Here is a 57,671-nt window from a genome sequence, read left to right on the forward strand (position 1 = left end):
AAAATCATTCATCAAAGCCGCCCAAGAAGGCATTGGGCAAGGAGCGATGACTGTCCAAGGTACAGTCAACAAAATCATTTTATTAGGCGCATTGGTCATTGCTTCTGCTGCGGGCAGTTGGTTTTTGTTTGCCTCCAATCCTGCACTTATCATGCCTTTGGCCATCGGCGGCGCAATTGCAGGTTTTGTGATTGCCCTTATTTTGGCTTTTAAACAACAGCTCGCGCCCACGCTTGCGCCCATTTATGCCTTGGTCGAAGGGGTTTTTGTGGGGGCAATCACGTTGGTATTTGAAAGTATGTACCCAGGCATTGGCTTATCGGCGGTGTTGCTCACTTTTGCCATTTTGGCGGGGATGGTCGGTTTGTACAAAGCAGGCGTCATTCGCGCTACACCCACGTTCAAACGGACGGTGATGGCAGCTACGGCGGGTGTGGCTATTTTTTACTTGGTAGCCATGGTATTACGCATGTTTAGCATCGAAATGCCGCTGATTTATGACACAGGCTGGTTCGGAATTGGCTTTTCGTTGTTTGTAGTGGGGTTAGCAGCCTTCAATTTAGTACTTGACCTCGACAGAATCGAGCAAGGTGCAGCTTACGGCGCGCCCAAATACATGGAATGGTACTGCGCATTTGGGATGATTGTCACCATCGTGTGGTTGTACATAGAAGTACTTCGCTTGTTATCCAAGCTCTCAAGCCGCGACTAGGCGTTCAATTTTTTTAAACATAAAAAAGACACAGGGGGCAACTTCTGTGTCTTTTTTTGTTTGAACCTTAGCAAGTGCAGAATAGTGAAATAGTTATATTTCTTGAGTATTTTTCTGGCTTTCGTTTTTTCGCTAATAGAATCCTGTTTTGTTTATTGTTAACAGATATAATTTAACCAATAATTAATTTGAAAATTTAACTTTCTTTGAAATAATCATTGGAAAATACTCTTATTTGCCATAAACTTGTGCACGTTTATTGCCAAGCAACAAAAGATTTTTCGCTCTTTATAATTGCATATTTTAATTCTGAATGGCCGCAACTATGTAAGAATTAAGCCTCTCTATTTCGTCCTACGAATGCGAGAGAATTATTGGAAAATTACCATTATTACCCAATAACTTAATATAGTTCGCCCATGAGAAAGTTTTTATCCACTCTCTGTTTAGTAGGTGCGATGCTGACATGCTTGGTCAGTCACGCACAAGACCGCGTTTTAAAAGGAAAAGTCCTTGACAAAGACGGCGCTCCACTTCCTGGAACCAGTATCGTCATCAAAGGTACCGACCGAGGTACTTCGGCCAGTTCTACGGGAGAGTTTAGCCTCTCCGCTCCTCCTAGTGCCACTACGCTAGTGCTTTCGTTTATCGGTTACAAGCCCCAAGAGATTGCTATCGGCGCGCAAACTTCGTTCAACATTACGATGGTAGAAGATGCGTCCATTTTGAACGAGGTCGTTGTCACTGCCTTGGGTATTGCCCGTGAAAAGAAAGCTTTGGGCTATTCGGTGCAAGAGGTAAGCGGAAAACAAATGACACAAGCCCGTACTACCAACTTTGTCAATGCCTTGGCTGGAAAAGTGGCTGGGGTACAAATTACGGGCTCGAACGGTGCGCCAGGAGCGTCGTCGCGGATTTTGATTCGTGGTACAAGCTCCATTGGGAGCAACAACCAGCCGCTTTTTGTGGTTGACGGTGTGCCCATCGACAACGGTAACTACGGCTCAGGAACGGGCGTTGACTACGGAAACGGTGCGGCGTCGATTAACCCCGATGACATTGAAAACGTAAGCGTACTAAAAGGGCCAAGCGCAGCGGCTTTGTACGGTTCGCGCGGTGCCAACGGCGTTATTTTGATTACGACCAAAAGTGGAAAAGGCGCGAAAGGTATTGGCGTTTCGGTCAACTCTAACACCGCTTTTGATACCCCTTTCCGTCTTCCTGAATGGCAAAACGAGTACGGCCAAGGAAACAAGGGCTTGTTTTCGTTTGTGGACGGAACGGGCAAAGGTGTCAACGATGGGGTGGACGAAAGCTGGGGTCCTAAAATGGACGGTCGCTTGCTTCCACAGTTTGATTCGCCGCTGGATGCCAACGGAGTTCGTACGGCGACTCCTTTTGTGCCTCATCCTGATAACGTTACCAACTTTTTTGAAACAGGTAAAACTTATACCAACAACATCGCCATCACGGGCGGAAATGAGAAAGGCGATTTCCGTCTTTCGTTTACCAACTTGAGCCAAACGGGAATTTTGCCAAACACCGATTACAAACGCCGTACGGTTTCGTTGAACGCTGGTTGGAATTTGACCAAAAAATTGAGCATCCGCGCAACGGGTAACTATGTGGTGGACGGTAGCGATAACCGCACCAACTGGGGGCTTTATTTTATTTGGTTTGGTCGCCAAGTGGATATGGAGAAGTTGAAAAATTACCAAGCTCCCAACAGCATTTATCAGTACAACTGGAACTACAACTACTGGACAAACCCGTACTACGTGTTGAATTTGAGTACGAAGTTTAACCAACGCGACCGTGTATATGGAAACTTGGCTGCTACGTATAAATTTAACGACTGGTTGACATTGACAGGGCGTTCAGGAACGGACGTGTATATCGACCGTCGCAAAACCAAAAATGCTGCCCGTATCGACAACCTCAACGGTGCGAAACAGTACGATAGCTACAATGAAGAGCAGATTTTTATTCGGGAATCGAACTCGGATGTATTGTTGAGCGCGACCCGCAAGTTTGGTGATTTTGACGTGTCGGCCAACGTGGGCGCTAACCACCGTAGCAATTATTACCAACGGAATTATATGGGGGCGACTGAATTAGCCATTCCGCGCGTGTGGAACCTCGGTAATTCTCGCCAAGCCAAAGTGGCCGAAAACTCTTTCTCTGAAAAAGCAGTAAACAGTGTTTATGCCGCGGCTAACTTCGGATTCCGCAACTATCTTTTCTTGGATTTGACAGCACGAAACGACTGGTCGAGTACCTTACCTGCCAACAACCGCTCGTATTTCTATCCATCGGCGGCATTGAGTGCCATTGTAACCGACATTTTGGGCTTAAACTCCCCTGTATTATCATTTGCTAAAGTACGCGCAGGGATTGCCCGCGTAGGGAACGACACCGACGCCTATCGTTTGATTCAAGCCTACAAATACGAAAATCCTTGGGGTAGCACGCCTTCGTTGTCAGAAAACAACGCGATGTTGAACGCTTCTCTCAAACCAGAGTTAACAAACTCGTACGAAATCGGGGCAGAATTTAAGTTTTGGCGCAACCGCGTAGGTTTGGACGTAACGTACTACAACAAACAGTCGTCGAACCAGATTTTGGACGTAAATATCTCGCAAACAACGGGCTTTAACTCTAAATTGTTGAACGCTGGAAAAATCGAAAACAAAGGAATTGAAGTACAACTCAGTGCTACACCTGTAAAAGTGGGTGATTTTCAGTGGGATGTGGCAGTTAACTGGGCACGTAACCAAAACAAAGTAATCGAATTGGCCGATGGCTTAACAACCTATACTTTAGGAACCGTTCGCGGGATGACCATCGAAGCACGTGTAGGACAGCCTTACGGTACGTTCTTCGGACAAGGTTTTGCCCGTGACCCAAGCGGTAATATCATTTACGATAAAAGTGGCTATCCAACGCTCAATCCAACCCGCCGTATCTTAGGAAGTTTCACGCCAAAGTGGTTGGGCGGTTTGCAGAATACATTTACGTACAAGAGCGTTTCGTTGAGCACCTTGGTTGATGTAAAATACGGCGGGGATATCTTCTCGCAAAGTGTGAACATCGGTCGTTATACGGGGGTATTGGCTGAGACGGTATTAGGGCGCGAAACAGGAATCATTGGCGAAGGAGTTGTTAATACTGGCTCTGCTACCGAACCTGTATATGTACCAAACACAACCAAGATTTCGTCGGAAGAGTGGCACCACAAATACTATGCGTTGACCAACAACGAAATGACGATTTTTGATGGTAGCTACGTAAAACTTCGCGAAGTAAGATTGAGTTACATGCTTAGCAATCAGTTGATTAAAAAATTACCTGTTCGCGATATTACGGTGTCGGTCGTAGGCCGTAACCTCTGGTTGATTCATAGCAATGTGCCACACATCGATCCTGAAACCAGTTTCTACAACGATGGCAATTTGCAGGGAATCGAAAATGGTCAAATCCCAACAACCCGCTCGGTTGGCTTTAACATCAGTTTTAGCTTGTAAAGGTGTTAAGGTCAGACGGTAGTCAGACCGTATTTCCATCGGTTTGGTTGTCGTTTGACCTATCACATAATCATCGGTCTGACTGCCGTCTGACCTATCACATAATTTTTCTATTACGACAATGAAAAGACTTTTTTCTTCTTTCCGATACAAAGCCGCGTTGGCGGCGGTGATGCTGAGTGTCTCGGCGTGCACCGACAAATTTGACGAAATGAATACCAATCCCAATGCCCCAGCTACAGCAACGGCCGACCTGTTTTTGCCGCACGGAATCCAGAGTGCGGTTGATACCTATTGGGGCGGCTCGCTGGGAATGGATATTGGTAACTTAATTCCGCAGTATTGGGCGCGAATCCAATACACCGACATCGACCAGTATTCTATTTCAAGCAGTGTGTATAGCGATACTTGGCAAACGTTCCACATCGAAGCCTTGGCCGATTATCAACGTATTTATAAAATTGGGGCAGAGATTAAAAACCCGAATTACCAAGCCGTGGCCATCATCATGCGCTCGTGGGTGTATTCGCTGCTGACGGATATTTACGGAGACATCCCGTATTCTAAGTCGCTGCAAGGGCTGGAAGGAGAGTTACAACCTGCGTATGACACCCAAAAAGACGTGTATGCAGGTCTAATCAAAGACCTCAAAACGGCCAACGACATGATTGATGCAACGGACAAAACCAAGGCGATTGCGGGCGATATTTTGTTTGCCAATGACGTGACAAAGTGGAAAAAATTTGCCAATTCGTTGAGCCTTCGCTTGTTGAATCGGATGTTGGGCAAAACCGACGCGGCCATTGATGTAAAAGCCGAAATCAACCGAATTTTGAGCGACCCCGCTAAGTACCCTGTGATTGGGTCGGTGTCGGAGAATATTCAGTTAAATTACATTGACGCAACAAACAACAACAATCCGATTAACCAAAACCGCAAAACGCGCGACGATCACCGCGTAAGTGCTACGCTTGTGAATAAGCTGGCGGCCTTGAAAGATGCGCGCTTGGCCGTATATGCCGATAAACCTGCCGACGGAGGAGATTATAAAGGCGTACCAAACGGGTTGTCAAATGCCGATGCCAATACGCTAGGCTTATCGAAAACCTCGAAAGTAGGAGCGTTTTTTGTGAGCGCGACGGCACCGGGCGTAATCATGTCTTACTCAGAATTGTTGTTTATCAAAGCCGAAATGGCTTACAAAGGTATCACAGCTGCGGGTGATGTGGCTACTAACTATACCAATGCCATCACGGCGTCGCATAGCCAATACAAACTAACCGTGGGGACGGACTACTTAGCCGCCAACGCGCTTAAATCAGGAGCCGATGGTTACAAGCAAATCATGGAACAAAAATGGATTGCGATGTACGGACAAGGCGTTGAAGCTTGGACGGAATTCCGTCGTACGGGTATTCCTGAATTGAAACCAGCAGTTATCAACGTAAACGGAGGTGTTATTCCAACGCGTTTGCCCTATCCAGGCTCGGAAGAATCACTGAACTACACCAATTTTAGTGCGGCCTTGAAAGCCCAGGGAGGTGTCAACGACATGAAGCTAAAACTTTGGTTTGCCAAGTAAGTGATTCATACATACATTGTTCTATCCAAAAACCCCAGCTCTTTTGGCTGTGGGTTTTTGGCAATTTACTGATAATTAGGTTTTTTTGATTGTTCATTTGTTTCTCAATAAACTAGTTAACCATTCCCATGAAATACCTTTTCCGTTCCACCCTTTCTGCTTGTTTGGCGGCGGCGACTTTTACCGTTTCGGCACAAGATGACGCTGCTTTGCTAAAAAAAGCAAAAAAAATCCACGACAAAGCCTTTACGCTAGATACGCACGCCGACACGCCGATGCTGCTGGCCCGCGGAGGGTTTGACATCACCAAAGACAACGATGCCCGCACAACCAACAGCAAGGTGGATTATCCACGCATGGTTCGCGGTGGCTTGGATGCCATCTTTTTTGCGGTGTATTTGGGGCAAGGCCCGCGCACGCCCGAAGGCCACGAAACGGCTAAAAAACGGGCATTGGAGATTTTTGATGCGGTTCATACCTCGCTAAAAAATACGAGCTCAATGGCTGCCTTGGCTACAACGCCCGAAGAAGCCATAAAGATTGGTAAAACGGGCAAACGCGCGATTTTTATTGGGGTAGAAAACGGCTACACCATTGGTCACGATTTGGGGATGTTGCAGAAGTTTTATGACTTGGGTACGCGTTATATGACGCTTTGCCATTCGAGCAACAACGACATTTGTGATTCTTCTACCGATTCAAAAGGTGCTGAATACCAAGGGTTAAGCCCGTTGGGTGAGCAAGTTGTGAAAGAAATGAACCGCTTAGGGATGATTATTGACGTATCGCACGTGTCAGATTCAACTTTTTATGATGTGATTCGCCTCTCGAAAGTGCCCGTGGTAGCGACACACTCAGGAGCTAAGGCTATTTGTAATCACCCGCGCAACCTGACCGACGATATGCTAAAGGCATTGGCTAAAAACGGCGGTGTTGTTCAACTCAACTTGTTGAGCGATTACGTTAAAACCATTCCACCAAGTGCCGAAAGGGAAGCGGCGATGAAGGCATTATATACCAAATACAACATCAAAGACCGTCGTGGAATGATGACCTTGCCCGAAGCGGAACAACAAAAAGCCCGCGCTGATTTTATGGAGTTGAACAAAAAATTCCCTGTTCAATTGGCCACGGTTAAAGATGCCATTGACCACATCGACCACATGGTGAAGCTCATCGGTATCGACCACGTAGGAATGGGTGCCGACTTTGACGGTGGCGGTGCTTTGGCCGACTGCTTCGATGTAAGCCAATACGAAAACATGACCATCGAACTTGTGCGTCGTGGGTATTCAAAGAAAGACATTGAGAAAATTTGGAGCGGCAATTTCTTCCGCGTGATGAAAGCCGTAGAAAAAGGCAAAACGGGCGAAGTAAGCCTGAAATAAAAGTAAGTGAGACAACAACGAAAATGAAAAGAGTCGGGCAGTTGCTCGACTCTTTTTTGTGAAAAAAAGCTACCTTCTCGAAAGTTTTAAAACTTTCGAGAAGGGCTGGCATAATTTTTTGCTATTATTGATACTTACCAACGACGATTAATGATGCTGCCTATGTTTTTTCTACGTTCAAAATTACCCCAATTTGTTTTCCTTTTTTTCTTGATAATTGGCTCCTTTGTTGTTCATAGTCAGTCACTTTCTGGAATTAAACTGCCTTCTTTTGCTGAGGACACCCTGAACCGTGTTTCGATGCGAGGAATGTTCTCTCAACTTAACAACACGGCTACCATCAGTGATTGTAAGACGGGGAAAATAGTGCACGTTTTGCCCCAAAAAGCCTACAAAGACCTCATGGAGGCGTACCAAGAAGTGAAACAAACGGGTGAAAATAGAATGTACGTCGAAATACAAGGGTATTTTAACGACAATCGTTCTGAAAAACTCATTGTTGAGGAACTGCGTTTTTACGAGAACACCTCGGTTTGCCCTTCAGTCGCCAAATCTTACATTGCCCGTATGAAAGCCGATTTTGTCGAATATGGTGAAATGACCGTCGGTTGGGGGATTAAATTGGGCATTGCGACCCTGATACTTATTTTGGGATTTGGGCTCATTAATTTTTTGGATAAACCGCTCAAGTCGTTTATCGATAAACGCAGCACCATCGACCCCTCCGTCAAGAGTTTTTTAAAGAGTTTGCTGTTTATCAGTCTCCGAATTACGCTCATTATGGTTGCGGGTGGTTTTTTGGGGATTCGGGTGACGGGGATTGTGGCCCTGTTTAGTGCGGCTACGTTGGCCATTGGTTTTGCCCTGCAGGGGAGTTTATCCAATTTTGCGGGAGGCTTTATCATCTTGCTGATGAAGCAGTTTAAAGTAGGGGAAAAAATCACCGCCCAAGGCTACACGGGGCAAGTGCGTGATATTTTGATGTTTAATACCGTTTTGGATACGGGCGATGGTCGTCGGGTAATGATTCCAAACGGGCCGCTGCTCAACAGCACCATTATCAACCATACCCGAGCGGGATACGAAAAACGGGTACTGAAGATTTTTACTACTTCTGACGTAGATACGGAGCACCTAAAAGCTATTATTTTGGACCAAATGGGCATGCTAAACGATGAAACATTGAAGCTTTCCCCCGATGTAAAAGTCACCGACTGGAACGGCGACCGCCTCGAAATCACTTTGTCGTACCAAACACCTGCGGCACTGAGCGGAGGTGTTTATGAGAAGGTCATTCAACAAATGAACAACCGCCTACGGGCAGAGGGAATCAAACTGTATCCTTCCATGACTACGACCTAGTCGCTATCAAAACACTTTTTGATTATTTGGAAGTCAGTTCATTAGATGATTTTTTGGAAGGTTTTCCTACAGTGACTCGTAACCAAGCTGAGGCTGTTATCGAGTTGGCTGCCAATTTGTTATATACCTATACTAATCACTATGAAGCTGCTGCTTGACGAAGTGGATAAAAACTTGCCCTATCAACAAAATTTGACGGCACTTAATGGTTTTGCAACTTTCAACATCATGTTCTATAATCACTTTGATTATCAATTATCATGACTGTCTAAATTTCGGGGGACACCATATCAAGTATTACGCCCCCACTTTCCCAAAATCTTCAGGCCACTTTACGTTTTTGAGGTAAGTACGAGCCTCATCATTTTTAGTTTTGAGAGCTTCGTCGAGTGTAGCGTAACGCTTTACCTCCTTGGCAGTTTTCTTTTTTGTAGGAGTCTTTTCCATGATTAAGCTAATTTTTGAATCAAAAATGCTTCGTAAACTGTGCCTTTTTCAAAAGGCTGAGGTGTATTGTTAATAAAACCCCAAACGGCAAAATTTCGTTTAAAATCTTCAGAAAATTTGGAGATAACAATTTGATAGAGTCTTGTTCGTGCAGGAGTACTGCCTTTAAAGAACACCTTTGCACCTACAAATTCATCAAAAAATAAAGGTAGTGTCTGAACAACAGTAGCCAGGACTTTCTCCATGTCTTGATTATTACTAACCGTTAAATCACTGATTTGCCCCTGCTCATCTTTATCTACTAACGATAAGTTGAAAATATGATTTTGTTCATCAATAAGTTCATAAGCAATCACCTTATGGATAGTTTTTGTGTCGCTGATGCTGTCAAATTCAAAGATTAGTTCTCGTTTAACTTTTCGGAAAGGGTAGCTTGGCTTGTCCATAAGGGCATCGTTTTCTGTCCAAAGCTATGAAAAGTTTTTACTTTAAAACAATACAACCATACACTAATACCCTAAAAAAATACCCAAACGCATAGGGGGAACGGCGAAGTGCGTTGTCATTGCTAAAAATCAATTAACGTTATTATTTATTCACAGCTATGAAACGAGTATCAGCCATCGTCTTTCTTTTCGGGGTTCTTGCCTCTCTCCAATCGTGTGTTTTTATCTCAGAAGGCACACTTACGCCCCTTGATCCTACGTCCCAAACTTTCAATCTCCGCGATTTTGACCAGCTCGAAATGGGCAATGCCTTTGATGTGCGCGTTCGGCAGTCGGGGCAGTTTAGCATTTCGGTGCGGGGCGACCGCCGCGACGTTCAAGATTTGGACGTGTATGTTGACCGCTCAGGTAAGTTAGTGATGAAATACCGCAATTGGCGCGTTCGCCGCTACGACATGGAAGTGGACATTACGATGCCTACCCTTACTGAGGTTGATTTCTCAGGAGCTACAACTTCGACCATCGAAGGTTTTACCAACGGCCGTACGCTCGACGTCGAATTATCGGGCGCTTCTAAGTCGGTGATTGATAGTGATTGGGATCGTATCAATGTGGATCTTTCGGGGGCATCAGACCTTGTTTTACACGGGCAAGGGCTTACGATTGCGGGCGAATTGTCGGGTGCGTCGCGCGTTGACGCCTTCGATTACCCCGTTGACAACGTTGATTTAGACCTTTCGGGTGCAAGTACCGCGCGCGTACTGGTGGGCAAAACCTTGAGAGTCAACGCCAGCGGAGGCAGTACATTACGCTACCGTGGCACGCCCGAATTGCGCTCCAATATTTCGGGCGGAAGCACCGTAAAGCCAGATTAAGCCAAAAAATTCCTACCTTTGTGGTTCTTAATTGAAGCCGTTATCGGTTATCGGTTATCAGTTATCCGTAGAATATGCGGTTTACTATTAACGGCTAACGGTTAACGGCAATTTAAAAAAATTGCCCAATGAACTACAAAGAGTATAAAGGTCTGGACTACGCGCAGGTGGGGAAAGAAATCCTGCAGTTCTGGAAAGAAAATCAAATATTTGAAAAATCAGTCGAAGTACGGGAAGGCTCACCGTCGTTTACGTTTTACGAAGGCCCCCCATCGGCCAACGGGACGCCTGGGATTCACCACGTGATGGCCCGTACCATCAAAGATATTTTCTGCCGCTACAAAACCCTTCAAGGCTACCAAGTGAAACGCAAAGGGGGCTGGGATACGCACGGCCTGCCGATTGAGCTTCAAGTAGAAAAAGAATTGGGCATTCGCAAAGACGACATTGGGGTAAAAATCAGCATCGAAGATTACAACAAAAAATGCCGCGAGGCCGTCATGCGTTTTACCGATTTGTGGCTCACCATGACCGAAAAAATGGGGTATTGGGTGGACATGGACGACCCGTACGTGACCTACAAAAACGACTACATCGAAACGCTTTGGTGGTTGCTCAAGCAGCTCTATGACCAAGGTCTTTTGTACAAAGGCTATACCATTCAGCCGTATTCTCCAGCGGCGGGTACGGGGCTTAGTTCGCACGAGTTGAACCAGCCTGGTACGTATAAAGATGTAAAAGATACGACCATCGTTGCCCAGTTTAAAGTGAAACTAACGGGTAAATCAGCCTATTTGTTTGACACGGCCGACAGCGATGAGGTATATATTTTGGCATGGACGACAACCCCTTGGACGCTTCCTGCGAACTCGGCCTTGACGGTTGGGAAAGACATTGCGTACGTCCTGATCAAAACTTTCAATCCATATACGTTCTTGCCCATCAATGTGGTGTTGGCGAAAGATTTGGTGGGAAAATATTTCTCGGAAAAAGGCAAAGATGGCGATTTCGCAGCCTACAAGGACGGCGACAAAGTCATTCCTTGGTCGGTATTGATGGAATTCAAAGGCGAACACCTCGAAGACATTCAGTACGAGCAATTGTTGCCTTACGTGCAGCCGCTCCAAGATGCGGATAAAGCTTTCCGCGTTATTTTGGGCGATTTCGTTACGACCGAAGACGGTACGGGCGTTGTGCATACCTCTCCAACGTTTGGCGCGGATGACTTCCGCGTGGCGAAAGCCAACGGCGTGCCTGCCATCATGGTGCGCGACGAAAGCGGCAAAGAAGTACCCATCGTTGACCGCCAAGGGCGTTTTGTCAAAGAAGTAGGCGAATTTGGCGGACGGTTTGTCAAAGAAGAGTACTACTCGACCGAAGAACGCAACGAGCCTGATTTTCGCCCGACGGATGTGCTTATCGCCATCAAATTGAAAGAAGAAAATCGGGCGTTTAAAGTGGAAAAATACGAGCACCCCTACCCACACTGCTGGCGTACGGACAAGCCTGTATTGTACTACCCACTCGATAGCTGGTTTATTGCTACGACTAAGAAAAAAGACCGATTGGTAGAACTCAACAAAACCATCAATTGGAACCCTGAAAGCACAGGAACGGGGCGTTTTGGAAACTGGCTCGAAAACCTCGTGGACTGGAACCTTAGCCGTAGCCGCTACTGGGGTACGCCTCTGCCGATTTGGCGCAGCGAAACGGGCGAAGAAGCCTGCATCGGTTCGGTGGAAGAACTGACCAATGAACTCCAAAAGGCGATTGACAGCGGCGCTCTTAGCCCTGAGCAACAAGCCAAAAATGCGTCTTTCTTGCAATCAAAAGGAACGGAAGCCTTTGATTTGCACCGCCCCTACGTGGACGAAATCTTTTTGGTATCGGCCTCGGGCAAAGTGATGTTCCGCGAGCCTGACCTCATCGACGTGTGGTTTGACTCGGGAGCGATGCCGTATGCGCAGTTCCACTTCCCGTTTGAGAACCTCGACAAGTATCCGCAAAGTATGGGCGGTACGGCAAGCGAAAGCAAAACGTCGTTCCCAGCTGATTTTATTTCGGAAGGAGTTGACCAAACGCGCGGTTGGTTCTTTACCCTCCACGCCATCGCTGGATTATTATTTGATTCAGTATCGTTTGAAAACGTTGTTTCGACGGGCTTGGTGTTGGACAAAAATGGCAATAAAATGTCGAAACGTTTGGGCAATGCCATCGACCCTTTTGAAACGATTGACAAATACGGCCCCGATGCGACGCGCTGGTACATGATTACCAATGCCGAACCGTGGGATAACCTCAAGTTTAACCTCGACGGCATCGCCGAAGTACAGCGTAAATTCTTTGGAACGTTGTTCAATACCTATAATTTCTTTGCGTTGTACGCCAACCTCGATGGCTACAAAGTGGAGCAGTTTAACCGCGTTCCACGCGAACAACTGAGCGAACTCGACCGTTGGATTATTTCAAAAGTTTATACCCTTGTGAAAAACGTGGGTGAGCAGTTTGATGGATACAATCCTACAAAAGCGGGACGTTTGATTCAAGATTTTGTGTGCGACGACCTTTCTAACTGGTACGTTCGTCTCAATCGCCGCCGTTTTTGGCAAGGAGAAATGACCGATGACAAGCGCGCTGCGTACGAAACCCTCCAACATTGTTTGGCGGCAGTAGCACAGTTGATGTCGCCGATTGCGCCTTTCTTTGCCGATTGGCTGTACCGTAACCTCACCGACCACGTACGTGCTGAGTCGATTGAGAAAAACACGCCATTCAAACACGAATCGGTGCATTTTACCGAGTGGCATACGTACGACGAGTTCTGGGTAGATGCCGAGTTGGAGCAATCGATGCAGTTGGCACAAGACATTTGTTCGTTGGTACACTCGTTGCGGAAAGGACACAAAATCAAGGTGCGTCAACCGTTGACCAAAGTGTTGATTCCTGTCTTGAGCGACAAAGTTCGGGAGCAAATCGAGCACGTAGCGCCTATCATCATGAGCGAGGTCAACGTAAAGGGCGTTGAGTTTGTGAGCGATGATTCGGGAATTTTGAAGAAAAAAATCAAGCCAAACTTCAAGGCGCTTGGGCCTAAGTACGGCAAAAATATGAAGGCAGTTGGCGAAGTAATCAACGCCATGAATGAAGAACAAATCCGTGAAATTGAAAGAAACGGACAAGTGACTCTTACTGGCGGCGATACGACGTTTGAAATTCTTTTGGCCGAAATCGAAATTTTGACCGAAGACGTGCCAGGTTGGTTGGTGGCAAGCCAAGGTAGCCTCACCGTAGCGTTGGACGTGACCATCACCGACGAATTGCGCCGTGAAGGAATTGCGCGTGACGTAGTAAACCGCATCCAAAACCTCCGTAAAGACAGTGGTTTTGAAGTAACGGACAAAATCGCTATTCAGTTGGAAAACAACAATGCCGAGCTTGCCGACGCCGTTGCGACCAACAAAAGCTACATCTGCCAAGAAGTTCAAGCCGTTCAACTCGACCTCGTTGCTGACCTCAACGGCAGCGCTTCCGAAATCGAAATGGATGAGTTTTTACTCAAAGTGAAGATTGAAGTAGTATAAATTATCCATTGCGTTCGGGTGATAGCCCGAACGCAATGCCTTAAAATTTAACCAATAATTCGGCTTGTTCGCGGAGGAGTTTATTGATAAGCGGGTCAATGACTTCCCCATCGACAAAATTCTTTTTCATAAACGGAATTTTGACCCGCTGGGCAAGTACGTGCATTCCCAAATAGCTAAAGACGTCGATTAAGTGGCTCAGTGCCAAAGCCGACCCTTGTACGCCATCCGAAATTCCGACCAACGCTGCCTTCTTGTGGAGCAGCTCGCTAGGGTAGCCAAGCCCGTCGATAAATACTTTGAGCGCCCCAGGAAAAGAACCGTTGTACTCGGGGACGATGAAAACATATTTATCAGATTCCTTCATTAGTTGGCGATATACATTAAAAGACTCATTTTTGCCGTTGTTTTCGTATAAAGCCGATCGAATGAAATCATCGGGCAGGTCTGCAATATCTAAAATCTGACTTTCGGTATGGAGTTCAGAGAGCAGGGTTTGGTAAAAAGTAGCCACCTGCTTCGATTTAGAACGGCGGCGATTTGTACCCACAACAATGGTAATCATAGAGTTTTGGAGAAAATATTTTTAAATGTAACTCAAAACTTACCGTAAATTGTTCTGAAAAAGTTAATCAAATTACGATTCCTCAAAAAACTATCTACACATGGCTCGTTTTTCTCGTCTTCACGTATATCAAACCTTACTGGATGTTCCTATTGTTCCCCTTTTCAGTAGCCAAGACCTTGATGTTTGCAAAAACGTCCTAAGCGCTTGTTACAAGGCTGGAATTCGGGTATTTGAACTGACCAACCGTGGAGATTTTGCCCATGAATTGTTTGCGGAGTTGGTAAAAACTGCGCGTATCGATTATCCCGATTTGATTTTGGGCGTGGGAACTATCATCGACCCTGCCACGGCGGCTTTGTATTTGCAGTTAGGCGCTAATTTTATCGTCAGCCCAAGTTTTGATGCCGACGTTGCCAAAGTGTGCAACCTCCGAAAAATAGGCTATTTGCCAGGCTGTGCCACGTTGACCGAAATCTCAACGGCGGAGTCGTGGGGCGTAGAAATCATCAAATTGTTTCCAGGCGACACACTTGGGCCTTCGTTTGTGAAAGCCCTAAAAGCACCCATGCCCTGGACGACCGTACTGGTGACGGGCGGCGTAGAACCAACCGAAGAAAGCCTAAGTACGTGGTTTGGCGCAGGGGCGGATGCGGTAGGTATTGGCTCGCGCTTGCTTACCCCCGAAATTCTCCAAAAGAAAGACTGGGAAGCCCTCGAACATCGCGTAAAGAACGCCCTAGCGCTCGTGTGCTAAGGGTTTCTCTTGTGTGGAGGGTTTCTCAAAACCCGCTCTCTCATGTGCTGAGGGTTTCTCAAAACCCGCCTCTCGTGTGCTGAGGGTTTCTCAAAACCCGCCTCTCGTGTGCTAAGGGTTTCTCAAAACCCGACCCTGTGTGTCCCAAAACAAAAACTTTGAAGTAGATTCCAACCATTTTAGCTTCCATAGCGTCATAAAGTCAGAACGGATTGCATGAAAGATGAACGTACGCTAGTTGAGGGGTGTCGAAATAAAGACCGCATTGCCCAACGAACGCTCTATGAGCGCTTCGCTGGACGGATGTTTGCGGTCTGTCAGCGCTATACCCGTAGCCGTTTTGAGGCCGAAGACGTACTTCAAGAAGCATTTGTGAAAATTTTTACGCAAATACACACCTTTCGTTACGATTGTCCGTTGGAGGCATGGATTAAAAGAATCATGATAAATACGGCCATTTCGTACTTACGTAAGGAAAAAGCCTATTTAGACCAAGCCGATGTGGACGACTATGCCGATGCGGTTTCGGAGGGCGAAACGACCGTTTCGGGTATGGAATACCAACAACTCCTGGGCATGGTGCGTGAGCTGCCTGCGGGATGTCAGTCCGTCTTTAATCTGTATGCCATTGAAGGTTATCAACACAACGAAATTGCCCAAATGTTGGGGATTTCGGAAGGAACCTCCAAATCGCAGTATGCTCGGGCAAAGCAGCTTTTACAAGCCAAGATTTTAGAAACAAACAATACGAACTCTTCGTAGAGCGAAAAAGAAGTGTGGGAAAAAACAAAGAGTTTGTACATCAATTGAATACTACAACCAACATGGCTTCTTCGGAAGAACATACATTTGAAAACGAATGGCGGCGACGTTTCGACGACGCTTCTGAGACGCCCCCACCTGCTTTGTGGGAGCGCATAGAGGCGCGCTTAGATGAGGAGGAAGAAGAGCGCGTCATGGTAATTCCTTTCTGGCAACGGACACAGCAACTGCGCTGGGTGGCCGCGGCGAGTGTTACCGCTTTGCTTTTGGCCGTGGGTGGATGGTGGCTAAAAACCAACCTCCCCGAAAAAACAGTGGCTACTTCGACGCAATTGGCCCAACAACCACGCGCTACAGAAACCACTAAATCGGAAAATCTACGTGTGCCATCAGCCAAAGAAAATGACCCCAAAACAAGTTTAGCCGCAAAGAGCGAACCTGTTGCCGATGAGGGTGTTGCAGAGACGTCAACGAAAGTGACACGGGCAAAAGAACAAGTTGCTGCTGTACCTTTGTCGGGAGAAACTGCTCGGCTTATGGCTAGTTCGTCTAAAAGAAATGGGGGGCAAAAAGGAAGAGCTGCGAGACAAGAATCGAAGCTGCTCGTTACACCAGCTTTGATTTCGCCTTTTTCTGAACAAACAATAGCCTCAGCAACGACCCAAAACACAACGCCTAACAGCGGAGAAAAAATGAGTGCGAGAAGCGGGGCATCAGCTGAATTGCCAGCGACAGCGATTTCAGAGGGAGCTCTGACTACTTCCCCGTTGGAACCAAAAGTAAGCCCTGAAATGACATTGGCGTTTTTAGAAAGTAAACAATTGCGGCAATTAGTAGGGCATCCAAAGCGTCAACCTTGGGTAGCTGTCCCTTCAGAACCTATCGATTTTGTAAAACCCAAACAGTTGCCGAAAGAATACTGGGCCTCGGTGGGGGTGATGCCAGCAAGCTACAATGCAGGGGTGGAAATAGGCAGAAGGGGAATGTTGGCGGCTGCAAGCAACACACCTTTATATAACAATTTGGCGTCGTTTAACAACTCCGCACGAACTTCTTCAGGTACGAACCGCTCGGCGCTTTCGTACGCGTTTCAGTGGCAAGGGGGAGTGCAGTTATCCTCTCGTTGGTCGTTGGAAAGCGGAGTCAACTACCTTCAAGGGAACTCTATTTACCAAGGTGTGAATGCGTTTAGTACGTTGAGTAACAGTTATATCAATAGCCTTGAAAGCGCGGTTAATTTAAGCGATAACAACGTCCCTCGTTACGATTTGGCAACCATCGGTTCGGATAAGTCACTCGTCCAAACCTTATCTACTACGCAGGATATTAGCAACTCATATCAGTTTGTACAAGTGCCAGTTCAAACGGGTTTTGCGCTTATTAAACCCAAACGTAAGTTTTCATTGTGGCTTTTGGGGGGAGTTATCAATAATATTTTCTTGAAAAACTCTTTCCAAACGGGGCAAGATAACATGGTAACGGTGAGTGGCAACGACAGCCCTTACCGCCGCTTATCGTTTGCGGCTACTACAGGTATGCGCCTTCAATACAAAGTCAATAAGCGCTGGACGACCTTACTGTCAGGGAATTATCAGCGGTCGGTAGGTTCAACAACCCGAGCCAATGCAGCTTTCCAATCTCGTCCTCAGCTCATGGGGGTAGGTGCAGGAGTTCGGTATGGATTTTAGTTGACATTTTGGGCAAACTGTGCCACGGTTGTAGTCGGTTTGCCAAGTTCTTCCCACGTACTTTGCGCAGCGAATGGTTCGGGATGTTCAATCATTGCCTTGATGACATGATAACCGTAATCAGCTTGGCGGTTTAGCAACCCTGCTGTTTTTAAAACCCACAGCGGTAGTTTTGCCGTTTTTAGAGCACGCTTGCTGTAATGCGCTCGATAGATTTCTGCGGCTTCGTCAACCGTCAACGCTTCTGGCCCTTGCACCACATATTCTTTGCATTGGGTGGAAAGAATCAAGAACGACTGCGCTACTTGTTTTCCATAATCAGCCCCTGCAATCCAGTAATTTTTTACAAGTGGCGTACCTGCCAATAAAATCCTGCCACTCTGAACCATTCGTTCGGGGAAAGTTTCCATGAACGACGATGGGTAAAAGATTGTGTAAGGAATGCCCGTCGCTTTGATGCGTTGAATGGCTGCTCGTTTCCAGTCAAAAATCCACCATTGAAATCCTTGATAAGCCTGGATGATGGAAGATAAATACGCAATGCGTTGAATCGGAAATTCACCAACGACCGAAAGGATATTTTGGAGGCCGTCGCGTTCGCCAATAAAGTCGGAAGGACGGGCCGTTTGCTCAAACGAAAGACTCAGATAGATTCCTTCGGCTCCTTCTAGCGCCTTACGAATGGCCGACGTATCAGCCAAATCGCCTTTGATTAACGTAACCGATGCAGGTAAATTTTCTTTTGCTTTTTGTGGGTTTCGTACCAAAGCAGTTACCTCAAAACCAGCCTCCACGAGTGCATGTACAACGGGTTTGCCCAATAAACCTGTTGCACCAAAAACAGTGATTTTTTTCATCTAAATGAGCTTCATTTTATTACTTATTGCCAAGTAAAACCTCAGGAGCTACCATAACCCGCGTGTTTTCAGAAGCATTTTCGAGGTTGAGAACACCGCGCGGGCATACGGCAGAACAAATGCCACATCCTACACACGACGACCGCACGATGTCTTGGCCGCGTTGGGCGTAAGCGCGCACGTCGATGCCCATTTCGCAGTAGGTCGAGCAGTTGCCGCAAGAGATGCACTGACCGCCGTTGGTGGTGATGCGGAAACGTGATTTTTTTCGCTGCCACATACCAAGGTACGCCGCCAACGGACATCCAAAACGGCACCAAACGCGGTTGCCCATCATTGGATATAAACCCGTTCCAACCACCCCCGCAAAAATGCCTCCTATCCAAAAGCCATACAACGAACGTATGCTGTAACTATCAATAAAAAGTACCGTAGAAGAGCCGCTAAAGTAGGTGTATAAAACCATGGCCGTCATTACCACTGCCGCGCCCAACACCGCATGAATGAGGTAACGCTCAATTTTCCAGGCGGCCAAAGATTTATCCGAAAGTTGTCGATAAGGATCACCGAGGGTTTCGGCCAAGCCACCACAGCCGCATACCCACGAGCAGTACCAGCGTTTTCCAAAAAAATAAGTCAAAATAGGTACGCCTACGACGAATAACACGATGCCCCAAACCAGCATAAAAATGCCTAAATTCCCACTTTGGAGAAGGCTGTTGAGGTTATAATCGAAGAAAAAGTCGTAGTCGAGCGGCCAAATATTTTTGAAATCGAAGTAAGGTTGATTGAGGCTTACCAAGATTTCGGGCAGAAGAAAAGCAACGGCCGTTTGAAAAAATACTACCGAGGCCGTCCGCACTTGCTGGTAGCGGTTGTGGCGGTATTTGATGGCCATTCTTACCCCCATCACCAATACACAAACCGTGTAAATAAACCCATACAAAAACCACCGACTCGCCTCTGCACCATTAAGTGCTCGACTGATGGGGTCAACGAGCATTGTCCAGTTGGCTAAGTATTGCGGATAGTAATACAGCGTAATGTAAAAAAGAATAAGAAAGGCACCGATGATTTTGGCAATCCACCCACGGTTGGTTGACGCATCTTGAAAAATACCGTTGTTTTTATTGCCTGCCAATTGGGTAAGTGCGGGAAGAATAAACAAGAGAGCCCCAACGATAACCAGTCCAAACGTGAGCCCAAACCATAACCAAGGATGCTGTTTGAGTGGGCCTGAGGCGGCGGCTTTGGTGAGCGCGAAGCTGTACTCATCGTAGATGACTTTGTCCCATTGTTGGGCAGTGCGGTATTCGTTGTTAAGGTTGTTGAGAACGGTATCAAAGGCATACGTAAACTCCCAACCCGATTGGAAGGTTTTTTGAACCAAAGGCTGCAACCGTACGCCCAGTGTAGCTTGGTGTTCGGGTTTGAGGTGGGAAGAAATCAGGGTAGGAGTGAGGGTAAATTCATTGAGGGTAAGGGTGGATAGCCACAACCCAAAACCTGCTAAAAGTAGATACAAACCCAGCCGAGATAGAAGTGCCATTTTCTTCAAGTATTTATGGCGAAGATACGGGAAAACCTTCACCTTCCCGAAAGTTCTTACCTACCTTCCCGAAAGTTTCAGAACTTTCGGGAAGGTGGCGGTGAAAAAACAAAAAGCGCGAGACAGGTTGCCTCGCGCTTTAGCGTATAGTACAAAGTGATGTTTACAAAATTGCTTCCGCCAACACCAATACTTTATTGTTTAATACTTCTACCACACCACCATCTACGGTAAAGGTTTCTTTGCCGTTACCTTCAATGATGATACTGCCTTTTCCAAGTGTACTTACAAGGGCGGCGTGGTTGTTCAAAATTTGAAACTGACCTTCCGTACCAGGAAATGTTACCGCAGTAGCCTCACCTGAAAAGACTTTTTTGTCGGGAGTAATGATTTCTAATGTCATAGTGTATCAATTTGAAAATTTGAAAATTTGAAAATTAAAATTTCTAATCTCAAATTTTCAAATCAACTCATTTTCAAATTATTTGCCAGCCGCTTCTTTCAACAAACGCTCACCTTTTTCGATAGCATCTTCGATGGTACCAACCAAGTTGAAGGCCGACTCAGGAAGGTGATCGTAAGCTCCGTCGATGATTTGGTTAAAGCCTTTGATGGTATCGTTGATATCAACCAATACACCTTTCAAACCTGTAAACTGCTCAGCTACGAAGAACGGTTGCGACAAGAAACGTTGTACACGACGAGCGCGGTTTACTGTTTGCTTATCTTCTTCCGACAATTCTTCCATACCCAAGATAGCGATGATGTCTTGCAATTCTTTGTAACGTTGCAAGATTTGTTTTACGCGCTGTGCACAGTTGTAGTGTGCATCACCAAGGGTTTCCGCCGAAAGAATACGGCTTGTAGAATCTAGTGGATCTACCGCAGGATAGATACCCAACTCAGCAATTTTACGGCTCAATACCGTTGTTGCATCCAAGTGGGCAAATGTTGTTGCTGGAGCAGGGTCAGTCAAGTCATCGGCAGGTACGTAAACGGCCTGTACTGATGTAATTGAACCACGTTTTGTTGACGTGATACGCTCTTGCATGGCACCCATTTCCGTAGCAAGTGTAGGTTGGTAACCTACCGCTGATGGCATACGTCCCAAAAGGGCTGATACCTCAGAACCTGCTTGTGTAAAGCGGAAGATGTTATCAATAAAGAAAAGAATATCGCGACCTTGGCCTGTACCATCTCCGTCACGGAAGTACTCAGCGATTGTCAAACCTGACAATGCCACACGAGCACGCGCTCCTGGAGGTTCGTTCATCTGACCAAACACGAACGTAGCTTGTGAATCTTTGAGTACGTCATAATCAACTTTGCTCAAGTCCCAGCCACCTTCTTCCATGCTGTGTTTGAAGCCTTCTCCGTATTTCATGATACCAGCTTCAATCATTTCACGCATAAGGTCGTTTCCTTCACGTGTACGCTCACCCACTCCTGCAAATACCGACAAACCTGCGTATGCCTTTGCAATGTTGTTGATAAGCTCTTGAATCAATACGGTTTTACCTACACCCGCACCACCAAAGAGACCGATTTTACCCCCTTTTACGTAAGGAGCCAACAAGTCGATTACTTTGATACCTGTATAAAGTACTTCGGTAGCAGTTGCCAAATCCTCAAACTTAGGAGCAGCGCGGTGAATCGAAAGTCCGTTTGACTTATCAACAGGCTTTAGTCCGTCGATAGGATCACCTACTACGTTAAATAGACGGCCTTTGATATCGTCGCCGATGGGCATCAAGATGGGGCCACCCATGTTTGTTACTTCCATTCCACGTTGGATACCTTCTGTACTATCCATCGCGATGGTGCGCACGCGGTCTTCGCCAAGGTGCTGCTGACATTCCAAAACTACCGTTTGTCCGTTGGGCTTGGTTACTGCCAAAGCGTCAAGGATAGCTGGTAAGCGATTGCCTTCCCCTTCAAAACTCACGTCCACAACGGGGCCAATCACCTGCGTTACTTTGCCTATGCTTGTTGTGTTTGCCATTATTTGTTAAATAAGCGTTATCAGTTATCTGTTGTCCGTTAATGTTATCGTTACCCGCTAATTTTGAAGGAATTCCACTCAACGGATACGCGGATAACTATTAACTCATCCTTTCAGGCCGCAAAATTAGGCGTTTGTTTTCTGAAACCCAAAATCAGTTATCTCTATTTTGGATATTTTTTATAGAAATGACCTATTTTATCGAAAAATGTTGTGCGAAAACGAGTTTGACCCGCAAATAGAAGCATTCCAAATCCAAATCATAACAAACAAATTAAAGAGGGTGACTGTTGATTTAGCAGTATTTTGTTAGTAACCTTGTAAAAGTTACCACTCCTACTGCTTGAAACTCTATTTGCAACTATCGGCGAGCCTTCTGCTCTTAGCAACCTTGCTTCCGTTTGTCCGAAGTGATTATTGGACTTTTCGGGTGGCCGAATTCCCACGTTTACAGAAACTTTTCCTTGGGCTCGTGGTGCTTGGGTGGTATGCCGCTGTTATGTCGGTGGCGTCGTGGTTGGATTGGAGCGTGGTGGTGCTGCTGGTAGCAATGCTTGTGTATTTGGCTTGGCAAGTGTATCCGTTTACGCCTTTTGCCCCAAAACAACTCATCAAAACGCGTATCATTAATGCAGACCGAACGCTGAGTTTGATGATGTGGAATGTGTATCAGTACAATCGCAATGCAGCGCGTTTTCTTCGGCTTGTCCAAAAGGTAGATTCTGACGTTATTTTATTGGCGGAGACAGACTTGTGGTGGCAAGAAAATGTGCGCTCGTTGGAAGAAAAATACCCGCATCTAGTGCATGTTCCGTTGGAAAATACCTACGGAATGCTTCTCTATTCCAAACTACCGCTGTTAGAGGCAAAAGTGCATTATTTGGTCGAAGAAGGTATTCCTTCGATTCATGCCAAAATACAACTTCGTTCGACGGAAGAAGTGCAATTGTTTTGTATTCATCCGACCCCGCCCGTTCCGCAAGAAAACCCCCGCTCGACGGAGCGAGACAAGGAGTTGTTGCTCATTGCCGAACTTGCGAAAACGAGTACAAAGCCTGTGGTTGTTTGCGGAGATTTGAACGACGTAGCGTGGAGTTATACCACTGATTTGTTTCAGAAAATGAGCGGCTTACTCGACCCGCGCCGTGGCAGAGGTTTCTTCAATACCTTTCATGCCAAAATTCCCTTTTTGCGTTTTCCGCTCGATCACGTTTTTTGTTCTACCGATTTTACACTCATCAAAGTTGCCCGCCTTCAAAACAGTGGTTCAGATCATTTTCCGATGTATATAAAATTACAGTACGAACCCAAGGCTGTTTTGGTACACGACGAGCCGCAGCCGACAGCGGAAGAAGAGCAAATAGCCCAAGAAAAGATAGAGAAAGAAACGCGGGATGAAGGCCCCGCTACTGAATAGGTCGTCACCTTCGTAATATGATTCTGAAGGTGGTGCCTTTGCCTACTTCGGACGATTTGACGAATAGTTTCCCGCCGTGGTATTCCTCCACAATCCGTTTGGCCAGCGTCAGACCTAGCCCCCAGCCCCGTTTTTTGGTACTTACACCAGGTTTAAAAACTTTTTGCCAACTGCCGCGCGGAATCCCTTTTCCCGTATCACTGATGTCGATAGCTATTTCCTGTTTATTGAGGGCAAACATTCGGACGTTGAGCTCGCCTGCGCCCGTCATGGCATCGACGGCATTTTTACAAATATTTTCGACTACCCATTCAAAAAGGTTGCGGTTGAGGTACATCGAGCGCTCAGTGTCTAACTCGTTGATAAACTGCAGTTTAACTTTTGTGGAAATACGCCGCTTGAGATAGTCTAAGAATGGGCCAAGGACTTCTACCATCTTTTCGTACTTCATGGTAGGTGCCGAACCGATGCTGGAAAAACGCGCCGTAATCATTTCGAGTCGGTTGATGTCTTTCTCAATTTCGCGGGTGTATTCTTCTGGGTAGCGGTCGGGGTCGGTTCGGAAAAATGACACCCAACCCATCAGCGACGCAATGGGCGTGCCTAGCTGGTGAGCAGTTTCCTTAGCGAGCCCTACCCATACGCGGTTTTGTTCGGCAGCCCTTGATGAACTGAAAATAAGGTACGCCAAAAATGCCAATACGAGCAGGCTTAGAAGCTGGGCGTAGGGGTAGTAGCGCATTTGTACCAACAGGGGAGAGTCGCTGTAATAAATGTATTGTTTTGTCCCCATGACGTCAACCACAATAGGAGGGTTTTCCTCTTTCATTTCTTCAAAAGCTTCCTTCAAAAGCCTGGTGTGCTCGGCTTCCGAAACGTTGCTGGGAATGTCGAGATTGATGTCACCTTGGGGTTGCAGGTCTTCACTGACCAATACCGTAGGGATTCGGCTTTGTTTGATATTTTCCCTGACGATTTCGAAAAGTTTGGTGTAATCTTCGGTTAAGTCAGGGTGATTGGCTTGGTACTCAATGAGTTGGGCAAAGATGGCGAGCTGTCGGTGTTCGCGGGTATCGAGGTTGTCAACGATGTTGTAGGTATAAAAAATCGAAGCGATGCCGATAAGCGCCAAGTTGACACCAATAAATAATTGGTACACGTTTTTTTGGCTGTAAATGTCTATCGTTGGAAATTTCATGGGGGATACCGAAATTTTTTTTGTAAAATAAGTACAACAGAAGCATCTAATTGCTTTTGTAAGTCGTATGTAATATTGAACGAAAAATCAAAAAGTAAACATATACCTTGTGAATTGGGCTGTCAAAGGAAAAAGTTTTTGATGACTATCCAAAATATGACAAAAATCAGTTTCACAACCCGTATAAAGTCATCTTTTGAATTTTAAAAATGGTTCTAATTGCGGTGTAACTTCTTTTAGTAGTTTATACTCATTCTAAATTATTTTTTACTCGGATTTTAATTCTTCAAAACGCGTTGTTTGAGGTAACTTTGTGAACTTTTTTCTGGCAAGTGACATGGAATATTTACAGTTTAGAAGCGTTGGCATTTCGTATAAAACAGCCCCACTAGAGATTCGTGAGCAAATTGCATTAAATGAAGATGAAGCCAAAGGCTTGATGCTCAAAGTGCAAGAGTTCTTCGGTGGGACAGATATTTTGGTGGTTTCGACTTGTAACCGTACTGAAATCTATTACAATGCGGCGGCCAACTGTAACGTTGATATTGCCAAATTACTGCTTATTCAAAAAGGGCTGACCAATACCGAAGCCTATCTTCCTTATTTCATAGACTATACCGAGCAAAACCAAGCCGCTCGTCACTTGTTTGAAGTAGCCACGGGGCTGCACTCGCAAGTAGTAGGCGATATGCAAATTCCGAACCAAGTAAAACACGCCTATCAGTGGTCGGTTGACTTGGGCATGGCGGGGCCGTTTTTGCACCGTTTGCTTCACACTATTTTCTTTGCCAACAAGCGCGTTGCTCAAGAAACTTCTTTCCGCGATGGTGCCGCTTCAACTTCGTACGTGGCAGTAGAGCTAATCGAACACGCAACAGCGTTGAAAGCAAATCCGTCGATTTTGGTGTTGGGCGTTGGGGAAATTGGAACGGACGTTTGTCGCAATTTGAAAGAAAAAGAATACACAAATATCACCGTAGTTAACCGTACTCGGGCTAAAGCGGAGCAGCTGGCCAATGAGCTGGGTTTTGGCGTGGCTGATTTTGAGAATGTGGAAGAGGAAATCCTCAAAGCAGACGTGGTGATTTCGTCGATTTTGCGCGATGAGCCTTTTATCAATAAAGCCCTCTTACAAAAGAAATCACTTCACTCGTTCAAATATGTGGTTGATTTGTCGGTGCCTCGGAGTGTAGCTGCTGATGCAGAGCAAGTACCTGGGGTAATTGTGTATAACATCGACAACATCCAAGCCAAAGCCAACGAAGCGCTCGACCGTCGTTTGGCGTCGGTACCGCACGTGCAAACAATCATCGAACAGGCTCTCGATGAGTTTAGCGATTGGTCGAAAGAAATGGTAGTATCGCCAACGATTCAAAAGCTAAAAAATGCCCTTGAGCAGATTCGCCAAGAGGAAATGGCACGCTTTATGAAAAACTTGAGCGAGGAAGAAGCCACAAAAATTGACAAGATTACGTCGAGCATGATGCAGAAAATCATCAAGCTGCCTGTACTTCAACTAAAAGCTGCCTGCAAACGTGGCGAAGCAGAAACGTTGATTGACGTGTTAAACGACTTATTCAACCTTGAGCAACAACCAGAACGGCGTTAGTCTTTCTTGGGTTTACTGTTTTAGGTTTCTTTTACTTGTTTGCTTTTATTCGGGTTGTGAGCAACCCTCAGCACGTGTGAGCAACCCTCGGCACGGCGCAAGCAGCTCTCAGCACTGCTTTTTTGCCTTTTGCTTATTTGCTTTTTATTCGGGTTGTGAGCAACCCTCAGCACGTGTGAGCAACCCTCGGCACGGCGCGAGCAGCTCTCAACACTGCTTTTTTGCCTTTTGCTTATTTGCTTTTTATTCGGGTTGTGAGCAACCCTCGGCACGGCGCGAGCAGCTCTCAACACTGCTTTTTTGCCTTTTGCTTATTTGCTTTTTATTCGGGTTGTGAGCAACCCTCAGCACGTGTGAGCAACCTTCAGCACTGCTTTTTGCCTTTTGCTTATTTGCTTTTTATTCGGGTTGTGAGCAACCCTTAGCACTGCCTTTACTTCACTTTTCCGTATTTTTTCAAAATTTCTAGTGTTTTAGAAACGGGCAATCGCTCAATCGTATGTCCTTGGTGGCCTTTGGTCGTTTGAGCCATGAACAATGAATTGATGATGGCTTCTTCGGTGGCTTCCATCGCGGCTAGAAACAACGGTGAGGTGTCGTCGTTGCGCAGGAGAGGGTACGTTTCGAGCGGAGAGCTGGATTCGTGCGGAATTCGATACGCTGTCGAAAAAGCAATGACGTAGTCGCCACTGCCGTTGGCCATAATTCCTCCTGTTTTTCCTAATCCTAACAAGGCCCGTTTTGCCAAGCGTTTGAGATTGCGAGCGTCCAAGGGAGCATCGGTAGCTACTACAATCATGCAAGAACCATCACCCGATTTGTCGAGGGTTTCTTTGAACGAATACTTGCCCAACTCCACGCCAACGGGTGCGCCTGCCACTTCCAACACCCCGCCAAAATTGGTTTGTACCAAAACCCCCACCGTATAGCCTCCCAGTTTTTGGGGAAGCTTGCGCGATGACGTCCCAATTCCCCCTTTCCAGCCAAAACATACCGTACCCGTTCCTGCTCCCACGCAGCCTTCTTCTTGGTTGGTAGTAGTGGCGCGTTGGATAGCTTGAAGGACATCGGAGGTTTTGACGTGGCGACCTCGGATGTCATTTAAGTAACTATCGTTGGTCTCACCGACGACAGGGTTGACCGAGCGGACATTTTCGTTTCCTTTTTGTTGCAACGTCCAATCCACCAAGGCAGCACTGCCAGCAGGGACGCTCAACGTATTGGTCAGTACGATTGGTGTTTCGAGGTTGCCCAACTCAGTGACTTGGCTGTAGCCCGCTAATTTGCCAAAACCATTTCCCAACTCAATGGCAGCGGGTACTTTTTGTTGAAAAAGGTTGCCGTCGTGCGGTAAAATAGCCGTAACTCCCGTTCGGATACTATCGCCAATGGCCAGCGTTGTATGCCCCACTTTTACACCATTTACGTCGGTAATGGCATTTAATTTGCCCGTAGGAAGCACTCCGATACGAACTCCCAGGTCGCGCGCACGTTGGGCAGCGAGTGGAAAAGGCAGTGAAAAAATGACAATAATTAGCAGTAGGTAGAGGCGGTGCATGATTTTTTTGAAGTATTTAAAGAACAAAAGGGCCTGATTTCGTAACAAAGAAGTAATTAAATAAATAAGTAGAATAAATTGGCGAGTGAAAACAAGGTTCTTGAAAATATGCAATTAAACGTTGGTATGATTTAAGTTTTTCTTGGATAAGTATAGAAATAAAACAATTATTTGAAGAGACGTAAAATCATTGGTGTAATTTTGCGTTTAATTCAATCAGATGAGATTTTGAAGCTACCATGAGATATTCCATTCATTTCTTTTTCCTGTTATTTATTCATTTTCAGACAATCGTATGCGCCCAAGACAATCGCTCTAATTTCCACATTGAGCTGCCTAATGAGCCAAACTGGAACGTGGTGCATGAAGGAAGTCGTATTGAGTTTCGTCTAAAAGCCCTAGGGGGGAAGTCGGATTCGCTGATTTACTTCACGGTAAAACAGGGTTTGTTGGACGATATGAAGTTTGATTCGACGGGCTATTTTGAGTGGGTGCCTTCGTATGATTTGGCCGATAGAACCGATACTCAAAGGTCGATTCAGTTGATTGTAGAGGCAAAGAATGGCCATAATGAAACGGCGACTCGCTCGTTTGATTTGCGAGTCATTCACGTCAATCGACCGCCACAAATAGATATTTTAAAGCCGTTTTACGTCCAAAACCGCACGCAGAATATTTACCAAATTGATGCCAATGCGTTGAAGGATGAAGACAACGACCCGCTCGCGATTATTCCCGTCACAGAAACCCTGCCCGAAGGTGCCAAGCTGTCGGCAGCGGGCGAATTGACGTGGCATCCTTCGATGACTCAATTCAACAGTTTGAAAAATAAGCCCATCTACATTGACTTTTACGTAGAAGATCAACCAAGCAAAGCGCGGGCCAAGGGGCGCCTTAAATTAGAGGCTACTCAAATGGACTTACCACCCGATATCATTCAAATTCCGAAGGGAGATGCCTTTAAGGCAAAGGAAAATACGACGATTAATTTGAAGTTCTTTTTGTCAGATCCTAACGGTGACGATGATATTGAAGCCTTTGATTTTGTGACCGATAACCCCGACGTGCCTTCCAAAGCGTTGGTAAAAAATACCAATAACCAATACGAATTCATTTGGACGCCTACTTATGATTTTGTTAAAGATCCACATGATTCATTGACTTTTTTTATCAACTTTTTTGTGTTGGATAAAGAGCAAAATCGCAAAGAACAGAAGATTCGGTTTACGATTATGAATGCGGTCAACGAAATCGAGCGAGACCGTCAGTTATATACCTTGTACCGAAACTCCTTGGTGGAAGCGTGGAACTTGGTAACGCAGCTTTCTGAGAAAGAGCAAGAACTCAAAAGAGCGTACTTAAAAGCCAAAAAAGGAAAGAAAAACCGTTCGATGGTCAATGCGTCGTTGGGAGCAACCACTGGTTTATCGCCTGCATTGATAAAAACGGCTCAGACCAAGACGATTGTGACTGCGATTGGGGGAACAACCATTGCTACGATTGGGGCACTGGAAGCGGCGGAGGTAATTGGAAAACCACTGCGCGATTTGCTCGACCGTTATAATTATGTATTGGAAAAGAAAATTGAGATTCAGAACAAGGGTGATGTTTTTGCGCGGGAGTTTGCGCTAAAGGCAGCCCGTCGTCAAAACGATTATGCCAAAAAACGCGACGAATTTAGGGTAGCTTTGGCCATTAAAGGCTTGGTAACGCTGGATTTGGATGCGGGTTGGGAGAATAAAAAGGAAGCGACTGACAAGGCAATTGGAAATACCTTTAAGGATTTTACGCCGCTGGAAGTAGGAAACCGTTACCGTCCACAGTAAGTATCCTGTTATCATTTTTTATTAAGACGTTCCAAGGTTGAGCCAACAAACTTGGAACGTCTTTTTATTTTGCTACTTACTTGGTCACTTTCATTTTACCTTGCATCAAGGTATGGTGTCCTGGAAAAGTACAAAGGAAAGTGTAATCGCCAGGTTCAGAAGGAGCGACAAAATAAATGGTCTCGCTGGTTTCTGGTTGGAGAATATTGGTGTGAAACAATACATTCGCTGATTTAGGAACGTATTGCATGTCAGAGCCTTTGAGTCCGAGCTTAATCGCCGCTTCGCCCGTTGGGTTGGCGGTACCAGGTTTTACAAGGACGCAGTTGTGAAGCATGTCGTCGTTGTTGTTGAAAACCCACTTGATTTTGCTTCCTGCTTTCACCTGAACATCCGTAATATCGAACTTCAACCCAGGTTTTGTCCCTAAAATAATCACTTGGTCGGGGCCATTGCTCCAATTCGCAGGCTGCTCAATCACCCGTTTGGGGCTATTGCTGGCCTTGGCAGGGGTAGTCGTAGTGGCCGCAGGCATGGTATGACCTGCGTGGGCGTTGGCATCGGCCATTTGGGCGGGCGCAACCACGTTCCATTGCGACGTTGGGATTTTTTCGCCGTCAGGAATTTCGTTTAAGGTATAGTAGCCTACATTGTGCAAAAGTGCTAAACCTGCCGCTGAACGAATACCTTCTGCTTTGATTTCGTGGATGTAACCGAGTTTTAGGCTATCCAACACAATCCGCGCTTTGAGGCCGTTGTCCGCAACTTGAATGTGCTTAATCACGCGCTCAGAAGCACGAATGATGGGGCTCCCGTAGGTGCGATGGTATTTATAAGTAAACGTATTGAACTGATACGAAGCCGCATCTTGGGCCGTTTTTTTGTCAACGGGCAACGTAAATTCTACTTCAAAACCATCGGGAGTGGCTTTTACGGTTTTCATTTCAAACGGCGTTTTACCCGTCCAAACCAAGCGTTGAATCCCAAAATTGTCTTTTCCTGTCGCCGACCAGCCACGGCTCGTTTGTCCGACAAACATAGAGCCATCAAGCCCCCAAACCATTCTCAAAATTCCTGATTGGAATCCTTCGCGGAACGGGAAACAGATTCCTTGCCAGCGTCCTTTTACTTTTTCGAGCATGACGCGCATGATTTTGCTGTGCCCTTGGTCGCCGACAAACAATTGTCCTTCAAAAGGCCCAAAGGCTCCTTTGGTCATGTCTTCGCGAATATCGGAGGTAGAAATACCCATCAATGTGTGCGGAAACCACACGGCAGGAGCTTTCAAGCCTGGAACGCGTTTGGCTACTTCGTAAAGCGGTTCGCCCGTATCAGGAATGTCTTCTGTTTTGAGCTTAACGGGAGATTCGGGCTCTTGGCTCCAGCGCAAACCTGCGGGATTTCCTGCAAAATCACCCGATTCGAGGTGGGTCATGCGCCCCGAACCTACCCAGTCGCCTTGGTTTTCGGTGTAAAACATATCGCCATTTTGTAGGGCAACGTAGCCCGCTGGTGAACGAAGCCCCGTTGCGATGGGGGTCATGTTTGCTTTATCGTCGAACTTTAGCAACCAGCCGCGCCATTTGGCTAAACTCGCACCACGGCCAATCCAGTCGAGGTTGAGCGTGACGAGCAAATCACCGTTGGGCGCTTGAACAGGCCCGTACGAATATTCGTGATAATTTCCCGATAGTGGCCATTTGTAGAACGATTCGTAAATGTCAGCAACACCATCGTTATCTGAATCAACAAGGTGCGTGATTTCGCCGCGTTGTGATAACAAAAATGAACCATCGGGGCGGTACAACAAACCAAGTGGCTCGTGGAGGCCGTGGGCAAAACGCTTGTAAGAAGGTTGACCTGAGCCTTTAAGGTAGGGATTGGTAATCATCCACACTTCACCACGGCGCGTAGAAGCCGCAAGGCGCCCGTCGGGTAAGACGGCCAATCCACCCACTTCCAATTGGACTGTTTCGGGGATAGGCAGGGTAACAATACGGTAATAGTCTTCTTCGGTCATGGGGCGGTTTTGGGCCTGCCCTGCGAGTACCGACGTCAACAAAACAATGAGAGAATAAGCAATTCCTTTTTTCATGAACAACTATCTTAATTTTTCAATACAAAGGTCTAAAAAGTCCGTCTTTACCCAAAATAAAAGCGGAGTACTTCGAGTACTCCGCCCAATTTTTCTCCTCCAAAGAGGAAATATTACATAGAGGTAAGCACGTTGTTCATGTTGCGAACAGCATCTGCTGATTTTGCAAAGGCAGCTTTTTCTGATTCGCTCAAACGAAGGCTGATGATTTTTTCCCAACCACCTGCACCGATTACCACTGGCACACCCATGCAGATGTCTTTTTGGCCATACTCGCCATTGAGATAAACTGAGCAAGGGAAGATACGCTTTTGGTCACGTACGATGCTTTCTACCAACGTTGCTACTGCCGCACCTGGCGCATACCAAGCCGAAGTACCAATCAGTTTTGTCAACGTAGCACCACCTACCATGGTGTCAGCTGCTACTTGTTGCAATTTCTCTTCTGACAAGAAACGGCTCACTGGGATACCGTTGTAAGTTGCCAAACGAGTCAAAGGAATCATGGTTGTATCACCGTGACCACCGATTACCATACCGTGGAGGTCGTTAGGTGAAACATTCATTGCCATCGACAAGTACGTCTTGAAACGTGCGCTGTCCAAGATACCACCCATCCCGATGATACGCTTCTTAGGCAAGCCCAACTCTTTGAACGCCAAGTACGTCATGGTATCCATTGGGTTAGAAACGATGATGATGATGGCTTTGGGAGAGTATTTCAAAATGTTTTCTGCTACGCCTTTTACGATACCAGCGTTGATACCGATAAGTTCTTCGCGCGTCATACCTGGCTTGCGAGGAATCCCTGAAGTAATCACAACTACGTCCGAACCTTTTGTTTTTTCATAGTCACCTGTCGAACCGGTAATTTTTGTATCAAACCCGTTCAAGGTAGCTGTTTGAAACATATCAAGGGCTTTACCTTCCGACAAGCCTTCTTTGATGTCGAGCAATACTACTTCTTGGGCCAATTGGCGGCGGGCGATGTTGTCAGCACAAGTTGCACCTACTGCACCTGCACCTACTACGGTAATTTTCATTAGGAATATGAATTTTTGGTGAATTAACAGTTTTCTAAAAAACGCCGTAAAGATAGGGCGAAAAGCATTTGAAGCTACTCTTAAAGGTATTTTTAATGCTAAAAATAGATAGTTTGATGCCGTTTATCCGATTTTCACAAGGAGACTGTTCTTGGAAATTGCTGCTCATCCCAAAATGATTGTGAACCGTATAATCACTACCTTACCTTTGTATTACTGTTTTCAGCCATGAAATGTTAATTTTAACCAATTGATTATTACTACAACCTTTACTAATATGACACTTAAACGAAACGGGGCGGTCATTAAAACCGTCCGTGAAATTACGATAGGAGCTGCTTTGTCGGTGGCTTTATTGAATGGGGGAATGATGCTGCAAAGCTGCGGTGGTTCGTCGGACAATGACCGTGAACAAACCGAAGCACCTTACAAAGGCCGCCCCGTCAAAACGTACATTACCGAAATGAAACCGGGTGAATTTAAAATCACGGATGAAGTGGAGGTGAAAAATGCGTCGGAAGCAGGGGCGATTGTGCGCTATTTCGACGGCCGCCGCGATACGCTGAGTGTGGCAGAAGCGCAAAGGCTGGTGAAAACTGACTCCACAACGCGGGATTATTACAACAACCCTAATCATTATCATAGCCATTACCACCACCGTAGCTCGTTGTCGAACGCACTGCTTTGGGGTGGAATGGGGTATATGTTGGGGCGCAATAACTCATCTCAATTTTACAATGAACAACGTGAACGCCAGTACAGCTCGGGGGCGTACGCCAACTCGTCGGTGTATGCGCGCTCATCGGGTATTCACGACAACTACCACAGTCACCGCAAAAGCGTTGCGTCTCGGCCAAGCAGTAGCCGTAGCGGATTTTTCAGCCGTGCAGGGCGCAGTTTTGGCGGATAATTTTTATTGATAACAACCATGATACGAACACATTATTTGAATAATAGCCCCGAAACTCAACTCCGTAACGTAGGTTGGGATTGGATGCTTGGGGCCGATACGCTGCCTTACCTGACCAATGAGGCGGTAGCCATCAAATCGTACGAGGCCGAGGCGTATTACAATGCCGCCAACGAACTCTACGAAATTTATGCCGAAGCAGCGCAGCACGTCATCGACCGTCAGCTTTGGAAAGAAATGGGGATTCCCGAAAATTTGATTGAACTGGTCAAACTGACGTGGGAAGACGAGCGTCATTGGCACATTTATGGTCGTTTTGACTTGGCGGGAGGGGTAGGGCGCGAGCCTATCAAACTCATTGAGTTTAACGCCGATACCGCTACTTGTATTCCCGAAACGGCCGTAGTGCAGTGGGCGCACCTCAAAGCCAACCAAATGGACGAAAGCAAGCAGTTTAACAACGTTTATGAGGCATTGAAATCGCAGTTTTCGGAGCTTCGTCAGCGCAATCGCCACTTAAACCCGACCTTGTTGTTTTCGACCATGCGCGACGCCCCCGAAGACGATACCAACGTGGCTGTATTGGGTGAAGCCGCGCGCGAGGCAGGCTTTGACGTGGAGTTTAGCTACATCGATGAGATTGAGTTTTCGCCTACGGATGGGATTTTTAGACAGAATCCTCAAAATGGGCAATTTGAATCCTTTGATTTTTGGTTCAAACTCGTGCCGTGGGAGTACATTGGTTACGAAGAACCTGAGTTGGCAGATTTGCTGACAAGCATCGTCAAAAACGGGAAAGCGGTCATTATCAATCCCGCCTATACCTTGCTTTTTCAGTCGAAATACATTTTAAAGTTACTCTGGGATTTGTACCCCAATCACCCGCTGTTGCTGCCGACTTCATTGCAGCCTTTTACGGACAAAACCAGCGTGGAAAAGGTGCTTTTTGGACGGGAAGGGGCCAATGTTCGAATCATTGAAAGCAACGGAGCCGTTGTTTCGTCGGCAGAAGGCGAGTACGGAGATTACGAAAAAGTCTATCAGGAGTACGTTGAATTTTCGCGCGATTCGCTCGGGAAACGCTACCAAGCGGGTGTTTTTTGGGCGGGAGAAGGTTGTGGTTTGGGCTACCGTCGCGGCGGCAAAATCATCGACAATACTGCCCAATTTGTGGGACATGTGGTGGAGTAGGGGGGACAGCGTGCGTCTGGATGTGAGCATCCAGACGCACGCTGCTTCTACGCTGACTCAAAGGTGAATTTGTACTGTAATGATAAAAACTGTTCAAATTTGAAATTCTTCAATGAACTTGGAGAATAAACCTGCCAGCCACTTTTTGGGTTTATAATTTCTTGTACGCTAAACTTGATAGGAGTTGTAACCAAGAAACCCTTTACTCGATTAACCTCTCTGAATTTTTCAATTGCTTCTAGCTCGATTCTCTTAAAAAGGGACTCAATGTCTTCTTTAGAGAAAGTTATTTTGAATGGGAAGACCAAGATTGGATTCTCTTTGTTTAACTTCTCTTTTAATGTTACATAGAGAAAATAGTCAGCTTCAAATTCGTAAGACTTACTTTTGTGTTCATTAACAGTTATCTCGTCTAATTCTTTATACCTCACACCCAGCTCTCTAAATACTTCCATTAGATGTGTGTCATATCCGACCTTAGAAACATCCATAGGGCTAACAGAAAAAGCAGTTCTGAAGATGATGTTGGTGGGGGTAAATAGTTCTTTCTGTTGGATAATTATGTCGGTGGTTTCCATAAGATATTAAGTGTTGAGCAAATCAAGGACATCCGATGGCGTGAGTGTCCCATTTGTAAAAATAGGTTTTATCGGGCGTATCACGTCTGGATGTGAGCATCCAGACACACCTATACGCTCAAAAACTCCAAAGCCCTGCGTTCCGCCCACGAAAACTCGTCGTTGGGTACCATAAAACCGACGTGACCGCCTTCAGTGGGGGTTTCTACAAAAATATGGGAGCTTTTCTCGGCCAATGCCTTGGGCGCACAGTCGGCGTTGAGAATGGGGTCGTTTTGGGCGTTGCAAATGAGAACTGGAATGCTGACATTTTCAATAAAATTGGCAGCAGAAGCTTGTTCATAAAAATCGTCGGCATCGCGGTAGCCGTTGACGGGGGCGGAGAAAAAATCGTCAAAATCCTTCCATATTTTTACCTCTTTGAGCTTGGCTAGGTCAATTCGATTGGGATACAGTCGGTCTTTTTCGGTTATTTTTTTAAGCAATTTTTTCTTAAACCGTTCGCGGTAGAGTCGGTTTTGGGGTAGATCCAACAACTGAGCGCTTGTTTTTAAGTTGGTAGGTGCCGAAAAAGCAGCTACTCCCCGCACAATATCGGGTAATTCTTTGCCCTTGACGCCCACGTACTTGAGCGAGATATTTCCACCCATGCTGTACCCTACCAGCGATACCTGTTCGTATTTTTTGGTGCGAAGGGCGTGGGAAATTACTTCTGAAATGTCCCCCGTTTCGCCGTGGTTGTAGAGGCGAAACGCGCGGTTCATCTCGCCACTGCACGAGCGACAATTCCAGGCCAATACGTCCCAGCCATGTTGGGCAAAGAGCTTGGCCGTTCCTTTTACGTAATGCCGATGCGAGTCTCCTTCTAAACCGTGGGTGATAACCACCAATTTTTTGCTACCTGTATCAAGCCAATCGACATCCACAAAGTCCCCGTCGGAAAGCGTCAGCCGTTCGCGCTCATAATCAACCCCTTTGATTTTTCGGAATACACTCGGAATCACGGTTTGTAGGTGTCCGTTGAACAAAAAACGCGGAGGGCCTGGGTAGCTAGAACGATGAATGACGGGCATACGGACGAAGTTTTTTTGCAAAATTGCGGCTATTTTAGCGAAAATTCGCACCCGCTGGATTAAAAAATGAGCTTCATCTACAGAAACTTATCCTTAATGTGATGGTGTTATGAATTTGGGAATTAGCTTATTGAGCAATGATTTATTTTGCACATTTCTAATAAAGGCACGCCTTAGGTTTCTCAATGGGTTCATTTTCAAAAAAATATAAAAACAAAGAGGGCTTAAAAGTCAATAGTCAATCGACTCGGTAGGTTGTTGGGTTTAAAGATTCCCTTTATTTTTGCGTATAGTTGTTTCGACAACTATGCACCTCACTCACATTCATCTATGCTTTTATGATTCGTTCAGTTGCAGACCGTATTTATTTAGACAACGCCGCTACGACGCCCATCGACGCGGAAGTAATCGAAGCCATGCTCCCTTGGATAACGGAGCAGTACGGAAACCCGTCGTCGATTCATGGACACGGGCGTGTCGTAAAATCGGCGATTGAACAAGCACGCAAAACCGTGGCAGGATTGCTCAATACGTCGCCTTCCCAAATTTTCTTTACCTCGGGAGGAACCGAAGCTGATAACACGGCCATCCTTTGCAGCGTGGAGGCGTACAATCTTACCCACGCCATCACCTCGCCGCTAGAGCACCACGCCGTTTTACATACATTGGAGTATTTGGCCAAAGTAGGAAAAATCAAACTCAGCATGGTCAACATCGACGAAAAAGGCCACGTGGACATCAACCACTTGGAGGAATTGTTGAAGACCAACCCTCGCTCGTTGGTGTCGTTGATGCACGGGAATAATGAAATTGGCAACTTGTTGGATTTGAATGTGGTAGGGGAGTTGTGTGAGCAATACAACGCCATTTTTCACAGCGATACAGTACAAACGATGGGGCATTTGCGCCATGATTTGAAGAGTTTGAAAACCAATTTTTTGGTCGGCGCAGCGCATAAATTTAATGGCCCTAAAGGCGTTGGATTCTTGTACGTCAACGATGTGCGTATTCATCCGTACATTCACGGTGGGGCGCAAGAACGAAACATGCGCGGCGGAACAGAAAATGTGTATGGGATTGTGGGCTTGGCCAAAGCATTAGAAATCGCCTACCGCGACATGGACAGTCACCGCGCCCATCTGGAAAACCTCAAAAAAAGAATGATTGCGGGCTTCCGCGAAAAAATAGAAGACGTTCGTTTCAACGGCGACTCAGCCAACCTTGAGCGGAGTAATTACACGGTTTTGAACGTGAGTTTACCTCCGTCGGACGTCAATGATATGTTGTTGTTCAACTTGGACATTGCCAAGATTTCGGCGTCGGGCGGAAGCGCCTGTTCGAGCGGCTCGGAAGTAGGTTCGCACGTATTGTCGGCGTTGGGCGTAGCTCCTGAGCGCGGCAATGTTCGTTTCTCATTTGGTAAATACAACACCGAAGCTGAAATCGACTACGCCGTAGCAACCGTAGCGGATATGTATAAAACGGTAGGTGTGTAAGCGCAAGTACTTACCAAGCAATAGAAACCCCTTCGGTGAGGGGGTGCGCCATGCAGGTTAGCACTTGTCCATTGGCAACCTCCTCATCGGTCAATACTTCGTTGTATTCCATTTCTACTTCGCCTGAGGTGCACAGGGCAATGCACGCCCCACACCGTCCTGCGCGGCAGGTGTAAGGCAAGGGCCAACCCGCCACCAATCCCGCATCCAGGAGCGTCTGATTTTCACGAACTGAAATCGTTTGTTGCGTCTCTTGGAAGCTCGCCAAAATCGTTTGGGCAGGATACTGCTTGGGCGTTGGCGGTTTGGGCTCAATCACAAAATGCTCCCGTTGGAGTTGGTCTTTGTGAAAACCCATCGTCAACAAACTTATTTCCACCATCAACATATAATGGAATGGTCCACAGGCGTAAAAATGGGCGTCAGAAAAAGGAGCGCCTTGAAGGGTTTGCTGAATAATTTCTTCCAATAAAGTGCCATTGAGGCGAGCCCAACGCAGATTTTTGGCATTTCCCCACAGAAAAATAACTTTCAATTGCTCAGAATGAGCGGCTTGAAGTGCGGTAAGTTGGGCGTAAAAAATGGTGGATTCTACCGATTTGTTACTGTAAATCAGGGTAATCTTCGTAGAAGGATGTTTGGCCAAAAGTTCTTTGGCTAACGCTAAAAGTGGGGTAATACCACTTCCTGCGGCCAACAAAAAAACGTGCTTCGGTGGATGAGCAGAAAGCACAAATCGACCCGCAGGAGGCAGGCACTCCCAAACGTCGCCAATGCGGCTATAATCGAGCAATGGGCGGGAAATCAGACCATTGGCAACGCGCTTAATCGTAACCGAAGGAAGATTATCGACCGACGGAGACGACGACAGCGAAAACGACCGACGAACTTCGTGTCCGCTTTCTTGGAACAAAAACGTCAAAAATTGCCCCGCTTGGTACTCCAGCGGTTGTCCATCGACGGATGCTAACACAAAGGTTTTGCTGTCCTCGGTTTCTTCGATGATGTCTTGAATGGCTAATCGTTGCGTAATGGGCGTCATAAGGGTATAAAAAAGGCGAGGTGGTTGACCTCGCCTGCAACTATTTAAGTATTATTTTACTTCTTTGTCGGGCATCAGCTCGGCGAGTTTTTTGGTGAGGGCTTCACCACGTAAGTTCTTGCCGACGATTTTGCCGTTAGGGTCTAACAAAAAGCTGGCAGGAATCGAATTGATACCGTACTGAACAGCTACTTCGTTTTGCCAGTATTTCAAATCCGAAACGTGTGTCCAGGTAAGTTCGTCTTTTTCGATGGCTTTGAGCCATGGTTCTTTTTTCTGGTCAAGCGATACGCCCAAAACTGTAAATCCTTTGTCTTTGTAAGCATTGAATGCCTTTACCACATTCGGGTTTTCTTGGCGACAAGGGCCGCACCATGATGCCCAAAAATCGACCAATACGTACTTTCCACGAAGCGATGACAACGAGACAGGTTTTTCGTTGACATCGTTTTGGGTGAACTCCATGGCCAATTGTCCAACCGCAGTTTTGGCGTTAACGTCGATTTTTTTCTTCAAATCTTTGGCAAAGTTCGACGTGAGCGCGTCGCCTTTTAAATAACCATACATGCTCGACAACTCGCTGTCTTCGCCGTAGAAGAAACGGCTACGCACCAACCACGCACTTACCAACGACTCAGGGTTGGTTTGGATAAATTCTTTGGCTTTTGTCGTAATCTGCTCGTCGATTTTGTCAACTTGCTCGTTGAACTCTTTGTAAGGCTGTTTCTTTTGGTACGCATCCATCAGCGCGGCCATGACAGGACGGCGTTGGTTGTTAAGCGACGCAATGGAAGCAGTATAACGCGACAAGTCATCGTTGATACGGGTTCCTACTACGCTTGAATTTTCAAGTTCTTCGAGGCTACCCGCAAACGTAAGTGTGGCGTTTTTCTCCACAAAAAACGAAGTCTGCGTTTTGCCCACGCGAAGGTAAGCCGTGGTAAGGTCTTCGATTTGCCCTTTGAAGTTAAATTCACCATTCGCCGACTTGAGCGAATCAATGGTTTTTCCGTAACGGAGATAAATAGTTTGGTCTTTTAGTCCTTTGATGGCGCCTGTCACCGAAAAAGGTGCGGGGTCGGCTACGGCCAAGAAAGGAAGCAATGCGAGGCAAGACAATAAAAGCTTTTTCATCGCGAAATGGTTTTGAGTTTCAGTGAAATGTAAATGTTTCGGCAAGATAAGGCGTATTCAGTAGAGTGCCAAATTGGGTAGGGGTATAAAACTAAAAAAGCGGAGAGTGTTCTCCGCTTTTTGTTACTATTTTACCCAATCCAAGCCTCAACCTCTTCTTTTTTCGGCATGGGAGCGTCGATTTTTAGTTTTTTGCGCAAACCGCCCAAATCGTTGAACACTTTGTTGGGGTTGGCCGCTTTGAGGGCGTCGATGGTCAAGAAACCCATTTTTTGGAGGGCAGGCACCCAAATCGCGGGCACGCCTTGCGCTACGTAATCGGCTTCGGTGGCCATTTCTACCTTCTTCTCTGGACGCATTTGTGGGAAGAACAATACCTCCTGAATGCTGGTTTGGTCGGTCATCATCATCGTCAGACGGTCGATACCGATACCAATTCCCGAAGTAGTAGGCATTCCGTACTCAAGCGAACGGATGAAGTCTTCGTCCATGGCCATTGCTTCTTCGTCGCCGCGTTCGGCAAGGCGAAGTTGTTCCTCAAAACGCTCCCGTTGGTCGATAGGGTCGTTTAGCTCAGAATACGCATTGGCAACTTCTTTTCCGTTGATAAACAACTCAAAACGCTCCACCAAACCAGGTTTGCTACGGTGCTTTTTGGTCAATGGCGACATCTCAACGGGATAGTCGATGATAAACGTCGGCTGGATTAAGTTGTCTTCTACCTTCGCGCCGAAAATCTCGTCGATGAGTTTGGCCACGCCCATGGTCGCGTCGGTTTCGATGCCCCACTCCTTGCACTGAGCGATGAGTTCTGCTTCGGTTTTGCCTTCTACGTTGACGCCCGTGTATTTTTCAATCGCTTCAAAAATGCTCAATCGTGTGTAAGGCCCTGCAAACTCGATTTCGTTGCCCCACGATTGGATTTTGGTCGTACCGTTTACCGCGATGGCTACTTTCTCAAGGATTTCTTCCGTGATGCCCATCATCCAATGATAATCTTTGTAGGCTACGTAAAACTCCAACGACGTAAACTCTGGGTTGTGAGTACGGTCCATTCCTTCGTTGCGGAACATTTTTCCAAACTCGTACACCCCATCAAAACCACCCACAATGAGGCGCTTTAGGTAAAGTTCGTTGGCGATACGCATGTACAACGGCATGTCGAGCGTGTTGTGGTGCGTCTTAAACGGACGGGCTGTTGCTCCGCCGTGGATGGGCTGGAGAATAGGCGTTTCGACTTCCAACCAGCCTCTGTCGTCAAAAATCCGACGCATGGTGCTGATGATGCGGGCGCGTTTGATAAAAATATCTTTGACGTGTGGATTTACAATCAAGTCCACGTACCGCTGACGGAAACGTTGCTCGGGGTCCGAAAATGCGTCATACACTTTGCCATCTACTTCTTTCACCACAGGAAGTGGGCGAAGCGATTTGTTCAAAATTTTAAACTCCTCAACGTGAATCGAGATTTCACCCGTTTGGGTGGTAAAAACATACCCTTTGACCCCGATGATGTCGCCGATGTCGAGCAATTTTTTGAAAACCGTATTATAGAGCGTTTTATCTTCGCCAGGGCAAAGGTCGTCGCGACGGAAATAGAGCTGAACGCGTCCCGTGCTGTCTTGTAATTCAACAAACGACGCGCTTCCCATGATACGGAAGCCCATTAAACGGCCTGCAATGGAGATACTCTTATAATTGAGCTTATCGTTTTCGTAGTTTTTATGAATATCGGCTGCCGTAGCGTTTACCTCAAATAATTCGGCAGGATAAGGGTCAATCCCCATTTTCATCAAATCTTCGCGCTTTTGGCGGCGGAGGAGTTCTTGTTCGCTCAACATTTACTTGGTTGTTTTAAGCCCCTTACCCCTCGTTGGGGAAATGTACAGATACGGGACTATTCGTTGTTTTTATAAATATTGATGCAAAATTAGGCAAAAGCCTCCAAAACTTGCTTCCCTAGCGCGACTTCTTCTAAATGAGCTAGAAAAAGGGTCGTTGCTTGAGCACACCATGCTTGAAAATGGTCTTGTGCAGGTACGTGATTGGGAAGGTAATCAAGGAACAGCGACAGGTCAAATTCTTCGGCGGCAATCCCTGCGCCCGCCCGCTGCGCATCAAGGGAGTTGCAGGCTTGTTCGTAGTGAGCAGGAACCATCAAAGCAGGCTTTCCAAGGTACATCGCTTCGCAAACCGACTCAAACCCTGCCGTTGTCACCAGTGCTGTACAACGTGCCATCATCTCTAAAAACTTTGCTCCGTCCACTTTATGAAAAGTCAGTGTTTCGTCAAAACGGTGGTCGGGTTGGTCCCAAAAACAGTGTAAATTCACTTCAGGATGCTGTAAGTGCCACTCAATCACGGTTTTACTCATGGCGGCGTAGGTGACATAGACCAGAAAAAAGGGTTCTTGGGTAGGCGTCAGCGCTTTGACCGCCCCACGAAGAAGGGGTGGGACGGTCACGATGCGGTGGTGGGTAGGAATAGCAGTGGGATAAAAAGAAAGAGCCAGCAGTTTTTGAGCCCGTATTGCTGTAAAGCGCGTATTGATTTTTAACAACCAATGGTCTAAACTGCGTTGGGCAGGAAATATAAAATCGTTGCGTAAGAACAAATAATGGTGCCCAACGGCGACAATCGGAACCGCAGGCCGATACGTCAGCGCGTATAAACCACCAAGCACATCGTAAAAATTGACAATAACGTCAGGTTGGTAATGCTGGACGTGGGCATGAATGGCTTGGAGGCTTTTGACGTAGAGAGGAATCCGAAAAAGATGATGCGTAATTGTTTTGGAAAAACTAATTCCCCGTTTCCCCATTATCAAATGTGGACTGTCAAACGAGTGAATGTCAGCGGGAAATGAATCGTAAAAGAAAGAAGGTAATTGCCGTCCTTTTCCGATTCCGACCAGCCCAGCTACCACTTCGTGGCCGTTGGCGCGCAATAACTGAGCCAACGAAATGGCTTGGGTCAAGTGACCTCGACCTTCGCCTTGGATAATAAACAGAAACTTACTCACGATGCCGCCCGCTCTTTTACCCCAAAAAACTCGGATACCGTTGGTTCGTCTGCTTTGCCCATTTGGGCTTCGTTGTAATAGACGAGGGTCCAGTTGCCATCGTGGTCTTCGACCAAAGCCGTGAGCGATTCTACCCAGTCGCCTGAGTTCATGTAAAGTACGCCGTCAATGTCGCGCATGGCAGGCTGGTGAATGTGCCCGCAGATGATTCCGTCGCAGTTACGAGAGCGTGCTAGTTCGGTTAGTTTTTCTTCAAAATCAGAAACGTAATTGACGGCTGCCTTGACTTTTTGCTTGATTAATTGCGAAAGTGAGTAATACGGCAGTCCGCACCAGTCGCGGTAGTGATTGTATAACTTGTTGATCCACAGTAAGAAGGTGTAGCCCGCGTCGCCCAAATACGCTAACCACTTCATGTGCGTCGTAATGCTGTCGAAGACATCGCCGTGGGTAACGTAAAACCGTTTTTGTCCCGATTTCAGGATGTAGTCTTTGCGAATTTGAAACTGTTTCCCGAGACGTAGGGGCATGATTTGGTCTAAAAAATCATCGTGATTTCCACGAATATAAATGACCTTGGTGTGGTAGTCATCCATCATTTTTAGCACTGTTTTGAAAAAAGCCGTATGCCGACGCTTCCACGTACCGTATTTTTTCAACTGCCATCCGTCGATGATGTCACCGTTCAGGATAAGCCGTTTGCATTTGTATTGCTTCAAAAAATGCGTGACTTCTTTGGCCTTGGAGCCGCTAGTTCCGAGGTGAACATCCGAAATCACGATGGTACGATAGTGCGTCTTCTGCTTCATGTTCGCAAATTGCACTTCATCTGTTACTTTATTATTGCTTGATTTTTAAGGTTTTAAAAAGTTTTTGGAGGCTTTCCTAACAAATGGGTAATGTAAAAAAATAATACCTCAGACTTTGATGTAGCGCTGTGGCATAAACAATAGTTAGAAGCCGATGGATTGCTGACGGTTAGGAATTCGGCCCGATTTTAGACACTATTTCATGAAACTTTGCTTCGCCGATTTTGTCATAAATGGCGTTTAGGTAACTTAGGGAGAGTTGTGCATTGGGAGAACCGATTTTTTCCAAAATTTGATAGGCTTGTAGAAAATACGGAATAGCTTTTTCCCAATCTTTAGTTTTATGAACAATACTTCCGATATTATGTAATGATTCAGCCATACCACTGATATCACCTATTTCCTCTCTTATTTTTAAGCTTTTTTGAAGGTATTTTAATGCTAGTTCATAATCCTTATAAACATTAATAATTACAGTTGCTAAACTATTTAAAGTAACTCCTTCTCCTTGGCGGTTTCCTATACGTTGTAGAATTTCTAAGCTTTGCTCTAGGTAATTTATCGCTGTCTCGGATTGCTTTTTTTTTATATAGATTTGACCAATGTTAGTCAGGGTACTACTCTCTCCTGAAAGATCACCAATTGATTTTGCGATTTGTAAACTCTTTTTTAGATAATCTAGGGCTAAATCATATTCGCCTCGATTTGTATAGATTAGGCCGATATTATTTAAAGTAGTTCCTTCATTATACCGGTCGCCAATATCCTGCTGAATTTTTAGGCTTTTTTGTAAATAGTTTAATGCGGTATCATACTCGCCTTTATTAGCGTAGATTTGACTGATATTATTCAAAGTTGTACCTTCTTCTATCTGGTTTCCAGTTTCCTGCTGAATTTTCAAACTTTGTACCAGATAGTTTAACGCCGTCTTATAGTCGGCTTTACCAAGGGCAATAGTGGCTAAATTATTCAATGTAGTTCCTTCACCAGAACGGTCTCCTATTTCCTGCTGAATTTTTAAACTTTGTCTTAGATAGGTGAAGGCTATCTCATAATCGCTTTTGGCAGAGTGAATTTGACTGATACTACTTAAAACTATTCCCTCTCCTTTGCGGTTTCCAACTGATTGTGCAATTTCCAAACTCTGTTCCAGATAAATTAAGGCCGTCTTATAATCGCCTCTAACTTTGTGAATTTGACTAATATTGTGCATGGTCGTGCTTGCTTCTTTTTGGTTGCCTATTTCCTGCTGAATTTTTAAACTTTGTGTCAGATAGTTTAAAGCTCTCTCGTAATCGCTTTTGAAATGGGCAATAGTGGCTAAATTATTCAATGTAGTTCCTTCACCAGAACGGTCTCCTATTTCCTGCTGAATTTTTAAACTTTGTGTCAGATAAGTGAAAGCGGTCTCATAGTCGGCTTTGGCGATGGCAATAGTGGCTAAATTATTCAATGTAGTTCCTTCACCAGAACGGTCTCCTATTTCCTGCTGAATTTTTAAACTTTGTTGAAAGTATGTATGTGCTTCGGGTAGATTTCCGAATACCTGAAGAATAATTCCTAAGTTATTGTAAGCTATGCTTTTATTTTTGGCCCTACTCGGCTTACTAAGTACGACTTGGTTCAATTCAAACGCCCGTGGATAAAATCCAATCAACCGATAATGCCCTTCTAACCGAAAAGAAACAGTAGCAAATTGCTCCCATGCTTCGGCTATTTCGTAGTATTCTTTGGCAAGTGCATCATTGTCCAACGTTGGTTCTGCGTCAAAGTACTCCGCGGCCTTCAATGCCCAAGCTTTATGTTGACCAAGTAAGGTTTTTTGTTGGGTCACCCACTCCCGCGTCAGGCGGTGTATTTCAAAGTGTTCGTTATCGTCCAAAAAACACAAAGACCAATCTGAGAGCACCGCAAGTGCTGCCGTGCCCGTAGCTGGGTTCAGGTGTTCTAAGGCCGCCAAAGGCGTGCGGGTAACAAACACGGAGGCCATTTGCAGTAGCTGCTGTGTGTCGGTCGGGAGGCGGTCGTAAATCTTGGTTAGCAACAGGTTTTCTACTACTTGGCTTTCTGCTTTTCCTATGGAGGCAGCTACGTTTTCCCAACCTAAATGGGTGTCATTTTTTAGCAAGGCTTCCAAAAACTCATACGCGCGGGGGTGGCCGTCTAATCGCTTAAATACTTCCTGTCGGTCACTCATCGGGATGCGCCGCAGGGTAGGTGAGAAATTGGAAAGGCGGTACTGCTCGGCGTAGGTCATTTTGTCCAACGAGAGATGCGTAACCGTCGTGCTCAAATCGGCAATGGTATAGCGGCTCGTAAAGAGCAAGTGGCAGTGGGGAGGAGTATTTTGGCAGAGGTATTGGTAAAACTCGCGGAGGCTTTCGCTGCCTATTTCGCGCTGCTGCTCACCGCCTTCGGTACGCTGTACGTCCTCAAAATTATCAAAAACCAAGATGGTTTTGCGGTTTTGGAGGTAGTTGGTAATCAACGACTGCAGTTTTTCGGTAGGAGTGGCATCGGTTTCGAGGTAATTTTTGAGGTGTCGTACCGTATTTTTATTGGCTTTGTCGTCATTTTCGAGTCGGGCCAGCAGTTCATCCAAAATCGGTTTTTCCAAGAGTTGATTTCCGCCTCTGAAAATCAGCAGTTCATGGCTGTGGTTATCGTAATTATTAGAAAAAGCTTCGGCTAACGTAGTTTTGCCCAAGCCGCCCAAACCGTGCAAGCATACGTGTTTCCCCTGCGCAAAATGGCGGCGTAACTGATTGAGGTAACGTTTGCGCCCCACAAAGCCCGCTCCAATGAGGCGGGTATTTTTAGTTTTAAAGAAATCGCTGCGCGGGTAAAAATCTTCGGGCAATACGTAATTGCTTTTGAGGTTTACCAACGCTTCGATGTATTGGTTTAGGTAGGTTATGGGGGTAAACCACTCCGCCAAATGAACCTGGTCAGGCTGGATGCGCCGTTGTTCCTCCAGCCGCTGCCAAAGTGCTTCGCGGGCTTGGGCAAGGGCAAGGGTAAGCGTTTCCCCTTTGGCAAGCGCCGCGTACAAGGCGGTAGTAAATACTTTGGCGGCTTCGTCGGTCACTGAAAAACGCATCGCTACCAAAGCAGGAATACCAAAAGTAGCCAATTGTTCCACCACGCCATTGCCTGCAATGGCGGTTTCGCAGGCGCTCAGTATCAGTAATTTAAGGCATTCGTGTTGGCGGAGTGTCTCGCCGAGCTGCGCGCCTGTCACTTCCAAATGTTTCCCTTCGTCATCTTCCAAGTGCAGAACCCCTTGATGGGCCTTTTCATTGTACGACCCGTGCCCGCTGATATGAACAATGTGGTGGTGGTGTTTTTGAAGAGCATCATTGATTTCTTTCAACGAAGCAGTGTCTAAAAATTCAATTACCAGTTTGGGCTGTCCTCCCGTGGCTTCAAACGAGCCAATGGCATCAATGAGTCGTTTTTGCTCTTCTTCGATTTCGAGCATTTTGTCGCATTCGTTCAAATTTTCGGGAAGAGCGGTCACAAACAGCAGTTTCAGCGGGGCGGCCTCACTCGGCCTTCCCTGCATCTCAAAACCTGCCAACGAAGTTTCTAATGTACGAACAAACCCAAAATGATTGACGGCCAAACTTTGCCGCTTTTCATGCAGTTTTGCAGGAAAAAACTTCGGAATGACCATTTCAAAGGGGAGATTTACCACAGCATGGTCTTCGCAAGACACCGTGAGCATCAGTTCCGAAATTTTTCTTTTCTCTAGCAATGCAATAAAATCTTGGCAAACTGTCAGAATATCGCCCTGAAAGAACGTGCCATAAAGTTGTTCTGCCAATGTTATACCATTGATTTCTTCAAGGTCATTTCCCAGTCCTTTTGAAGAAATCGGGTATCCTTGCCTCTCCCTGACAAATTCATTATCTAAACGACGAACTTCTTGAAAGTTAGTTACTTGCTTAAAAAGTTCAGTTGATATGTCCACTTTTACTTTTTGGCGGAGCAATTGGGGAATGGTATGGTGTTTTGATTTAATACTCAATTGGGCCAAATACGTATTTTCTCCTTCTGTTTTTTCCAATTTCAAAAACAAAACGGCATGGTGAAAATCATTGGTTACGCTATAATAAACGTCCCCAATGTGAACATTCCCTTGCGCAATAATCGTGGAGTTGTAAACTATGTTTTTGTAATGTGTGTCGTCGGAGTGAAGCACCATAAAGCAGGTTGAGTAATGGTTATAAATTAAAAACTTAATATAGTGGATTTTAAATAACTATTTCAAAAAAGCACCCTTTTTTATCAAAAGGTCAATGAATTCTTCCTTTTACGACCTCCACTAGCTGCGCGTTGCCGAGTATAATCAGTTGGGTAGTTTGTCAAGTCAATTTGTTCAAGCCTGTTGCTATTTTTCTTGCCCATCCCGAGGTTTTGAGAAACCTCGCGTGGCAGATTTGAGAATCTGCCAGCACCAATCTGTATAAAAAATAATACCTCAGACTTTGATGTATCAATTTCTGAGGTATATTTGTGCCATGAACAATTCACAACTCTATAAAGGAAGCCTTTCGCTGATTATTCTGAAATTATTAGAAGAAAATAAGCGGATGTATGGCTACGAAATGACGCAAAAAGTAAAAGAGCAAACGGGCGGAGAACTGGTGATAAACGAAGGGGCGCTGTATCCCGCGTTGCACAAGTTAGAGGCTGATGGGTTGCTGACGGTGGCGGTAGAACAAGTGGGCAACCGCCCGCGCAAGTACTATTCGTTGACAGAGAAAGGCGAAGCCGAAACCATTAATCGTTTGGAGGAACTCACCGAGTTTGTCAAACACATGCAGTTATTGCTTAATCCTAAACTATCGCTTGGATGATGAATTCTCAACTTACAAAAGAACAAATCGATTTATTGTATAAGTATGTAGCCGACCGTGATGTCGAGTATTTTGATGTACAGGTAGAACTGGTGGACCATTTAGCTTCCAAAATAGAGGAAGAACTCGACCAACACCCAGAGAAATCGGTGGAAGAAGTAATGAAGCAAACCCTGAAAATGTTTAAAAAACGAGACCTTAAACAGGTTGTCAAGGAGAAAGAAAAACAAGTAGGACGCCTGTATCGTCGTTATTGGATGGAGGGTTTCAAAGACTTTTTTATTGGGTCAAAAATTTTCTTTACAATAGTTTTGATGGGGGTTTTGTATATTTTTTTAAGAAAAGCACCTATTGAGCTGGTAAAGATTGTAAACGAGAACATCTTATGGCCGTGTATTTCCTTAGGTATTGTGTACAGTATATTTATCTTTTTTCGTAATGTAATGATGCCCAAAAAACTATCACTGACAAGTTATAGAGGTGTAGGGACTGGGCTTGTAGTTATTAACTTTTATTCTGCTGCCAAGCTGGTGCTGAAATTCACAATGTTGGGAGAATCAACGTATCCTTTGGCGGCTACTTTGTTAATTTCTGCTCTTTTCCTGCTAGGAACTACTGAAATTCAAGCATACGAAAAACTCCGTGCCTACAGTCGCCAACTTTACCCTGAGGTGTTCAAATCAGTTCCCAAATTTATATGATGACTGAACTCCCTCCCACCCAAATCGACGCTCTTTATGCGTTTGTTTCGAAGAAAGGGGTTAAACCGCTTGATGTTCAAATCGAGTTGGTGGATCATTTAGCTACCGACATAGAAGCTCGAATGGAAGAAAATAACTCCGTAACGTTCGATGACGCCTTAGAAAAAAGTTCTTCTAAGTTTGGGCGTTGGGGGTTTGATGCTATTCTACAAAAAGCAGAACAAAATGTGCGTAAACGGCAATCTCGACTAATGTGGGATGCTTTTTTGAGTTTTTTTCGCTGGCCTAGGGCTGCCTTTACGGCTACGTTTGCTGTATTATTTTGGTATTTGTTAGCGAATGGCTTAGACCCCAAAATTGTTCGTAAAACTATATTGGCAATTTGGATAGTTTTTGGCTTGGGGTACGGCTTTTTTGCGGTTTGGCGTCATTCAAAAATGAACAAAGAAGTTATACTGGCTAAGCCGCCTGTATGGCTTGGGCTATGTGGGCAACTCCCCAACTTTCTCAATATGCTACTGGGAGAGTTTTGGCAAAACAGCTATTCTATCGAAGCCTACGCGATTTGGGCGACTTTCTTTGTCGTACTCATTACAACGTTTATGTGGGCTTCGATTGAGATCTACGAACACCTCATTGCCGAAAGCAAACGCCTCTACCCTCAAGCTTTTGCTTAAAAATAGATTCGTAATTGCTGTGTTGACGGTTGCTTACAACCGTCATGCAGGTTTTTTGTACATCACGAGGTTATACCTGTCTTTTCTTCATACATCCCGAGGTTTTGAGAAACCTCGCGTGGCAGATTTGAGAATCTGCCACCACAGTTGAGAATCTGCCACCACAGTCCATCAGCACGCATTCCTTCAATCCCGTTTTACGAAATGCCCCATTGCCGTTTATAAATTCCCTCGGCCGTTAGTCCGATAGCAGGAGAAAATTTGCACTTTTTAAGATAGTATTGTAATATCATTTTAATATCAAAAACGATGAAAGAAAAAGAACTTACCTCTGCCTCTGGCTACGCATTTATTGGTGTGGGATTCGCCCTATGGATTTTGGGTGGAATGATGGCAAGTGCCCAAACGGGCCTGTTAGCAGGACTGCTGTTTTTTCTAGGAAGCATTATGTTTGTGGGTTTAACAGTGATCAACCCCAATGAAGCGGCCGTCTCCACTTTCTTTGGAGAGTATGTTGGAACCATGAAACAAAACGGGTTGCGTTGGGTAAACCCCTTGTACCGCCGTCGGAAAATAAGTTTGCGGGCGCGTAACCTCAACGGCCAAAAACTGAAAGTCAATGACAAAATGGGCAATCCGATTGAAATTGCAGCGGTTGTCGTGTGGAATGTAGAAGATACGGCACAGGCAGTATTTGAAGTCGATGATTACCAGAAGTTTGTCGAGATTCAGTCGGAAGCGGCGGTGCGGAAATTGGCAGGGATGTATTCCTACGATAACATCGAAGACGAGGAAGCTGATATTACCTTGCGCGACGGTTCGGGCAAAATCAACGACATGCTTGAGCATGAATTGAATGAGCGCTTGGTGCGGGCGGGTGTAAAAGTCATCGAGGCGCGTATCAGTCACTTGGCCTATTCTCCCGAAATTGCGGGGGCGATGCTCCAGCGTCAGCAGGCGTCGGCTGTGGTGGCTGCCCGCAAACAAATTGTGGACGGTGCCGTGGGAATGGTCGAAATGGCTTTGGCCAAACTCTCTGAGAAAGAGATTGTTCACTTAGATGAAGAGCGTAAAGCGGCCATGGTGAGTAACTTGTTGGTCGTGCTTTGCGGCGAAAAATCGGTGAGCCCCGTAGTTAATGCGGGAACGTTGTACAATTAAGCCCTAGGTCAGACGATAGTCAGACCGATACGTTGTATAATTCAGACGATAGTCAGACCGATAGGTTATACAATGAAGCTTTTGTAGAATTTGTGGCACCTAGGTCAGACGATAGTCAGGCCGATTGGTCTTACGGAATGTTTAGATAGTTGTCTGAACATTCCTTTTTTGCGTTATTTACCATTATTTTTTTATTCAATGGCAACCGAAAAAAAGGCGTTTGTACTCAGAATCAGTCCCGAAATGCTCAAAGAACTGGAACAATGGGCTCAGGAAGAGTTCAGAAGTACTAACGGCCAAATCGAATACGTGCTAAGTGATGCGCTCAAGAAACGGCGTAAATCTTTAAGGCAGACTCCTAATAGAAACCAAGAAGCTGAAAACTGATTTTTGGTTTACGCCTTATACAGTTAGATAACTTTTTAGGTGTGCCAATTTCCTTTTTGCTAAATTGTACTCAAAAAACATATTAGCAAGATGAAATGGACACACCTATGTTTTGCATTTTTCTTTTTACCTTATCGTGAGGGAATAGCGCAAATGAGTACGGGCTCTATCAAAGAGGGGGTGATGGAGGTCGGAGTATGGCAATTCAATAATTTTGCAGGTATTCAAGGCGGGTACTTAAATCCCGCTTCTTTGAGCGATTCAAGAATCGGTTGGCAGGTTCAGTTTGGTTCTTTATATACCCAAGGTGGCATAACAAATGTCGATAATCCAAATAGCCATGTGCTTTTTTCTGGAACCTCATTAAAGCTCAACAAACATCTATGGACACCAACTTATACGGATGTTCGCGGTCCTGGTTTTATGCTTCAACTCCCTAACAGGCACGCTTTTTCTATTTCTACCCGCTATCGTGCTGCAAGTTATCAAACAAAAATCCTCTTCGGGAACAGTACTACAAATGTGAATAGGGGTTGGACAACGGAAGCATTTAATGAAATAGGGTTATCATACGCATTGCCGATATGGGTACATAAAAAACACAATATTAAAGCTGGCGTCACCTACAAATTTATTGGCGGTGTTTACTATGAAGATTTAGTTTCTCAGGGAGTATTAGGAGCATCTCGTTTTGAAGGAACTCTTTTAAATACTTCAACAAAGTTTAACAAGCCTTTTGAATGGAATCATCTTTTTCCTTCTAAAAATAACGGCGGTGCTTTTGATGTAGGTATCATCTATGATTTTGTGCCTGATTTTGAACAATATCTGCATCCAATGGATGGAAAGACACGAATTGATGTTACGAAAAATAAGTATCTGGTACGGATTGGTCTATCTATGTTAGACTATGGAAGTTTTGCCTATAAAGGAGTAGAACGCAGAGAGGGCGTATTTGTTAATCAAAGTGTCCCTGCGGCTTTTGGTAAAACCAACCTGCCCAACGACTTGAGATTCTTATTGACTGAACACAGTCCACAATCACAACCCGATATTACTCGTAGTTTAGCAACTATATTTGTGATAAATGCAGATGTTAGACTTGGAAAGAAAGGATGGTATGTTAATACCCTAATCAATAGCGCAAAGTGGAATAACAAAGGGTTCTATTCACCAAAACCTTATACCCCATTCTCGGTAGCAGCTCTAACCCCCCGTTTTGAAAAACGTGGAGCAGAATTCTCTATGCCATTGAGTTATTGGCGACAAACCAAACAATGGGCAGTAGGGATGCAAGTAAAATTTGGAGGTTTATTTTTTGGGACAGAAAGTCTTAATTCACTTTTTGGTGGTAGTAAAAGCCCAGCACCTACAGTCTATGCTGGATTTTCTATCCAAGGATGGGCGAGAGCTATTAAAGGTTCGGATAGAGCTGGTATTTTTGATGAAAATGATGCTTACGCTAATGCACTTGGTTCACAGAATTTGATAAAAAATGGAATTTAGTGTAGCCGACTTCAGAGCATTGGGCGTGTGGTAGTCTCTACCCAATTGCACCAAATACAACAGAAGAAAATAAGAAAAAAAATCGACGTGTTGAATTTGTCGTGTTATGAAGGTGGGCTAATTGCGTAATTTTGCCCCATGCACTTATACCTTCACATTCCTTTTTGCAAACAAGCTTGCCACTATTGCGATTTTCATTTCAGTACCCAACTGAAGTCAAAAGCGGAGATGGTGGCGGCTATTTGTCGAGAAATAGAGCTACAACAAGACTATTTGCCAACGCGAACGCTCGAAACCATCTATTTTGGGGGAGGAACGCCTTCTATCTTGACCCAAAATGAATTGGAACAAATCATCGAAACCATTCACCGTTTTTTTAAAGTAGAACCAGGGGCTGAAATTACCCTTGAAGCCAATCCCGACGATTTAACCTCTGAGAAACTCCGCGCGTTGAAACCGTTTGTGAACCGTTTAAGCATTGGTTTGCAGTCGTTTTATGAACCTTATCTGCGTTTTATGAATCGGGCGCACAACGCGCAAGAGTCGGAGCAATGTGTAAAACTGGCCCAAGACCACGGATTTGATAACCTGACGATTGACCTGATTTATGGCATGAGCCAAGCGCATTTGGGGATGGTTCCAACGGTCAGTGATGAGGAACTCTGGCAGCAAGACCTCGACAAAGCAATGGCGCTCGGAACGCCGCATATTTCGGCCTACAACCTGACGATTGAGCCCCAAACGGCGTTGGGAAATTGGCTCAAAAAAGGAAAAATAAAACCCGTTGACGAGGAGCTGTCAGCGCGGCATTTTGAGCAGATGGTTCGCTCCTTGACGCAGGCTGGGTACGAGCAATACGAAATTTCCAACTTTGCTAAAAATGGCCAATATGCCCGCCACAACAGCAGCTACTGGAAGCGGCGACCTTACTTGGGCGTTGGGCCAAGCGCGCATTCATTCAATGGCATTTCTCGCCAATACAACGTGTCTAATAATGCCCTGTATCTTCGTGGTATTCAGGGAGAAAAACCTGTATTTGAATTAGAAGAATTGTCAGTTTTTGATCAAGTAAATGACTATATTTTGACGAGCCTGAGGACGATTTGGGGCTGTGATTTAGCGGTGATTCGGGACATAGCCAACATTGATTTGCTGGAAGAACAAAAAGCGTACGTAGAAAAATTTCTTGAAAAAAATTGGGTAGAAGTACGAAACAATGTGCTGTATCTCACAGAGAAGGGGAAATTATTTGCCGACCGAATTGCCTCAGATTTATTTTTAGTTTGAACAATTGGATTCCTTTTTCGATTTTTGTTACATTTAGTCAGTCACACTATTTTGATAACCTTTTTCTAGTCTTCTATGGCTGTTAACCGAATTCGTCCCAATACCCCTGCATCTGCCCCCTTGCCCAAAACAAAAAGCTGGAAGTCTATTCTAACGCGTTTTGTGCTAAAGAGCATACTGTATTTTCTGGTTGGGTCGGTGATTTGGGTGACAGTGCTCAAGTTTGTACCCGTTTGGTTTACGCCATTCATGCTTGTACGAAAAGTGGAAGCCATTGCGGATGGTCGCAGTAGTAAAATTTATTCGGATTGGACTCCCATTGAAGACATGTCGAAGGAAGCGCCTTTGTCGGTAGTAGCTTCCGAAGACCAGCTTTTTCCCGAACATTGGGGCTTCGATTTCAAAGCGATGGGCAACGCATTTCAATACAATTTGAAGGGAAAAAAAATCAGAGGAGCAAGCACTATTTCACAACAAGTAGCCAAAAATGTCTTTTTATGGCAAGGCCGCAGTTACGTTCGAAAAGCCTTAGAAGTATATTTTACGCTTTTAATTGAGGTGATTTGGGGAAAAGAACGTATCTTAGAGGTATATTTAAATGTAGCTGAGACAGGCAATATGACTTTTGGGTATGAAGCCGCCGCTCAACGCTTTTTCCAAAAATCGTCGGCAAACCTAACTCGTATAGAAGCAGCGCGCATTGCAGCCGTATTGCCAAGTCCTTTACGTTTTTCCATTAAAAACCCGTCGAGTTATACGCTGAGACGTACACAGCAAATAGCTCGCCAAATGCGAATGTTGGGCCGAGATTATACCGCAAAACTGTAAGAATATGCTTATATTTTAAGGTGAAAGTGCTCGAAAGTGGCTCATTATGTGTGTGTTAGCTTGTTTTTGTATCGGTAGAAAAGTATATTCTACTAGATATATCAACTTTTGGCATAATTATTGCCTATAAAATTATACTGTACCAATTACCCTACGTAAATTTAATTAATTGATTTTCACAGAGTTATCCTCTTGTGGGTGACAAAACTGTAACATCATTTTAACGAGTATTAACGATGTAGTAGGGGCATGATTCGAAATGTTTTACGCATTATTGGGTGTGCGGTGTTTTGGGCCGCGTGGCTGCTTCATTTTGAAGCACGCGCTCAGGCTGTACCCTGCGGAACTCCCCACGAAAATGCGGCAGAGATTCAAAGCCGAGAAAATCGAGTCATTCAGCTGAAACAAAAGTTTGCCGAACAATATGCGACGGCTGCCATTCAAACAGTTCAGTATATCCCAATTAAAGCGCATGTACTAAGAAGAACAGATGGCACAGGCGGACTCAGCATCGCAGATCTTAACATCGCACTTGCCCAAGTCAATTCATACTACATCAACGTGGGCAGTGGGCTTCAGTTTTATTTTTGCGGTTCTCCCAATTACATCAACAACACTACCCTCTACGATTACGATAATACCGAAGAGTCTGTCCTCTGCAATGCCAACGATGTGACGAATGCCCTAAACGTTTATTTCCCCAATACCATACAGTTTGGCAGTTTGGCAGTATCAGGATATGCGTACTTCCCGAGTACGTTGGCAAGTACCAATCGACTTTTTGTCCAAGCCAGTAATGCCACCGATTTGCGAACGTTTACGCACGAGTTAGGCCATTATTTTAATTTGTTACACACGTTCCAAGGAAGCACAGACCCCAATTTAGCCAACCGTGAATTGGTTCAGGGAGGCAACTGCGCAACAAAAGGAGATTTAGTTTGTGATACCCCTGCCGATCCTTACGGACGAGATTCGGTGAGCTTGCTCGGCTGTAGTTACACAGGAACGGCACGAGATCCCCAAAATCAGTTGTACAATCCCTCGCTTTCCAACATCATGTCGTACTATCCGATTGCGTGCGGAAATACGTTTACGGCAGGGCAAATGAACCGAATCAGCGGAGGGGTTTTGTTACGAACTGACGGCGCAAACCAGTATTCGCTCACTTGCGGTTCGACCGTCACGGGGGCTAACGTACCAAGCAACTTGGCAGGAACACTGGGGCCATCGGGGGTAACGCTGACCTTTACCGATAATTCATCCAATGAGTCAGGGTTTATTATTGAGCGTTCAACGACCTCTGCCACGGCGGGCTTTGTGCCTATTGGTGGCATTGCCCCCAACGTTACGACCTACCTAGACCAAACAACCACCGCGTTTACGACTTATTATTACCGCGTAAAGGCGTCCAACTCTTCGACCGACTATAGTGCTGTGTTTATCATCACTACTGGACTCAACTATTGTACTCCAACCTACAGTACGTCATGTTCGGCGCTCCAGGTATTGATTGATGATTTTATCTTGAAACAGGGGGCCACAACCATCATTAACAACGTCAACTCTAATTGTTCGGCAGGTAATTTTGGAGATTATACATCTACTCCTTACAACGTAACCGCAGGGAGCACATACACGTTTACGGCAAGGGCTACTTCAGGTGGGGTTGGTACTTATTTTGACCAACACATTACCATATGGCTTGACTATGACCAAGATGGAGTTTTTGAGCCATCTGAGAAGGTGTATCAAAGTACGGATATTTCTTCGACAAGGATGAATCCTACGGCGACCAACTCTTTTACCATTCCAGTGACGGCAAGCGGAATGGTACGAATGCGGGTACGGTCAAGTTATAACTCGGGGTCGGGTAGTGCAGTCACCGATCCTTGCATTAACCTAAATTATGGAGAAGCAGAAGATTATAGCTTAATTGTCTCAGGGGCGTCGCCACCTTCTATTACAACGGGTAGCGTCACGCCGAGTACCGTATGTGCTGGTCAAAGTATCAGTGTTAGTTTCACAACGGCCAATTTAACCTCTACTTCGTACGTCGTTCAGTTGTCGGATGCGGCTGGAAATAATTTTGTTGATATTCCAACAACAGGAACAAGTAGTCCATTGACCGCGACCATTCCTGCTGGAACGTTAAGTGGAACAGGCT

The 57,671-nt window shown here is 45.6% G+C and carries 44 protein-coding genes and 1 pseudogene (2 of these 45 running past the window's edge); 26 read left to right on the forward strand and 19 right to left on the reverse strand.

All coding sequences use genetic code 11. The features are described from left to right. From AC23N5_RS19070 to AC23N5_RS19095, 6 genes are all read left to right on the forward strand, one after another. A protein-coding gene (locus AC23N5_RS19070; protein WP_487756812.1) for a Bax inhibitor-1/YccA family protein crosses the window boundary here: on the forward strand, window positions 1–712 show its 3' portion. Its footprint begins 23 nt before the window's first position; only the last 712 of its 735 coding nucleotides appear in the window; the start codon falls outside the window, past its left edge; its stop codon occupies window positions 710–712. Window positions 713–1,131: 419 nt separating this feature from the next. Further along, a complete protein-coding gene (locus AC23N5_RS19075; protein WP_183974576.1) occupies window positions 1,132–4,236 on the forward strand; it encodes a SusC/RagA family TonB-linked outer membrane protein in 3,105 nt (1,034 codons plus the stop codon). A 121-nt stretch (window positions 4,237–4,357) separates the two neighbouring features. Further along, on the forward strand, window positions 4,358–5,818 hold the full coding sequence (locus tag AC23N5_RS19080; RefSeq protein ID WP_487756813.1) for a SusD/RagB family nutrient-binding outer membrane lipoprotein: 1,461 nt from the start codon (window positions 4,358–4,360) through the stop codon (window positions 5,816–5,818). A 128-nt stretch (window positions 5,819–5,946) separates the two neighbouring features. After that, window positions 5,947–7,206 carry a dipeptidase gene (locus AC23N5_RS19085; RefSeq protein ID WP_487756814.1) on the forward strand — a complete coding sequence of 420 codons (1,260 nt, stop codon included), beginning with the start codon at window positions 5,947–5,949 and terminating at the stop codon, window positions 7,204–7,206. Between the two features lie 300 nt (window positions 7,207–7,506). Continuing rightward, window positions 7,507–8,568 (forward strand): mechanosensitive ion channel domain-containing protein, encoded by a 1,062-nt coding sequence (locus AC23N5_RS19090; RefSeq protein WP_487756815.1) that lies wholly within the window; start codon window positions 7,507–7,509, stop codon window positions 8,566–8,568. Between the two features lie 141 nt (window positions 8,569–8,709). Further along, window positions 8,710–8,832: a hypothetical protein gene (locus tag AC23N5_RS19095; protein WP_487756816.1), complete on the forward strand. Its 123-nt coding sequence runs from the start codon at window positions 8,710–8,712 to the stop codon at window positions 8,830–8,832. A 33-nt stretch (window positions 8,833–8,865) separates the two neighbouring features. Here the strand turns inward: AC23N5_RS19095 and AC23N5_RS19100 are convergent, their stop codons facing one another. Further along, the gene (locus AC23N5_RS19100) at window positions 8,866–9,015 is read right to left on the reverse strand and encodes a hypothetical protein (protein ID WP_487756817.1); all 150 of its coding nucleotides are present in this window, start codon (window positions 9,013–9,015) and stop codon (window positions 8,866–8,868) included. 2 nt (window positions 9,016–9,017) lie between these two features. Beyond that, window positions 9,018–9,461: a DUF6934 family protein gene (locus AC23N5_RS19105; RefSeq protein ID WP_487756818.1), complete on the reverse strand. Its 444-nt coding sequence runs from the start codon at window positions 9,459–9,461 to the stop codon at window positions 9,018–9,020. A gap of 158 nt (window positions 9,462–9,619) precedes the next feature. On the opposite strand from AC23N5_RS19105, the gene AC23N5_RS19110 reads away from it, so the two are divergent. Then, on the forward strand, window positions 9,620–10,336 hold the full coding sequence (locus tag AC23N5_RS19110; RefSeq protein ID WP_487756819.1) for a head GIN domain-containing protein: 717 nt from the start codon (window positions 9,620–9,622) through the stop codon (window positions 10,334–10,336). A 128-nt stretch (window positions 10,337–10,464) separates the two neighbouring features. Then, window positions 10,465–13,917 (forward strand): isoleucine--tRNA ligase, encoded by a 3,453-nt coding sequence (ileS, locus tag AC23N5_RS19115; RefSeq protein ID WP_487756820.1) that lies wholly within the window; start codon window positions 10,465–10,467, stop codon window positions 13,915–13,917. A 40-nt stretch (window positions 13,918–13,957) separates the two neighbouring features. Here the strand turns inward: ileS and AC23N5_RS19120 are convergent, their stop codons facing one another. Continuing rightward, a complete protein-coding gene (locus tag AC23N5_RS19120) occupies window positions 13,958–14,482 on the reverse strand; it encodes an NADPH-dependent FMN reductase (RefSeq protein ID WP_183974563.1) in 525 nt (174 codons plus the stop codon). Between the two features lie 100 nt (window positions 14,483–14,582). Between AC23N5_RS19120 and AC23N5_RS19125 the strand changes: the two genes are divergently transcribed. From AC23N5_RS19125 to AC23N5_RS19135, 3 genes are all read left to right on the forward strand, one after another. Beyond that, window positions 14,583–15,239 carry a bifunctional 4-hydroxy-2-oxoglutarate aldolase/2-dehydro-3-deoxy-phosphogluconate aldolase gene (locus AC23N5_RS19125; RefSeq protein ID WP_487756821.1) on the forward strand — a complete coding sequence of 219 codons (657 nt, stop codon included), beginning with the start codon at window positions 14,583–14,585 and terminating at the stop codon, window positions 15,237–15,239. Between the two features lie 216 nt (window positions 15,240–15,455). Beyond that, on the forward strand, window positions 15,456–16,001 hold the full coding sequence (locus AC23N5_RS19130) for an RNA polymerase sigma factor (protein WP_183974560.1): 546 nt from the start codon (window positions 15,456–15,458) through the stop codon (window positions 15,999–16,001). A gap of 44 nt (window positions 16,002–16,045) precedes the next feature. After that, the gene (locus AC23N5_RS19135) at window positions 16,046–17,689 is read left to right on the forward strand and encodes a hypothetical protein (RefSeq protein ID WP_487756822.1); all 1,644 of its coding nucleotides are present in this window, start codon (window positions 16,046–16,048) and stop codon (window positions 17,687–17,689) included. Here the strand turns inward: AC23N5_RS19135 and AC23N5_RS19140 are convergent. The 4 genes from AC23N5_RS19140 to atpD form a co-directional block, all read right to left on the reverse strand. Further along, window positions 17,686–18,546, reverse strand: a complete 861-nt coding sequence (locus tag AC23N5_RS19140; RefSeq protein ID WP_487756823.1) for an SDR family oxidoreductase — start codon at window positions 18,544–18,546, stop codon at window positions 17,686–17,688. The genes AC23N5_RS19135 and AC23N5_RS19140 overlap by 4 nt on opposite strands. Window positions 18,547–18,565: 19 nt before the next feature. Continuing rightward, a complete protein-coding gene (locus tag AC23N5_RS19145) occupies window positions 18,566–20,095 on the reverse strand; it encodes a 4Fe-4S binding protein (protein WP_487756824.1) in 1,530 nt (509 codons plus the stop codon). A gap of 163 nt (window positions 20,096–20,258) precedes the next feature. Beyond that, window positions 20,259–20,498 carry an ATP synthase F1 subunit epsilon gene (atpC, locus tag AC23N5_RS19150; RefSeq protein WP_028525889.1) on the reverse strand — a complete coding sequence of 80 codons (240 nt, stop codon included), beginning with the start codon at window positions 20,496–20,498 and terminating at the stop codon, window positions 20,259–20,261. 78 nt (window positions 20,499–20,576) lie between these two features. Then, window positions 20,577–22,097, reverse strand: a complete 1,521-nt coding sequence (atpD, locus tag AC23N5_RS19155) for a F0F1 ATP synthase subunit beta (protein WP_122933353.1) — start codon at window positions 22,095–22,097, stop codon at window positions 20,577–20,579. A 343-nt stretch (window positions 22,098–22,440) separates the two neighbouring features. Here atpD and AC23N5_RS19160 point away from each other — a divergent pair, with 343 nt between their 5' ends. Then, window positions 22,441–23,514: an endonuclease/exonuclease/phosphatase family protein gene (locus tag AC23N5_RS19160; protein ID WP_487756825.1), complete on the forward strand. Its 1,074-nt coding sequence runs from the start codon at window positions 22,441–22,443 to the stop codon at window positions 23,512–23,514. A 4-nt stretch (window positions 23,515–23,518) separates the two neighbouring features. Here AC23N5_RS19160 and AC23N5_RS19165 read toward each other — a convergent pair whose 3' ends face one another. Beyond that, window positions 23,519–24,712 carry an ATP-binding protein gene (locus tag AC23N5_RS19165; protein ID WP_487756826.1) on the reverse strand — a complete coding sequence of 398 codons (1,194 nt, stop codon included), beginning with the start codon at window positions 24,710–24,712 and terminating at the stop codon, window positions 23,519–23,521. A gap of 337 nt (window positions 24,713–25,049) precedes the next feature. On the opposite strand from AC23N5_RS19165, the gene hemA reads away from it, so the two are divergent. After that, window positions 25,050–26,321 (forward strand): glutamyl-tRNA reductase, encoded by a 1,272-nt coding sequence (gene hemA, locus AC23N5_RS19170; protein WP_183974554.1) that lies wholly within the window; start codon window positions 25,050–25,052, stop codon window positions 26,319–26,321. Between the two features lie 433 nt (window positions 26,322–26,754). On the opposite strand, the gene AC23N5_RS19175 is transcribed toward hemA, so the two are convergent. Then, on the reverse strand, window positions 26,755–27,879 hold the full coding sequence (locus tag AC23N5_RS19175) for a DmpA family aminopeptidase (RefSeq protein ID WP_183974552.1): 1,125 nt from the start codon (window positions 27,877–27,879) through the stop codon (window positions 26,755–26,757). A gap of 239 nt (window positions 27,880–28,118) precedes the next feature. Here AC23N5_RS19175 and AC23N5_RS19180 point away from each other — a divergent pair, with 239 nt between their 5' ends. Beyond that, on the forward strand, window positions 28,119–29,705 hold the full coding sequence (locus AC23N5_RS19180) for a hypothetical protein (protein ID WP_183974550.1): 1,587 nt from the start codon (window positions 28,119–28,121) through the stop codon (window positions 29,703–29,705). Window positions 29,706–29,781: 76 nt separating this feature from the next. Here the strand turns inward: AC23N5_RS19180 and AC23N5_RS19185 are convergent, their stop codons facing one another. Next, on the reverse strand, window positions 29,782–31,800 hold the full coding sequence (locus AC23N5_RS19185; RefSeq protein WP_183974548.1) for a plastocyanin/azurin family copper-binding protein: 2,019 nt from the start codon (window positions 31,798–31,800) through the stop codon (window positions 29,782–29,784). A 113-nt stretch (window positions 31,801–31,913) separates the two neighbouring features. Next, a complete protein-coding gene (gene mdh / locus AC23N5_RS19190; RefSeq protein WP_183974546.1) occupies window positions 31,914–32,843 on the reverse strand; it encodes a malate dehydrogenase in 930 nt (309 codons plus the stop codon). A gap of 277 nt (window positions 32,844–33,120) precedes the next feature. Between mdh and AC23N5_RS19195 the strand changes: the two genes are divergently transcribed. Beyond that, window positions 33,121–33,753 carry a Cj0371 family chemotaxis-regulating polar lipoprotein gene (locus AC23N5_RS19195; RefSeq protein ID WP_183974544.1) on the forward strand — a complete coding sequence of 211 codons (633 nt, stop codon included), beginning with the start codon at window positions 33,121–33,123 and terminating at the stop codon, window positions 33,751–33,753. An 18-nt stretch (window positions 33,754–33,771) separates the two neighbouring features. Then, the gene (locus tag AC23N5_RS19200; protein WP_487756827.1) at window positions 33,772–34,944 is read left to right on the forward strand and encodes a glutathionylspermidine synthase family protein; all 1,173 of its coding nucleotides are present in this window, start codon (window positions 33,772–33,774) and stop codon (window positions 34,942–34,944) included. Window positions 34,945–34,991: 47 nt separating this feature from the next. Here the strand turns inward: AC23N5_RS19200 and AC23N5_RS19205 are convergent, their stop codons facing one another. Both AC23N5_RS19205 and AC23N5_RS19210 read right to left on the reverse strand, forming a co-directional pair. Beyond that, complete coding sequence (locus tag AC23N5_RS19205; RefSeq protein WP_487756828.1) at window positions 34,992–35,522, reverse strand: hypothetical protein; 531 nt, start codon at window positions 35,520–35,522, stop codon at window positions 34,992–34,994. A gap of 110 nt (window positions 35,523–35,632) precedes the next feature. Next, complete coding sequence (locus tag AC23N5_RS19210; RefSeq protein ID WP_487756829.1) at window positions 35,633–36,595, reverse strand: YheT family hydrolase; 963 nt, start codon at window positions 36,593–36,595, stop codon at window positions 35,633–35,635. Window positions 36,596–36,933: 338 nt separating this feature from the next. Here AC23N5_RS19210 and AC23N5_RS19215 point away from each other — a divergent pair, with 338 nt between their 5' ends. Further along, the gene (locus tag AC23N5_RS19215; RefSeq protein ID WP_487756830.1) at window positions 36,934–38,091 is read left to right on the forward strand and encodes a cysteine desulfurase family protein; all 1,158 of its coding nucleotides are present in this window, start codon (window positions 36,934–36,936) and stop codon (window positions 38,089–38,091) included. Window positions 38,092–38,101: 10 nt separating this feature from the next. On the opposite strand, the gene AC23N5_RS19220 is transcribed toward AC23N5_RS19215, so the two are convergent. From AC23N5_RS19220 to AC23N5_RS19245, 6 genes are all read right to left on the reverse strand, one after another. Then, a complete protein-coding gene (locus tag AC23N5_RS19220) occupies window positions 38,102–39,133 on the reverse strand; it encodes a flavin reductase family protein (protein WP_487756831.1) in 1,032 nt (343 codons plus the stop codon). A 51-nt stretch (window positions 39,134–39,184) separates the two neighbouring features. Beyond that, the gene (locus tag AC23N5_RS19225) at window positions 39,185–40,267 is read right to left on the reverse strand and encodes a redoxin domain-containing protein (protein WP_487756832.1); all 1,083 of its coding nucleotides are present in this window, start codon (window positions 40,265–40,267) and stop codon (window positions 39,185–39,187) included. A 131-nt stretch (window positions 40,268–40,398) separates the two neighbouring features. Next, entirely contained in the window at window positions 40,399–42,108 is a 1,710-nt protein-coding gene (gene lysS / locus AC23N5_RS19230; protein WP_183974530.1) for a lysine--tRNA ligase, read from the reverse strand. Window positions 42,109–42,197: 89 nt separating this feature from the next. After that, window positions 42,198–43,289: a glycosyltransferase family protein gene (locus AC23N5_RS19235; protein ID WP_487756833.1), complete on the reverse strand. Its 1,092-nt coding sequence runs from the start codon at window positions 43,287–43,289 to the stop codon at window positions 42,198–42,200. Next, on the reverse strand, window positions 43,286–44,098 hold the full coding sequence (locus tag AC23N5_RS19240; RefSeq protein WP_487756834.1) for a UDP-2,3-diacylglucosamine diphosphatase: 813 nt from the start codon (window positions 44,096–44,098) through the stop codon (window positions 43,286–43,288). The genes AC23N5_RS19235 and AC23N5_RS19240 overlap by 4 nt, the downstream gene beginning before the upstream one ends. A 169-nt stretch (window positions 44,099–44,267) precedes the next feature. Continuing rightward, a complete protein-coding gene (locus AC23N5_RS19245) occupies window positions 44,268–48,305 on the reverse strand; it encodes a tetratricopeptide repeat protein (protein ID WP_487756835.1) in 4,038 nt (1,345 codons plus the stop codon). 316 nt (window positions 48,306–48,621) lie between these two features. On the opposite strand from AC23N5_RS19245, the gene AC23N5_RS19250 reads away from it, so the two are divergent. The 9 genes and pseudogenes from AC23N5_RS19250 to AC23N5_RS19290 form a co-directional block, all read left to right on the forward strand. Further along, window positions 48,622–48,960 carry a PadR family transcriptional regulator gene (locus tag AC23N5_RS19250; protein ID WP_183974526.1) on the forward strand — a complete coding sequence of 113 codons (339 nt, stop codon included), beginning with the start codon at window positions 48,622–48,624 and terminating at the stop codon, window positions 48,958–48,960. Continuing rightward, window positions 48,957–49,661 carry a hypothetical protein gene (locus tag AC23N5_RS19255; RefSeq protein ID WP_487756836.1) on the forward strand — a complete coding sequence of 235 codons (705 nt, stop codon included), beginning with the start codon at window positions 48,957–48,959 and terminating at the stop codon, window positions 49,659–49,661. Before AC23N5_RS19250 ends, AC23N5_RS19255 begins: the two co-directional genes overlap by 4 nt. Beyond that, entirely contained in the window at window positions 49,658–50,338 is a 681-nt protein-coding gene (locus AC23N5_RS19260; RefSeq protein WP_487756837.1) for a hypothetical protein, read from the forward strand. Before AC23N5_RS19255 ends, AC23N5_RS19260 begins: the two co-directional genes overlap by 4 nt. Window positions 50,339–50,860: 522 nt before the next feature. Further along, window positions 50,861–51,250 (forward strand): annotated as a pseudogene (locus AC23N5_RS19265) (SPFH domain-containing protein); the annotation flags it as partial. 447 nt (window positions 51,251–51,697) lie between these two features. Beyond that, a complete protein-coding gene (locus tag AC23N5_RS19270; RefSeq protein ID WP_183974518.1) occupies window positions 51,698–51,886 on the forward strand; it encodes a type II toxin-antitoxin system antitoxin in 189 nt (62 codons plus the stop codon). A gap of 90 nt (window positions 51,887–51,976) precedes the next feature. After that, the gene (locus AC23N5_RS19275; protein WP_487756838.1) at window positions 51,977–53,392 is read left to right on the forward strand and encodes a DUF5723 family protein; all 1,416 of its coding nucleotides are present in this window, start codon (window positions 51,977–51,979) and stop codon (window positions 53,390–53,392) included. A gap of 138 nt (window positions 53,393–53,530) precedes the next feature. Next, window positions 53,531–54,679: a radical SAM family heme chaperone HemW gene (gene hemW, locus AC23N5_RS19280; RefSeq protein WP_487756839.1), complete on the forward strand. Its 1,149-nt coding sequence runs from the start codon at window positions 53,531–53,533 to the stop codon at window positions 54,677–54,679. 75 nt (window positions 54,680–54,754) lie between these two features. Next, on the forward strand, window positions 54,755–55,507 hold the full coding sequence (gene mtgA, locus AC23N5_RS19285) for a monofunctional biosynthetic peptidoglycan transglycosylase (RefSeq protein WP_487756840.1): 753 nt from the start codon (window positions 54,755–54,757) through the stop codon (window positions 55,505–55,507). A 249-nt stretch (window positions 55,508–55,756) separates the two neighbouring features. Continuing rightward, a protein-coding gene (locus AC23N5_RS19290; RefSeq protein ID WP_487756841.1) for an Ig-like domain-containing protein crosses the window boundary here: on the forward strand, window positions 55,757–57,671 show its beginning. Its footprint extends 2,441 nt past the window's final position; the window shows 1,915 of its 4,356 coding nt (coding positions 1–1,915); the start codon lies at window positions 55,757–55,759; the stop codon falls past the right edge of the window.

It is taken from the genome of Runella sp. R5_40 (assembly GCF_057652295.1).

What these genes read in the sequence shown, in the direction of transcription:
- AC23N5_RS19075 (WP_183974576.1), top strand. Translation starts at nt 1,132, where the DNA reads ATGAGAAAGTTTTTATCCACTCTCTGTTTAGTAGGTGCGATGCTGACA.
- AC23N5_RS19080 (WP_487756813.1), top strand. Translation starts at nt 4,358, where the DNA reads ATGAAAAGACTTTTTTCTTCTTTCCGATACAAAGCCGCGTTGGCGGCG.
- AC23N5_RS19085 (WP_487756814.1), top strand. Translation starts at nt 5,947, where the DNA reads ATGAAATACCTTTTCCGTTCCACCCTTTCTGCTTGTTTGGCGGCGGCG.
- AC23N5_RS19090 (WP_487756815.1), top strand. Translation starts at nt 7,507, where the DNA reads ATGCGAGGAATGTTCTCTCAACTTAACAACACGGCTACCATCAGTGAT.
- AC23N5_RS19095 (WP_487756816.1), top strand. Translation starts at nt 8,710, where the DNA reads ATGAAGCTGCTGCTTGACGAAGTGGATAAAAACTTGCCCTATCAACAA.
- AC23N5_RS19100 (WP_487756817.1), bottom strand. Translation starts at nt 9,015, where the DNA reads ATGGAAAAGACTCCTACAAAAAAGAAAACTGCCAAGGAGGTAAAGCGT.
- AC23N5_RS19105 (WP_487756818.1), bottom strand. Translation starts at nt 9,461, where the DNA reads ATGGACAAGCCAAGCTACCCTTTCCGAAAAGTTAAACGAGAACTAATC.
- AC23N5_RS19110 (WP_487756819.1), top strand. Translation starts at nt 9,620, where the DNA reads ATGAAACGAGTATCAGCCATCGTCTTTCTTTTCGGGGTTCTTGCCTCT.
- ileS (WP_487756820.1), top strand. Translation starts at nt 10,465, where the DNA reads ATGAACTACAAAGAGTATAAAGGTCTGGACTACGCGCAGGTGGGGAAA.
- AC23N5_RS19120 (WP_183974563.1), bottom strand. Translation starts at nt 14,482, where the DNA reads ATGATTACCATTGTTGTGGGTACAAATCGCCGCCGTTCTAAATCGAAG.
- AC23N5_RS19125 (WP_487756821.1), top strand. Translation starts at nt 14,583, where the DNA reads ATGGCTCGTTTTTCTCGTCTTCACGTATATCAAACCTTACTGGATGTT.
- AC23N5_RS19130 (WP_183974560.1), top strand. Translation starts at nt 15,456, where the DNA reads ATGAAAGATGAACGTACGCTAGTTGAGGGGTGTCGAAATAAAGACCGC.
- AC23N5_RS19140 (WP_487756823.1), bottom strand. Translation starts at nt 18,546, where the DNA reads ATGAAAAAAATCACTGTTTTTGGTGCAACAGGTTTATTGGGCAAACCC.
- AC23N5_RS19145 (WP_487756824.1), bottom strand. Translation starts at nt 20,095, where the DNA reads ATGGCACTTCTATCTCGGCTGGGTTTGTATCTACTTTTAGCAGGTTTT.
- atpC (WP_028525889.1), bottom strand. Translation starts at nt 20,498, where the DNA reads ATGACATTAGAAATCATTACTCCCGACAAAAAAGTCTTTTCAGGTGAG.
- atpD (WP_122933353.1), bottom strand. Translation starts at nt 22,097, where the DNA reads ATGGCAAACACAACAAGCATAGGCAAAGTAACGCAGGTGATTGGCCCC.
- AC23N5_RS19165 (WP_487756826.1), bottom strand. Translation starts at nt 24,712, where the DNA reads ATGAAATTTCCAACGATAGACATTTACAGCCAAAAAAACGTGTACCAA.
- hemA (WP_183974554.1), top strand. Translation starts at nt 25,050, where the DNA reads ATGGAATATTTACAGTTTAGAAGCGTTGGCATTTCGTATAAAACAGCC.
- AC23N5_RS19175 (WP_183974552.1), bottom strand. Translation starts at nt 27,879, where the DNA reads ATGCACCGCCTCTACCTACTGCTAATTATTGTCATTTTTTCACTGCCT.
- AC23N5_RS19180 (WP_183974550.1), top strand. Translation starts at nt 28,119, where the DNA reads ATGAGATATTCCATTCATTTCTTTTTCCTGTTATTTATTCATTTTCAG.
- AC23N5_RS19185 (WP_183974548.1), bottom strand. Translation starts at nt 31,800, where the DNA reads ATGAAAAAAGGAATTGCTTATTCTCTCATTGTTTTGTTGACGTCGGTA.
- mdh (WP_183974546.1), bottom strand. Translation starts at nt 32,843, where the DNA reads ATGAAAATTACCGTAGTAGGTGCAGGTGCAGTAGGTGCAACTTGTGCT.
- AC23N5_RS19195 (WP_183974544.1), top strand. Translation starts at nt 33,121, where the DNA reads ATGACACTTAAACGAAACGGGGCGGTCATTAAAACCGTCCGTGAAATT.
- AC23N5_RS19200 (WP_487756827.1), top strand. Translation starts at nt 33,772, where the DNA reads ATGATACGAACACATTATTTGAATAATAGCCCCGAAACTCAACTCCGT.
- AC23N5_RS19205 (WP_487756828.1), bottom strand. Translation starts at nt 35,522, where the DNA reads ATGGAAACCACCGACATAATTATCCAACAGAAAGAACTATTTACCCCC.
- AC23N5_RS19210 (WP_487756829.1), bottom strand. Translation starts at nt 36,595, where the DNA reads ATGCCCGTCATTCATCGTTCTAGCTACCCAGGCCCTCCGCGTTTTTTG.
- AC23N5_RS19215 (WP_487756830.1), top strand. Translation starts at nt 36,934, where the DNA reads ATGATTCGTTCAGTTGCAGACCGTATTTATTTAGACAACGCCGCTACG.
- AC23N5_RS19220 (WP_487756831.1), bottom strand. Translation starts at nt 39,133, where the DNA reads ATGACGCCCATTACGCAACGATTAGCCATTCAAGACATCATCGAAGAA.
- AC23N5_RS19225 (WP_487756832.1), bottom strand. Translation starts at nt 40,267, where the DNA reads ATGAAAAAGCTTTTATTGTCTTGCCTCGCATTGCTTCCTTTCTTGGCC.
- lysS (WP_183974530.1), bottom strand. Translation starts at nt 42,108, where the DNA reads ATGTTGAGCGAACAAGAACTCCTCCGCCGCCAAAAGCGCGAAGATTTG.
- AC23N5_RS19240 (WP_487756834.1), bottom strand. Translation starts at nt 44,098, where the DNA reads ATGAAGCAGAAGACGCACTATCGTACCATCGTGATTTCGGATGTTCAC.
- AC23N5_RS19245 (WP_487756835.1), bottom strand. Translation starts at nt 48,305, where the DNA reads ATGGTGCTTCACTCCGACGACACACATTACAAAAACATAGTTTACAAC.
- AC23N5_RS19250 (WP_183974526.1), top strand. Translation starts at nt 48,622, where the DNA reads ATGAACAATTCACAACTCTATAAAGGAAGCCTTTCGCTGATTATTCTG.
- AC23N5_RS19255 (WP_487756836.1), top strand. Translation starts at nt 48,957, where the DNA reads ATGATGAATTCTCAACTTACAAAAGAACAAATCGATTTATTGTATAAG.
- AC23N5_RS19260 (WP_487756837.1), top strand. Translation starts at nt 49,658, where the DNA reads ATGATGACTGAACTCCCTCCCACCCAAATCGACGCTCTTTATGCGTTT.
- AC23N5_RS19270 (WP_183974518.1), top strand. Translation starts at nt 51,698, where the DNA reads ATGGCAACCGAAAAAAAGGCGTTTGTACTCAGAATCAGTCCCGAAATG.
- AC23N5_RS19275 (WP_487756838.1), top strand. Translation starts at nt 51,977, where the DNA reads ATGAAATGGACACACCTATGTTTTGCATTTTTCTTTTTACCTTATCGT.
- hemW (WP_487756839.1), top strand. Translation starts at nt 53,531, where the DNA reads ATGCACTTATACCTTCACATTCCTTTTTGCAAACAAGCTTGCCACTAT.
- mtgA (WP_487756840.1), top strand. Translation starts at nt 54,755, where the DNA reads ATGGCTGTTAACCGAATTCGTCCCAATACCCCTGCATCTGCCCCCTTG.